Source organism: Bacillus sp. Medicinal_06 (genome assembly GCF_056711665.1).
On sequence record NZ_JBWYHD010000021.1, the window covers coordinates 1 to 49,360 of the forward strand.

The 49,360-nt window shown below is 36.4% G+C and carries 50 protein-coding genes, 2 tRNA genes and 1 rRNA gene; 1 reads left to right on the forward strand and 52 read right to left on the reverse strand.

Annotation, left to right across the window (positions count from 1 at the left end; genetic code table 11):
- Positions 1-445 precede the first annotated feature (445 nt).
- The 42 genes from lysS to metG form a co-directional block, all read right to left on the reverse strand.
- Positions 446-1,945 (reverse strand): lysine--tRNA ligase, encoded by a 1,500-nt coding sequence (gene lysS / locus AC1M36_RS26175; RefSeq protein ID WP_336454044.1) that lies wholly within the window; start codon positions 1,943-1,945, stop codon positions 446-448.
- Between the two features lie 162 nt (positions 1,946-2,107).
- Complete coding sequence (gene dusB, locus AC1M36_RS26180; RefSeq protein ID WP_336454045.1) at positions 2,108-3,106, reverse strand: tRNA dihydrouridine synthase DusB; 999 nt, start codon at positions 3,104-3,106, stop codon at positions 2,108-2,110.
- A 23-nt stretch (positions 3,107-3,129) separates the two neighbouring features.
- Positions 3,130-3,333, reverse strand: a complete 204-nt coding sequence (locus AC1M36_RS26185) for a helix-turn-helix domain-containing protein (RefSeq protein WP_336454046.1) — start codon at positions 3,331-3,333, stop codon at positions 3,130-3,132.
- The gene (gene folK / locus AC1M36_RS26190) at positions 3,285-3,800 is read right to left on the reverse strand and encodes a 2-amino-4-hydroxy-6-hydroxymethyldihydropteridine diphosphokinase (RefSeq protein WP_336454047.1); all 516 of its coding nucleotides are present in this window, start codon (positions 3,798-3,800) and stop codon (positions 3,285-3,287) included. Before folK ends, AC1M36_RS26185 begins: the two co-directional genes overlap by 49 nt.
- Positions 3,797-4,159 carry a dihydroneopterin aldolase gene (gene folB / locus AC1M36_RS26195; protein ID WP_336454048.1) on the reverse strand — a complete coding sequence of 121 codons (363 nt, stop codon included), beginning with the start codon at positions 4,157-4,159 and terminating at the stop codon, positions 3,797-3,799. Before folB ends, folK begins: the two co-directional genes overlap by 4 nt.
- Positions 4,160-5,020 (reverse strand): dihydropteroate synthase, encoded by an 861-nt coding sequence (gene folP / locus AC1M36_RS26200; protein WP_336454049.1) that lies wholly within the window; start codon positions 5,018-5,020, stop codon positions 4,160-4,162. It abuts the gene before it with no gap.
- Positions 4,995-5,867 (reverse strand): aminodeoxychorismate lyase, encoded by an 873-nt coding sequence (gene pabC, locus AC1M36_RS26205; RefSeq protein ID WP_336454050.1) that lies wholly within the window; start codon positions 5,865-5,867, stop codon positions 4,995-4,997. Before pabC ends, folP begins: the two co-directional genes overlap by 26 nt.
- A complete protein-coding gene (gene pabA / locus AC1M36_RS26210) occupies positions 5,861-6,448 on the reverse strand; it encodes an aminodeoxychorismate/anthranilate synthase component II (RefSeq protein WP_026049377.1) in 588 nt (195 codons plus the stop codon). Before pabA ends, pabC begins: the two co-directional genes overlap by 7 nt.
- A 5-nt stretch (positions 6,449-6,453) precedes the next feature.
- On the reverse strand, positions 6,454-7,851 hold the full coding sequence (gene trpE / locus AC1M36_RS26215) for an anthranilate synthase component I (RefSeq protein ID WP_336454051.1): 1,398 nt from the start codon (positions 7,849-7,851) through the stop codon (positions 6,454-6,456).
- 220 nt (positions 7,852-8,071) lie between these two features.
- Positions 8,072-8,995: a cysteine synthase A gene (cysK, locus tag AC1M36_RS26220; protein ID WP_336454052.1), complete on the reverse strand. Its 924-nt coding sequence runs from the start codon at positions 8,993-8,995 to the stop codon at positions 8,072-8,074.
- Between the two features lie 120 nt (positions 8,996-9,115).
- Positions 9,116-9,991, reverse strand: a complete 876-nt coding sequence (gene hslO / locus AC1M36_RS26225) for a redox-regulated molecular chaperone HslO (RefSeq protein ID WP_336454053.1) — start codon at positions 9,989-9,991, stop codon at positions 9,116-9,118.
- Positions 9,992-9,997: 6 nt separating this feature from the next.
- Positions 9,998-10,786 carry a type III pantothenate kinase gene (locus tag AC1M36_RS26230; protein ID WP_017154404.1) on the reverse strand — a complete coding sequence of 263 codons (789 nt, stop codon included), beginning with the start codon at positions 10,784-10,786 and terminating at the stop codon, positions 9,998-10,000.
- A 415-nt stretch (positions 10,787-11,201) separates the two neighbouring features.
- A complete protein-coding gene (ftsH, locus tag AC1M36_RS26235; RefSeq protein WP_336454054.1) occupies positions 11,202-13,103 on the reverse strand; it encodes an ATP-dependent zinc metalloprotease FtsH in 1,902 nt (633 codons plus the stop codon).
- Between the two features lie 85 nt (positions 13,104-13,188).
- Entirely contained in the window at positions 13,189-13,731 is a 543-nt protein-coding gene (gene hpt, locus AC1M36_RS26240) for a hypoxanthine phosphoribosyltransferase (RefSeq protein WP_000981837.1), read from the reverse strand.
- Complete coding sequence (gene tilS / locus AC1M36_RS26245) at positions 13,728-15,158, reverse strand: tRNA lysidine(34) synthetase TilS (protein ID WP_336454055.1); 1,431 nt, start codon at positions 15,156-15,158, stop codon at positions 13,728-13,730. Before tilS ends, hpt begins: the two co-directional genes overlap by 4 nt.
- Before the next feature lie 226 nt (positions 15,159-15,384).
- Positions 15,385-17,856, reverse strand: coding sequence for a stage II sporulation protein E (spoIIE, locus tag AC1M36_RS26250; protein ID WP_336454056.1), 2,472 nt, complete (start codon positions 17,854-17,856; stop codon positions 15,385-15,387).
- Between the two features lie 260 nt (positions 17,857-18,116).
- Positions 18,117-18,188 (reverse strand) — tRNA-Glu (locus tag AC1M36_RS26255).
- 13 nt (positions 18,189-18,201) lie between these two features.
- A tRNA-Met gene (locus tag AC1M36_RS26260) sits at positions 18,202-18,275 on the reverse strand.
- 167 nt (positions 18,276-18,442) lie between these two features.
- Positions 18,443-18,928 (reverse strand): S1 domain-containing RNA-binding protein, encoded by a 486-nt coding sequence (locus tag AC1M36_RS26265; protein WP_017154400.1) that lies wholly within the window; start codon positions 18,926-18,928, stop codon positions 18,443-18,445.
- A gap of 87 nt (positions 18,929-19,015) precedes the next feature.
- Positions 19,016-19,375 carry a cell division protein DivIC gene (gene divIC, locus AC1M36_RS26270; protein WP_336454057.1) on the reverse strand — a complete coding sequence of 120 codons (360 nt, stop codon included), beginning with the start codon at positions 19,373-19,375 and terminating at the stop codon, positions 19,016-19,018.
- Positions 19,372-20,025, reverse strand: coding sequence for a spore cortex biosynthesis protein YabQ (yabQ, locus tag AC1M36_RS26275; RefSeq protein ID WP_336454058.1), 654 nt, complete (start codon positions 20,023-20,025; stop codon positions 19,372-19,374). The genes divIC and yabQ overlap by 4 nt, the downstream gene beginning before the upstream one ends.
- Entirely contained in the window at positions 20,022-20,330 is a 309-nt protein-coding gene (gene yabP, locus AC1M36_RS26280) for a sporulation protein YabP (RefSeq protein ID WP_336454059.1), read from the reverse strand. The genes yabQ and yabP overlap by 4 nt, the downstream gene beginning before the upstream one ends.
- A 59-nt stretch (positions 20,331-20,389) precedes the next feature.
- Positions 20,390-20,665 (reverse strand): RNA-binding S4 domain-containing protein, encoded by a 276-nt coding sequence (locus AC1M36_RS26285; RefSeq protein WP_017154396.1) that lies wholly within the window; start codon positions 20,663-20,665, stop codon positions 20,390-20,392.
- 12 nt (positions 20,666-20,677) lie between these two features.
- Positions 20,678-22,141, reverse strand: a complete 1,464-nt coding sequence (gene yabN / locus AC1M36_RS26290; protein ID WP_336454060.1) for a bifunctional methyltransferase/pyrophosphohydrolase YabN — start codon at positions 22,139-22,141, stop codon at positions 20,678-20,680.
- A gap of 12 nt (positions 22,142-22,153) precedes the next feature.
- On the reverse strand, positions 22,154-23,755 hold the full coding sequence (locus tag AC1M36_RS26295) for a putative polysaccharide biosynthesis protein (protein ID WP_479846404.1): 1,602 nt from the start codon (positions 23,753-23,755) through the stop codon (positions 22,154-22,156).
- A 177-nt stretch (positions 23,756-23,932) separates the two neighbouring features.
- Positions 23,933-24,469 carry a stage V sporulation protein T gene (spoVT, locus tag AC1M36_RS26300; protein WP_174102909.1) on the reverse strand — a complete coding sequence of 179 codons (537 nt, stop codon included), beginning with the start codon at positions 24,467-24,469 and terminating at the stop codon, positions 23,933-23,935.
- Positions 24,470-24,604: 135 nt separating this feature from the next.
- Entirely contained in the window at positions 24,605-28,135 is a 3,531-nt protein-coding gene (gene mfd / locus AC1M36_RS26305) for a transcription-repair coupling factor (RefSeq protein WP_479846405.1), read from the reverse strand.
- A 107-nt stretch (positions 28,136-28,242) separates the two neighbouring features.
- The gene (locus tag AC1M36_RS26310) at positions 28,243-28,467 is read right to left on the reverse strand and encodes an anti-sigma-F factor Fin family protein (protein ID WP_241818412.1); all 225 of its coding nucleotides are present in this window, start codon (positions 28,465-28,467) and stop codon (positions 28,243-28,245) included.
- Positions 28,468-28,537: 70 nt separating this feature from the next.
- Positions 28,538-29,098, reverse strand: a complete 561-nt coding sequence (gene pth, locus AC1M36_RS26315; RefSeq protein WP_336454063.1) for an aminoacyl-tRNA hydrolase — start codon at positions 29,096-29,098, stop codon at positions 28,538-28,540.
- A 72-nt stretch (positions 29,099-29,170) separates the two neighbouring features.
- Positions 29,171-30,124 (reverse strand): ribose-phosphate diphosphokinase, encoded by a 954-nt coding sequence (locus AC1M36_RS26320; protein WP_017154389.1) that lies wholly within the window; start codon positions 30,122-30,124, stop codon positions 29,171-29,173.
- An 18-nt stretch (positions 30,125-30,142) separates the two neighbouring features.
- Positions 30,143-31,522: a bifunctional UDP-N-acetylglucosamine diphosphorylase/glucosamine-1-phosphate N-acetyltransferase GlmU gene (gene glmU, locus AC1M36_RS26325; protein ID WP_431613439.1), complete on the reverse strand. Its 1,380-nt coding sequence runs from the start codon at positions 31,520-31,522 to the stop codon at positions 30,143-30,145.
- A 501-nt stretch (positions 31,523-32,023) separates the two neighbouring features.
- Complete coding sequence (spoVG, locus tag AC1M36_RS26330) at positions 32,024-32,317, reverse strand: septation regulator SpoVG (RefSeq protein WP_000454042.1); 294 nt, start codon at positions 32,315-32,317, stop codon at positions 32,024-32,026.
- 152 nt (positions 32,318-32,469) lie between these two features.
- Positions 32,470-32,844 carry a RidA family protein gene (locus tag AC1M36_RS26335; protein ID WP_336454065.1) on the reverse strand — a complete coding sequence of 125 codons (375 nt, stop codon included), beginning with the start codon at positions 32,842-32,844 and terminating at the stop codon, positions 32,470-32,472.
- A 326-nt stretch (positions 32,845-33,170) separates the two neighbouring features.
- Positions 33,171-34,019, reverse strand: a complete 849-nt coding sequence (gene purR, locus AC1M36_RS26340; RefSeq protein ID WP_336454066.1) for a pur operon repressor — start codon at positions 34,017-34,019, stop codon at positions 33,171-33,173.
- Positions 34,020-34,073: 54 nt separating this feature from the next.
- On the reverse strand, positions 34,074-34,943 hold the full coding sequence (ispE, locus tag AC1M36_RS26345; protein ID WP_479846406.1) for a 4-(cytidine 5'-diphospho)-2-C-methyl-D-erythritol kinase: 870 nt from the start codon (positions 34,941-34,943) through the stop codon (positions 34,074-34,076).
- A 196-nt stretch (positions 34,944-35,139) separates the two neighbouring features.
- On the reverse strand, positions 35,140-35,319 hold the full coding sequence (sspF, locus tag AC1M36_RS26350) for an acid-soluble spore protein SspF (RefSeq protein ID WP_001985066.1): 180 nt from the start codon (positions 35,317-35,319) through the stop codon (positions 35,140-35,142).
- Positions 35,320-35,411: 92 nt separating this feature from the next.
- The gene (gene veg / locus AC1M36_RS26355; RefSeq protein ID WP_018767332.1) at positions 35,412-35,675 is read right to left on the reverse strand and encodes a biofilm formation stimulator Veg; all 264 of its coding nucleotides are present in this window, start codon (positions 35,673-35,675) and stop codon (positions 35,412-35,414) included.
- 263 nt (positions 35,676-35,938) lie between these two features.
- Positions 35,939-36,802 carry a sporulation peptidase YabG gene (gene yabG, locus AC1M36_RS26360; protein WP_336454068.1) on the reverse strand — a complete coding sequence of 288 codons (864 nt, stop codon included), beginning with the start codon at positions 36,800-36,802 and terminating at the stop codon, positions 35,939-35,941.
- Between the two features lie 407 nt (positions 36,803-37,209).
- On the reverse strand, positions 37,210-38,091 hold the full coding sequence (gene rsmA / locus AC1M36_RS26365; protein ID WP_479846407.1) for a 16S rRNA (adenine(1518)-N(6)/adenine(1519)-N(6))-dimethyltransferase RsmA: 882 nt from the start codon (positions 38,089-38,091) through the stop codon (positions 37,210-37,212).
- Positions 38,088-38,645, reverse strand: coding sequence for a ribonuclease M5 (gene rnmV / locus AC1M36_RS26370; RefSeq protein WP_241818405.1), 558 nt, complete (start codon positions 38,643-38,645; stop codon positions 38,088-38,090). Before rnmV ends, rsmA begins: the two co-directional genes overlap by 4 nt.
- 239 nt (positions 38,646-38,884) lie before the next feature.
- Entirely contained in the window at positions 38,885-39,652 is a 768-nt protein-coding gene (locus AC1M36_RS26375) for a TatD family hydrolase (protein ID WP_336454070.1), read from the reverse strand.
- 179 nt (positions 39,653-39,831) lie between these two features.
- Positions 39,832-41,814: a methionine--tRNA ligase gene (gene metG / locus AC1M36_RS26380; protein WP_420792380.1), complete on the reverse strand. Its 1,983-nt coding sequence runs from the start codon at positions 41,812-41,814 to the stop codon at positions 39,832-39,834.
- Positions 41,815-42,178: 364 nt separating this feature from the next.
- On the opposite strand from metG, the gene AC1M36_RS26385 reads away from it, so the two are divergent.
- On the forward strand, positions 42,179-42,463 hold the full coding sequence (locus tag AC1M36_RS26385; RefSeq protein ID WP_097897759.1) for an AbrB/MazE/SpoVT family DNA-binding domain-containing protein: 285 nt from the start codon (positions 42,179-42,181) through the stop codon (positions 42,461-42,463).
- Between the two features lie 20 nt (positions 42,464-42,483).
- On the opposite strand, the gene rsmI is transcribed toward AC1M36_RS26385, so the two are convergent.
- The 10 genes from rsmI to rrf all read right to left on the reverse strand — a co-directional run bounded on the left by rsmI (position 42,484) and on the right by rrf (position 49,352).
- Entirely contained in the window at positions 42,484-43,359 is an 876-nt protein-coding gene (gene rsmI, locus AC1M36_RS26390) for a 16S rRNA (cytidine(1402)-2'-O)-methyltransferase (RefSeq protein WP_336454072.1), read from the reverse strand.
- Positions 43,328-43,618, reverse strand: coding sequence for a GIY-YIG nuclease family protein (locus AC1M36_RS26395; RefSeq protein ID WP_241818401.1), 291 nt, complete (start codon positions 43,616-43,618; stop codon positions 43,328-43,330). The genes rsmI and AC1M36_RS26395 overlap by 32 nt, the downstream gene beginning before the upstream one ends.
- Positions 43,605-44,345, reverse strand: coding sequence for a tRNA1(Val) (adenine(37)-N6)-methyltransferase (locus AC1M36_RS26400; protein WP_336454073.1), 741 nt, complete (start codon positions 44,343-44,345; stop codon positions 43,605-43,607). Before AC1M36_RS26400 ends, AC1M36_RS26395 begins: the two co-directional genes overlap by 14 nt.
- A gap of 118 nt (positions 44,346-44,463) precedes the next feature.
- On the reverse strand, positions 44,464-44,814 hold the full coding sequence (gene yabA, locus AC1M36_RS26405; RefSeq protein ID WP_336454074.1) for a DNA replication initiation control protein YabA: 351 nt from the start codon (positions 44,812-44,814) through the stop codon (positions 44,464-44,466).
- A gap of 14 nt (positions 44,815-44,828) precedes the next feature.
- Positions 44,829-45,656 carry a PSP1 domain-containing protein gene (locus AC1M36_RS26410; protein ID WP_174102892.1) on the reverse strand — a complete coding sequence of 276 codons (828 nt, stop codon included), beginning with the start codon at positions 45,654-45,656 and terminating at the stop codon, positions 44,829-44,831.
- 5 nt (positions 45,657-45,661) lie between these two features.
- On the reverse strand, positions 45,662-46,645 hold the full coding sequence (holB, locus tag AC1M36_RS26415; RefSeq protein ID WP_336454075.1) for a DNA polymerase III subunit delta': 984 nt from the start codon (positions 46,643-46,645) through the stop codon (positions 45,662-45,664).
- 35 nt (positions 46,646-46,680) lie between these two features.
- On the reverse strand, positions 46,681-47,307 hold the full coding sequence (gene tmk / locus AC1M36_RS26420) for a dTMP kinase (protein ID WP_336454076.1): 627 nt from the start codon (positions 47,305-47,307) through the stop codon (positions 46,681-46,683).
- Positions 47,308-47,315: 8 nt separating this feature from the next.
- The gene (locus AC1M36_RS26425) at positions 47,316-48,734 is read right to left on the reverse strand and encodes an aminotransferase class I/II-fold pyridoxal phosphate-dependent enzyme (protein ID WP_431613499.1); all 1,419 of its coding nucleotides are present in this window, start codon (positions 48,732-48,734) and stop codon (positions 47,316-47,318) included.
- Between the two features lie 82 nt (positions 48,735-48,816).
- Positions 48,817-48,996 (reverse strand): sigma factor G inhibitor Gin, encoded by a 180-nt coding sequence (locus AC1M36_RS26430; protein ID WP_336454078.1) that lies wholly within the window; start codon positions 48,994-48,996, stop codon positions 48,817-48,819.
- Between the two features lie 240 nt (positions 48,997-49,236).
- A 5S ribosomal RNA gene (gene rrf / locus AC1M36_RS26435) occupies positions 49,237-49,352 on the reverse strand.
- Positions 49,353-49,360: the final 8 nt, after the last annotated feature.

Genomic DNA, 49,360 nt, shown 5'->3' on the forward strand with positions numbered 1-49,360 from the left:
CATGTATTAGGCACGCCGCCAGCGTTCATCCTGAGCCAGGATCAAACTCTCCAATAAAGTTTGTCTAGCATCTAAAATAAAAATTGACGTTTCACGTTGTTTGTTTCGTTCAGTTTTCAAAGAACTCATTTGCCGCTGAAGCGACTTTATTAATATAACATTTCGTTATATTTTCGTCAACAACTTTTTATTTAAAAGTTGTTTTCGTTCGTTCTCTTTGTTGTCTTTCGTGACAACGAATATAAATATACCAGTTCATTTATTAAAATGCAATAGTTTTTTCAATAAAATTTTTAACATAGTGAAAAAATATAAAAACAGTACTATTCCCCTATGTAAAGCACCTTTCTTCTATGCCGGAAACGAATCGTTTAGGCTTTACTTCACTATACCAAAAAACAAAACAACAAAAAGAAAAGCTTTGGAGAAATCTCCAAAGCTTAGTTTAGTCTTGTTTATGACGCATCGCTGGGAATAATAGTACATCACGAATAGATGGTGCATTTGTTAATAGCATAACAAGACGGTCGATACCAATTCCAAGTCCACCTGTAGGAGGCATACCGTACTCAAGTGCTTCGATATAATCATCGTCCATCATGTGAGCTTCATCATTACCTTGCTCGCGTTCTTTTAATTGTGCTTCAAAACGCTCTTTTTGATCGATCGGATCATTTAATTCTGTAAATGCATTTGCATGCTCACGAGCAACAATGAATAACTCGAAACGATCTGTAAAGCGTGGATCTTCATCATTCTTTTTCGCAAGAGGAGAAATTTCCACTGGGTGACCATAGATAAATGTAGGTTGGATTAACTTTTCTTCTACCTTCTGTTCGAAGAACTCATTAATAATATGTCCAACTTCCATTGTATCTTTAATTTCTACACTATGCTCTTTCGCTAATGCACGCGCTTCCTCAACACTCATTGGATTCCAGAAGTCCGCTCCAGAGTATTGTTTAATTGCATCTACCATATGAAGGCGTGTCCATTCTGGCTCTAAATTAATTTCTTGTTCACCGTATTGGATTGTTGTTGTACCTAGTACTTGTTTCGCAATATGAGCGATCATATTTTCTGTTAGTTTCATAATATCTTTATAGTCAGCATACGCTTCATATAATTCAATCATTGTAAATTCAGGATTATGACGCGTTGATACACCTTCATTACGGAATACACGACCGATTTCATATACTTTCTCTAAACCACCTACAATAAGGCGCTTTAAGTGTAACTCGATTGCAATACGCATATATAGTTCCATATCTAACGCATTGTGATGTGTAATGAATGGACGAGCAGATGCCCCACCCGCAATTGCATGCATCATCGGTGTTTCCACTTCAAGATAACCATTGTCATCTAAGTATCTTCTCATTTCACGAATGATTTTACTACGAGTAACAAATGTTTCACGACTTTCCATACTTGTAATTAAATCTAAGTAACGTTGACGGTAGCGTTGTTCAACATCTTTCAATCCATGGTATTTATCCGGCAGTGGACGAAGAGCTTTTGTTAATAACGTAAAGCCTGTCGCTTTTACTGAAAGTTCTCCTACATTTGTTTTGAAAACTTTCCCTTCGATCCCTACTAAATCACCTAAATCAGCTGTCTTAAATAATTCATACTGCTCATCTCCAACAGCATCTTTACGAACATAGATTTGAACTTGTCCGTGTAAATCTTGAATATGTGCAAAACCTGCTTTACCTTTACCGCGCTTTGTCATAATACGACCAGCAATAGAAACAGAGATTTCCTTCTCTTCTAATTCTTCTTTAGAGAACTCTCCATACAAGTTGAATAATTCTTTCGTTGAATTCGTACGTTCAAAACGTTTACCAAAAGGATCAATCCCTTGTTCACGTAAGTTATGTAGCTTCTCGCGACGCACAAGCAATTGGTCGTTTAATTCTTCGTGGTTCATGTTATCCATGGTATTGATATCACTCCAGCTCTATTAAATTTTACAATATATACAGTATATCATTTTCTACTCAACTAGAAAAACTGCCAGTAGTATACTGGCAGCCTTCTTTCTTTCACGTAATTATAGGAAGTGAAAGAGAGAATGTCAATCATCCCCTCTTACTTCTAATTAACCAACATGAATTGTTTTTTGTTTTGCTTCTACTTCCTCTACAAAAGCCCCTAATAAAGAGGCAAAGTCTTGACGCGTATTACAAGCATTAATCGCATTACGCACTCCCGCATTACCACGAACACCTTTTAAATACCAAGCTGCATGCTTTCTCATTTCTCTTACTGCAATGTTTTCATTCTTTAAATCAATAAGACGATCTAAGTGCAGCATACATACATCTATTTTCTCACGCACCGTTGGCTCAGGCATTAATTCCCCTGTTTCTAAATATTTTACCGTACGATAAATCATCCATGGATTCCCAAGAGCTGCTCGACCTATCATAACACCATCAACACCAACTTCATCAAGCATACGTTTCGCATCTTGAGGTGTTTCCACGTCACCATTTCCGATAACCGGAATATTTACAGATTGTTTTACCTGTTTAATAATATCCCAATCTGCTTTTCCTTCATACATCTGAACACGTGTACGCCCATGAACCGCTACCGCTTGACCGCCTGCACGTTCAACCGCTCTAGCATTTTCAATTGCGAAAATATGGTCTTCATCCCAACCAATACGCATTTTCACTGTAACTGGCTTTTCAACAGCATCTACAACCGCCGCTACCATTTCATATATTTTATTCGGGTCTAAAAGCCACTTTGCACCAGCATCACACTTCGTAATTTTCGGAACAGGGCAACCCATATTGATATCGATAATATCCGCTGTTGTGTTTTTATCTACATATCTTGCAGCGTCAACAAGCGTTTCTTTCTCCCCACCAAAAATTTGCAAACTTAGTGGCTTTTCTCTCTCATCGATATATAGCATATCTAATGTTTTTTTGTTATTAAATAAAATCGCCTTATCGCTTACCATTTCAGCACATACTAGACCTGCACCAAATTCCTTTACTGTTAAACGGAATGCAGAATTACACACTCCCGCCATCGGTGCTAGTACAACTGGATTCTTCATCTCAATATTGGCAATCTTTAACACTCAACTATCTCCTTCCCCTATCCTTACTTTGGCATTAATTCTTCTATTGAAATCTTTAACGTCTTCGCAACTTCTACTACAAAATCTTGAGAAGGGGTTCTATTCCCTCTCTCAACTTCTCCTAAAACTGATACAGATACCCCTAATTCCTTTGCAAAACCTTCTTGCGTATAACCTTTTAGCTTCCGAAAAGCACGAATGCGTCTTCCCCATTTTTCTGCTTCCATACCGTTACTCCCTCTCGCCTTTTCATTTCATCTATTTGTGAACGTGAAATGTTTTGTTTTATATCTTGATTAATTTCTAACAACGGAACGATAACAAAAGCTCTTTCGAACATCCGCGGATGCGGAACAATAAGATTCTCTGCTTCAACATTTTCTTGATTATAAAGCAAAATGTCAAGGTCAACGGTTCGCGGACCCCACCTAATTTCCCTTTTTCTTCCTAAATCAATTTCAACCTTTTGCGTTACTTTCAACAATTCTTGTGGCGATAAATTGGTAGAAATTTTTATAACTAGATTTAAAAAACGATTTTGATCTGTATACCCAACCGGATCTGTTTCATACACAGAAGAGACATCCTCCACTCGAATGTGAGGGTTTTTATTTAACAACTCAATCGCTTGTGATAAATAAGCATAACGATCACCAATATTTGACCCTAACGCAACGTATACAACATTTTTCATGGTCGTTCTCTCGTAATTTCCACTGCCACAGCACGATAATGCCCAGGTATTGGCGGATCCGGTTTAACAACCTTTACTGTGCATCGCAAAATACTTCCGTATTGGTTCAACACATTCGTCGCTACATTCTCTGCAATACTTTCTACAAGCTTGTATGTTCGATCCTCAACCACTTGCTTGCAAAGTTCAAAGAGCTCTCCGTAGTTTACCGAATGCTCTAAGTTATCACTTTCGCCTGCTTGTTTTAAATCCAATTCTACCGTTAAATCCACTCTAAATCTTTGTCCCAATTTATTCTCTTCTGGAAATACACCATGATATCCATAAAACTCCATATCATGAATATAAATTTTATCCAATCAGTTTACCCCCTTACCAATCATCGCATCCATCATTTTTGCCATACGCGCCATTTCCTTCACATCATGAACACGAATCATTTCACAACCTTTTTCAATCCCAAGACAAATCGATGCTCCTGTCCCTTCTACACGTTCCTCTACCGGTAAATCTAAAACATGTCCGATAAATGACTTTCTCGAAGTCGCAAGAAGAACTGGATACCCTAATACATGTAACTGTTCTAAATTACGCATTGCTTCTAAGTTTTGTTCTGGCGTCTTCGCAAAACCGATACCTGGATCTAAAATGATATTTTCATCCGATACACCTGCATCTTTTGCAATTTTAACACTCTCGTATAAATCCGCAATCATATCCGCCATAAGATTACGGTAATTTGTATTCTCACGATTATGCATTAAAATAATCGGCACATTATAATGCGCTGCAACTTCCGCAATTTTTGGTTCTGCCTTTGCTCCCCATATATCATTAATAATATGAGCACCCGCTTCAATTGCTTGCTTAGCTACTTCAGCTTTATACGTATCGATAGAAATAGGCACTTTCACTTCTTTCGATACCGCTTGAATCATCGGAATTACACGCCCTAACTCTTCTTCCACCGAAACTTTTGCGAAACCAGGACGAGTTGATTCTCCGCCTATATCAATAATATCAGCACCGGCTTCCACCATTGCTTTCGCATGACTTATAGCTGCGTTCACCTCATCGAAGTTTCCACCATCTGAGAATGAGTCCGGTGTAACATTTAAAATCCCCATGATTAATGTCTTTTTATTTAAATCCAATGTATATTCGCCGCAGCGCAAACCATAATCCCACTTCACACTACACATCTCCTCTTCGCAATTCATTTCGGCTCCAAAGATTTTCTCTATGCATTTCATATACACGTATTAGAGACTTTGTAACCTTTCCTTCTTTACCAGGGAAATCACTTTCGCCAATCTGATTAAGCGGAACAATCTCTTGAATAGAATTTGTTACAAACACCTCATCAGCAGAAAGCAGTTCCTTTTGCGTAAAGAAACCTTCTTCCACATGTACATCTAATACTTCAGCAATTCTTATAATAAAAGCGCGAGTGATCCCATTTAAAATCCCAGTTTCCAGCGATGGCGTATATAAAACACCTTCCTTTACAAAAAAGAGATTCGAAACAATCCCCTCTGCAACGTGACCTGCTTCAGTGAAGAAAATCCCTTCTTTGCCCGCTACATTTCCAATTTCACGTTTCCCTAAAATGTTATTTAAATAGTGATGGGACTTTAAACGAAATGCTCCTTCTGGCGTATTTCGTGTTTGCTTCAAAATAACGCCTTCCTTTTCCACCACTACACTCGGAACTGCCAAAGGCTTTATAAATACGATGACAGAGGGCTTTTCATAAACCCCTGTTTGTAAACCTATTTCATCTATACCAGCTGAAACATTAAAACGAATATACGCATTTTCTAACCCGTTTCTTACGAGTAACTCCTGTAAAATACGTAGCACACCATCTTTTGTCATCGTCCATTCAATTTGCAAAGTAGAAAGAGCACCCATTAAGCGTTCATAGTGATCATCTAATAAAAATGGGTGACCGTTATAAATACGAAATGTCTCAAAAACCCCCAGTCCATATAAATACCCATGGTCATAAGGAGAGATTTTCGCCTCACTTGCTTCCACATATGCCCCGTTCACATAAATTAACATGACGATACACTCGGACTATAACTACGAATAAAATTCTGAAGTAACTCTTTCCCATGAGAAGTCATAATAGACTCCGGATGGAATTGCACCCCTTCAATCGGCAATGTTTTATGACGAAGCGCCATAATTTCTCCCTCTTCTGTCCAAGATGTCACTTCTAAACATTCTGGCAATGTTTCTTTTTTTACAATGAGAGAGTGATAACGTGTCGCTGTAAATGGATTGGGGATTTCTGAAAAAATTGTTTTCCCATCATGATACATCGGAGAAGTTTTCCCATGCATTAAACGCTCTGCACGAACAACATCTCCTCCAAACACCTGCGCAATTGATTGATGACCTAAGCACACACCAAAAATAGGAATCTTTCCTGCGAAATATTTAATGACATCCATACTTATACCAGCTTCATTCGGACTACACGGTCCTGGTGAAATCATTAAAAAGTCTGGTTTCATTTGTTCAATATCTGAAATTGTAACTTCATCATTACGTTTAACAACAAGCTCTTGTCCAAGCTCTCCGAGAAATTGTACTAAATTAAATGTAAAAGAATCATAATTATCAATCATCAATATCATTTCTCTCACCTAACCGTTTCTTCGCTGCTTTCTTTCGCACGCCATAGGGCGATTGCTTTTTTCAACGATTCTTTATACTCATTTTTTGGATTTGAATCAATTACAATTCCTGCCCCGGCCTGTACATACGCTTGACCATCCTTTGCAAGAAGCGTACGAATTACAATATTTAATTCCATATCTCCTGAGTAACCAATCCATCCAATTGAACCTGTATAAATTCCGCGACGAACAGGTTCTAATTCTTCGATAATTTCCATCGTACGGATTTTTGGCGCACCCGTAATCGTTCCACCTGGAAACACAGCTCTTACTAAATCGAAAGCATCCTTATCCGATTCAACCTCACCGCGAACATTTGAAACGATATGCATAACATGCGAGTATTTTTCAATTACCATAAATTCATCTACTTCTACAGTTCCGTACTTACAAACTCGCCCTAAGTCATTACGCTCTAAATCTACAAGCATGACATGTTCTGCACGTTCTTTTTCATTTTCAATTAACTCTTTTGCCAAGGTTTCATCTTCTAGTTCATTTTTCCCGCGAGAACGTGTACCGGCAATCGGACGAGTGCTCACTTCATTCCCTTGTTTTTTAATTAACAATTCCGGTGAACCGCTAACAATTTGAAAATCCCCAAGCTCTAAGTATCCCATATATGGTGATGGATTAATTTCACGAAGACTCGTATAAATTTCTAGTGGATGTGTTTGCAATGTTTTCTCTTGTCTTGTAGACAGATTTACTTGAAACACATCTCCAGCTCCAATGTATTCTTGGATACGCTGAACAGCTTTCATAAATCCTTCTTCTGTAAAAGCTACTGCTTCATTTCTATTTTCAGGACATTCAAATGGCACTTTAACTTCAGGAGCTTCCTTCATCCAAATGCTCTTCCATTCATTCAAACGACCTTCTGCTTCTTCACGTTCATCTATATAATGTGTAATAATCCACAACACTCTCTCTTGTTGATCATACACAAACACGTCATTAAATAATAAAAAGAATATGTCAGGTATATCCACATCATCCAATGCAAAGGAAGGAAGTTTCTCAATATAACGGATACAGTCGTAACTAAAATACCCGATCGCGCCCCCTTGAAAAGGTGGGTAGTCTGGATTATGATCCGTTTTCCATCGCTCCATATACTTTTGCATTAAATCTAAAGGATTACCTTGTTCTATTGTTTCCTTACCGCTTTCACTTATATGTAACGTTTCATTCTTCCCCTGAATCACCGCTACAGGATCAAGCCCCACAATACTATAGCGGCCCCCTCGTCCACTTTCTAACAAAATATGTTGATTCTTATTTTGAGAAAGAAACTTATACTGCTTAAAAAAGTCTAACTGATATGGAATAGAAAGCGCTAAAGATTTTCTTTGCTGCATACCAACACCCCGTCTTCTTTTATCCCACTCCCTTAGAACTATCATCTCAAATCATAGATGGTTAGTGTGAAATAATTGTCCTTGGAAGCTAGTGAAAATAATTTAACTTTACTACTACTTATTTTACATGAAGTTTTCTAGTCATTCACTCTTTTCCTATTTTCAAACAAAAAAAGAAAAAGCATTCCTGAAAAGGAATGCTTTTTCTTAACCGTACTAATTATGATTCAAATTGATAAAGCGGTGTACTTAAATAACGCTCACCATTACTTGGAATAACCACAAGTACTTTCTTCCCTTTACCAAGGTTTTTCGCTACTTCTGTCGCAGCATAAATGACAGCACCTGAAGAAATCCCAACTAAAATTCCTTCTTCACGAGCTACTCTTCTCGCATATTCGAATGCTTGCTCTGTTTTAACTTGGATCACTTCATCATATACTTCTACATCCAATGTTTCTGGAACAAACCCCGCTCCGATACCTTGAATCTTATGCGGACCTGGTTTCCCCCCCGATAAAACCGGAGAATCTGCAGGTTCTACTGCATAAATTTTAATGCTTTCATATTTTTCTTTTAAAACCTCACCAGCACCCGTGATTGTTCCACCAGTACCAATACCTGCGATAAACGCATCTAATTGATCGCCCATTTGCTCAACGATTTCTGGCCCTGTTGTCAAACGATGAATTTCTGGGTTCGCTGGATTTTGGAATTGCTGTGGTATAAAGTAACCATTCTCTTTTGCTAATTCAGTCGCTTTGCGAATTGCACCGCCCATTCCTTCTGGTCCTGGAGTCAATACTAATTCAGCCCCATAAGCACGTAGTAAATTACGACGTTCAACACTCATTGTTTCCGGCATTACTAAAATTGCTCTATATCCTTTTGCAGCAGCTACCATTGCTAAACCAATTCCCGTGTTACCACTCGTTGGTTCAATAATTGTATCGCCCTCTTTTAATAATCCTTCTTGTTCAGCAGCTTCAATCATAGATAGTGCAATACGATCTTTCACGCTACTTCCAGGATTCATAAATTCTAATTTTAAGTAAATGTCTGCGCTGTCTTGCTCTACGATGCGGTTCAACTTAACGATCGGCGTTTTCCCGATTAATTCTGAAACTGATTGTGCCACTCGCATTTCTGTCACTCCTAACACCGAGTATTTTTATTGGTTTTATATATATTTCAATTTTGGCAGAATTTTTCTTACTTGTCAATCTATTTGGATGATTGACAATTGCCAGAAATAATTCTTATTTTATAGACTATTAATTATATTTGTAATGTCTTCTTTAGAGAACTTATATCTTTCATTACAGAAATGACAATGCACTTCAGTTTCATCCTCTTCCTCACGAACTTGTTTTAATTCTTCCTTACCTAAACTAATTAATACTGCTTCAATGCGCTCACGAGAGCATGTGCAGTTAAATTGAACATCCATTGTTTCTAGTACTTTTACTTTGTCTTCCCCTAATACTTCATATAATAACTCTTCTGGCGCAAGACCTTGTTCAATTAATTTTGAGACAGGCGGGATTTTTTGCAAGCGTTCTTCGATAAATGAGATTGTCTCTTCCTGTGCTCCTGGCATAATTTGCAGAATAAATCCACCAGCCGCTAATATGCTATCATCTCCATTTACAAGAACACCAACCCCAACAGAAGAAGGCGTTTGCTCAGAAACAGCAAAGTAATACGTGAAATCTTCTCCTAATTCACCTGAAACAATTGGAGATTGTCCGATAAACGGTTCCCTCATGCCAATATCTTTAATGACTGTTAAGAAACCTTCTGTACCTACAGCTTGGTACACACGTAATTTCCCTTGCTCTGTTGCTTCAAAATCAACGTGCGGATTCGTTACATATCCACGCACATCCCCATTTGCATGGGCATCCACTAGGATTGGGCCAAGTGGACCGTTTCCTTCCACCTTAATTGTCAGCTTCTGATCACCTTTTAGCATAGCTCCCATCATTGCACCAGCTGTTAACGAACGCCCAAGTGCCGCTGAAGCAGTCCTCCATGTATCATGACGTCTTTGCGCCTCACTTACCGTATTTGTTGTACGCACACTATAGGCACGAACTTCTCCATCAAACGCCAATGCTTTTACTAAATAATCTTTCATACTTATTTATTCACCCTTCTCATGTTGTAAATTTGCATTACGCTCATATAACATATGCAAGCCTTTTAATGTTAAAAACGGATCTACAATATCAATTACATTCGATTCTTCTGCAATTAACTTCGCTAATCCACCAGTTGCAATCACTTTCGGTTCTTGTTTAGCTTCTTCTTTCATACGCTTCACAATACCTTCTACTTGTCCGACATATCCGTAAAGAATGCCAGATTGCATTGCACTTATCGTATTCTTCCCAACAACGCTACTTGGTTTTGTAATTTCAATACGAGGAAGTTTAGCCGCTCTACTGTATAAAGCCTCTGCCGAAATCATAATCCCCGGTGTAATTACACCACCCATATAATGCTTATTCTCGTTAATATAACAATATGTAGTCGCTGTACCAAAATCGACAATAATAAGCGGGCTTCCATATAATTGGATACCAGCTACAGCATTTACAATACGATCTGCTCCAACCTCACGTGGATTTTCATATTTAATATTTAAACCTGTCTTTATCCCCGGCCCCACTACAAGAGGTTTAATTTTGAAATACTTCTCACACATACGCTCTAAGGCAAACATAATTGGTGGTACAACCGAGGAAACAATAATTCCTTTCACATCTTGAAAAGAAAGGCCCTCATGTTCAAGCAACTGTTTCACTAACATACCGTATTCATCTTCTGTTTTATGACGATCTGTCTCCATGCGCCAATGCTGACGAAGTTTTCCATCTTCAAATACACCAAGCACCGCATTTGTATTCCCTACATCCAATACAAAAATCATATTCTCACCACTTATCTTATTTAATCTATATTTGTGCAGTATGTACAAAACTGATACTGCCATCATATCATATATACCTATATAATCAGCTTTTCCATCTTCATCATTTTACAAAAAGATTGTTCACTATTTCAATTTTTAATGCAAAGAAGATTCAAATTTATATGTAAATCCGATTTGATTTTCTAACATATAAATTGTGGCTACGAAGAACAAAAAGAGACTTTGACTCATTTTCTCCCTCTGCTTTTATGGCATAGGGCTAAAAAGGCACTGACCGCTTCTATGCATGGGCGGATCCTCTTTTCCACCTAAAAGGAAGGGTTTCATGTTAGTTTTCAATCTGTATTTATATATACAAGCACACAATTTTCTCAACATAAAAAAGGAGTGACAATTGTCACTCCTTCATTTCTTATTTATCTTCTGTGTTTTCGTCATCTTTTTTCATAGTAATATTTACTTTCACATCTTCAGACGACTTCGTACGTTCAGGTAAAACCCCATAATCATATAAATGATTGATTTGCTCTGCATCTAATGTTTCTACTTCAAGTAACGTTTTCGCAATAATATCAAGCTTATCACGTTTTTCAGTAAGAATTTGTTTTGCACGAGCATAACATTCTTTCATAATCGTTTGCATTTCCATATCAATTTCATGCGCAATTGCATCACTGTAGTTTTGCTCCGAATGGAAATCTCTTCCTAAGAACACTTGACCACCTTGTGAGCTACCAAACTGCATTGGTCCAAGCTTGTCACTCATACCAAATTCCGTTACCATACGTCTCGCAATACCAGTCGCACGTTGGAAGTCGTTGTGAGCTCCTGTACTTACTTCACCGAATACAATTTCCTCAGCTACTCGACCACCAAGTAAACCAGTAATTTTATCAAGTAATTCCGGTTTTGTCATGAAGTAACGATCTTCTTTCGGAAGCATTACCGCATATCCACCAGCTTGACCACGAGGAACAATTGTTACTTTATGAACGATATCCGCCTCATCAAGTACAACACCAATTACAGTATGACCTGCTTCATGGAATGCAACAATATTGCGTTCTTTTTCAGAAATAACACGGCTTTTCTTCGCAGGACCTGCAATAACACGGTCTGTCGCTTCATCGATATCAGACATATCAATTTTCTTCTTATCTTGACGCGCAGCTACTAATGCAGCTTCGTTTAATAAGTTTTCAAGATCCGCACCAGAGAATCCCGGTGTGCGAGTTGCGATTGCTCTTAAGTTAATATTCTCATCGAGCGGCTTATTACGAGCGTGTACTTTCAGTACTGCTTCACGCCCATTTACATCTGGACGATCGACTGTAATTTGACGGTCAAAACGTCCTGGACGTAATAACGCCGGATCAAGAATATCAGGACGGTTTGTTGCAGCGATGATAATAATACCTTCATTTGCACCGAATCCATCCATTTCAACAAGAAGTTGGTTTAACGTTTGTTCACGCTCATCGTGACCACCGCCAAGACCCGCTCCACGCTGACGACCCACTGCATCAATTTCATCGATGAAAATGATACAAGGAGCATTTTTCTTTGCATTTTCAAATAAATCACGTACACGGGAAGCACCGACACCGACAAACATCTCTACGAAATCAGAACCACTAATAGAGAAGAAAGGAACGCCAGCTTCACCTGCAACTGCACGTGCAAGTAATGTTTTACCTGTACCTGGAGGTCCAACTAACAGAACACCCTTCGGAATACGGGCACCAACCTCAGCAAACTTACGAGGATCTTTTAAGAATTCTACTACCTCAACAAGTTCTTGTTTTTCTTCGTCCGCTCCAGCTACATCTCTGAAGCGTACTTTTTTCTTTTCATCATTGTATAACTTCGCCTTACTTTTTCCAAAGTTCATAACACGGCTACCGCCACCCTGAGCTTGGTTTAGTAAGAAGAAGAATAAAATGAAGATAATAACAAACGGAATGATAGAAGTAAAGAATGTCACCCAAGCACTTGTTTCCTCTGCTGGTTGATACTTCACTTCAGCACCTTGTGCTTTGTCATTAATTTTCTTTTGTAATTCTTCAGTATTTGGTGCATAAGTAACAAATTGCTCTTCCTGGCTAGCATTGCTAAATTGTCCTTTTACCTCAAACACACCATTTTTCGGTTGAAGTTGCACATTACGCACTTCACCTTTTTCAAGTTTAGTAATGAATTTATCGTAGCTAACTGATGTCGTTTTTTGTGTTGAACCATTAAAATAGCTCACGATTCCAATTACTACTAAGAATATCAGTAAATAAAAGATGGTATTACGGAAGATACGATTCATTCCTAACCTCCTCTCACGGCATAAACACTATAGTAAATCGTAACATAGAAAAACTTTCCTATCCAATTATAACGCCTGTATTTAATTAATTTGAGTAAACGCTTGGTTTTAATACTCCAACATAAGGAAGATTACGATATTGCTCCTTATAATCTAAACCATACCCTACAACAAATTCATGAGGAACAGTAAACCCAACATAATCTGCCTTCAAATCGACTTTGCGACCAGTTGGCTTATCTAATAGCGTAACAATCTTTACAGATTTCGCCTTACGATATTTGAATAGGTCTACTAAATAACTTAATGTAAGACCACTATCAATAATATCTTCAACGATTAAAATATCGCGACCTTCTACAGAAGTATCAAGGTCTTTTAAAATTTTCACTTCACCTGTTGAAACTGTAGAATGACCGTAGCTAGAAACAGCCATAAAATCCATTTCAAGATATGTATCTGTTCTTTTTAATAAGTCTGCCATAAATGGCATTGCACCCTTTAATACACCAATTGCAAGAGGCACTGTATTTTTATAATCCTCTGCAATAATTGCACCTAGCTCATGCACCTTCTCTTGTATTTGTTCTTCGGAAATTAATACTTTTTCGATATCTTGATTCATCATTTCATTATCCTCCTGGAAGACTCCTTGCTTTTGTAGTGAATAATAATATATTTATCCTTATCTGCTGCTTCATTTGAAATAGCAAATGCAGATTGTTTCAACAATGGAACCCAAATAATATTCCCGCTTGCATCACAAACAATTGGCCACTCTTCTCTTTTTTCTTTCGGTATTTTCGCCTCAATAAAAATAGCTTTTATCTTTTTTGTACCACTCATACCTTTTATCGACATTCGATCTCCATTTTCTCTAGAGCGTATAAGAAGAGGATATGATATATCATTATACTTAGCAACAAATACCGTTTCATTCATGTTACTTGGTAATTCCTCATTTACTTCTGCTACAAGTTCATCCCCATTTACTAATGTAATGGCACCTGGTACTGATAAGACTTGTGAAAAAGGAAAAACAATTTCTTGCTCAAATCGGAAACTACATTCTTCATATGTACGAACAATTTTTAGACCCACAGGAAAATCAAGTGATCCTGAAGGATGTTTCCGTTTAAAAAATGCAATAACTTTGTCAATATGTATAGAAGAAAGCGAAGAAGGAATCTTGTATTCATAAAGATAGTTTAATATTAGTTGAATCCCTCGCCTTTGTAAAGGCATAGACATGGATTCAAAGGCAGGAATTGATAAGACGATGTGTTTATCACTTTTTTTTGTAATTACTTTATTCATCTTTTCAAAAGCTAATTCCTGCAAATACACCTCATCCTCTTGCATAAGCACACTAAATTTTTGAAATTGCTCATGCACATGAGGGTTTTCCTCCTTTAAATAAGGCAGGACATGCTTACGTAATCGATTCCTCGTATATACTTCCTTTTCGTTACTCGGGTCCATACGTGGTGTAATCCCTATCCTATTACAATAAGCATTGATTTCTTTCTTTGTTACCGCTAATAAAGGTCTAATTAAATATCCACCATGGAAAGGACGTTTTACAGCAATTCCAGCATAACCCTTCGGGGTACTCCCGCGGACGAGACGCATTAAAATCGTCTCCACTTGATCATCTCCATGATGTCCAAGAGCTACATATAGCGCATCATATTTCTTCATTATTCTTTCCAAAAATGCATATCGGCATTCCCTAGCAGCTACCTGTGCATTCATTCCATATTGCTGTTGATATTGCGATACATTAATTCTTATCGTTTCGCAAATAACCCCAATCTTCCGGCAAAGTTTTTCCACAAATTTCAAGTCTTCATAGGATTCATTTCCTCTAAACATGTGATCCACATGCGCGACTACAATTTTCAATTTCTTCTCTTCTCTTTTCTCTAATAAATAATATAAAAGAGCTAAAGAATCAGGGCCTCCAGAAACCCCTACAACAATTGTCGAATATTCCTCTAATACATCATGCCGCTTTGCAAACTCATCTACTTTTTCAACAAATGTATCTTTCAACTTCGCAATCACCTTTCGTTAAAACCAAACAATAACATACTTTACCTTGCTTATAATGGTACAACTTTTACAAACTTTGTGCAAAAAAAAGATGTGCAAAATTCACATTTTTATCTTACATCCCTCCCCTATCTTCATAAGAAGAATGAAACTAATTTCTTCTATAAGAAAAAGGCCTAGGTATCACCCTAGACCTCATAACCAAACCGAGAAACTTTCCGCTCCTCTATTGCGCTTGTTTACCCATGATTGGAATCGTAGCCCACTTTGGCATATTCTTCTTTACCTTTGCAACAACAATCGTCATATCGTCATTGATATATCCATCACTAGAACGAATAACCTCTTCCATAATGATATCAGCAATTTCTTGCGGATCGTCTGTTTGCAGTTCTTTAATCTTACGTTTCATCCACAATTCATGGTTTTCCACGTGCTGCGCTCCCTCAAAAATCCCATCGCTCATCATAACCAAAATATCTTCTGTTTTTAATTGTTCACCAACAACATCTACCTCAACATCCTCAATGATTCCCATCGGCAAATTGCTTGCTTCTATTTTAATAACGTCATTTCCACGTTTTACAAAACTTGGGGTTGAACCAATTTTTAAAAATTTAGCACTTGCATCACGTAAATCTACCATAGCTAAATCAAGCGTCGTAAACATTTCTTCTGTCGTTCTCAATGAAAGAATTGAATTAATAGACTTAATAGCAATTTCTTCATCGATACCAGATTGCAATATTTTTTGTAACAATTTTACCGTTTCCTTACTTTCCATATGTGCCCTTTGTCCGTTACCCATTCCGTCACTAATGGCAAGAGCATATTTCCCAACACTTAAATCCATCATCGCATACGAATCTCCCGATACAAATCCGCCTCCTTTTGCCGCTGTAGCAAGCCCTGTATCAAGAAAAAATGTTTTCGCTGACCCAAAAGATATCATGCTATGACCATTCGGATAAGCAGAAGGTTCTTCATGTTTCACAATAATATTTTCTTTTAAAATATCCGAAAGCATTGGTGCAACTAATTTTTCACATTCACCATGTTGATTAGATGCCGCTGGAATCATCATTTCAATATCAATATTCCCTCTATCTAAACAGTAGATATCAACATGTTCTACCTCAACACCAAAGTCACGAAACGCTTGTAGAATTTGCTCTTCCTGCACTTGATGATTTTCCCGTTCACGCTGAATTTCTTTCGCAAAATCTTCCATTACTTTTGAAACACCTAATAATTGTTCCGCAACAATTCTACGATTATCTTTCATTTGTTTTCGTAACTTTTGCCCCTCATAGAAATGTCCTAATTCTCCTTCCATTAAATCTGTTACCTTTTTTCCTCTTACACAGTGCTTTTCCCATTCACGAACTAATTTACGGTTATGCTGAAGGGTTCCTTCTTCTGTTTCATTCATAATTTGTTTCATATAATCATATGTTTTATCAAAATTCACTACCCAACATTGATCCTTTTTAAAACATGATTGACACGTCTTTGCTGTAATTGTACTTAGGAATAAATCAGCTTCTGTTTCCTCATCTTCTTCCTCTACATATCCATATACCGAAAAACTATTAGATAATGCAGAAAATACATTTGCAAATTGATTAATTTTATTCGCTGTCACATCACGCATTCTACGTAAATATTGTTGTTGATCCTGAGAATGCTCTTGTGTTCCTGGCATAAATTTAGCAAGCCGATCAATAATTCCCTTCGGTGTTAATATAAAGAATCCTATCGCCACTCCAGATTCTATTAAAGTTGTTATAATATTTACTTGCTTATCGACGTATAATGTAATTAAACTTGTACCAATTAACAACCCTAAACTTACACCAAGACGCTTCCCTTCTTTTAATAATCCACCAAGTAACCCGGAAAAAGCTAGCAGACTAAGTTGAGATAAACTACCTACGTTCGCTAAACTCAATATCAATCCTGTAACAACTCCTACTGTTGAACCAGTAGCTGCTCCTGCAACAAAAGCAAATAATAATACTAAATATCTCGTGAAAATATGTTGAACTGAAGCGTCGTAAACAAACCAATCTGTTGTACCTGTTAATACAGATGCGAGTAATATAATTAAACAAACAATTTCTTCCGTTTCTAATGCTTGTTGTTTTCCCTTTCTTTCTGTTAATAATGGTACACTTTGCAAGAAAATCATCGTTAAAACAAAACTAAGTCCTGCTTCAATAGTACTTACGAGTAAGTCATACATAGTGACGGTTTGCTGTGCGAAGTAAACAACAGCGAGATGTGCGGTTAGTGCGGAGATAAATACTTGGAATGGTACAAGTCCAACAATTTTACGTGTAAAACGACTAAAGAAGATATTATAAATAAAGAAAGTAAAAATAGATGCAAAGGCAAAAAGTAAATTATCTAGCGAAACGGAAAGTGCACCACCCATAAGAGCCAGAAATGCGAGTGCCATCTTATCACGCTTCATTACATAAACAGCAGCAAAAAACGGTAGTGCAAACGGTAAAATGTTCGTTAATATATATGCTCGTCCTAAAAGAAAACCGATTACAGCAATAACAAATCCCCATCTAAAGAAAACTTGCTCTAACTTCACTTTCAACTTGCTTGTCCATGTTATTGACCTGAGTTGTCCATCATTCATAGCCAGTGTACTTGTGTTCACAGTATTCCTTCCTGCTTTTGGCATATTTTTAACACCACCTGCATAGTTTAATTACTGTCATTATAAAAGATGATTATTGGGATTTTTGTCAAAACAACAGTTCAAACCTACATAATCGTTCGACTTTTTATTCAAAATAAACCTATATATATACAAGTTGTTAAACATAGGTCCTTCAAAATATTAGAAAATTCTAAAAATAAAGGGTGTTTTTGTAGAAGCTTTGTACCCATTTACAATTTCTTAACAAAAAAAGATCATGCGCTATGCATGATCTTTTTAGATGACCCGTACGGGATTCGAACCCGTGTTACCGCCGTGAAAGGGCGGTGTCTTAACCACTTGACCAACGGGCCGTTAAAATAAATATAGCGGCGGAGGGGATCGAACCCCCGACCTCACGGGTATGAACCGTACGCTCTAGCCAGCTGAGCTACACCGCCATGTCGTCTTATTTAACGGACAATTAGTATCTTATATCAAATACACTGTAAAGTCAACACGTTTTAAAAAGTTTTTTTATTCTTTTTTAAATAAGCTTATTTACATAAAAAAGCACCCCGAGCAAATTACTCCGGGCACCTCTCTATATGTTAAGAATAAAACGTTATTATCCGCGACGAGCGCCACGGCCACCACGTTTAGATTCTGTATTACGCTTTAAAGAAGTTAGACGATCTTCACTATCTTTTAAAAAGCGTGCCATTTTTTGCTCAAACGTTTCTTTTTGATTGCCACCATTATCACGGCCACCACGGTTATCTCTGTTAAAAGAACGATTGCGTTGTGGACGTCCAGAACGTTGTTGATCCCCACCACGTTGATATTCGCCACGTGGACGATCTCCTTCTGTTCTTACACGTTCTTTCGCTTTTTTAATAGATAGACCAATTTTCCCATCTTTTTCAACATTAATAACTTTTACTTCTACTTGATCGCCTACTTTTAAGTGATCATTAATATCCTTCACATAATTATCAGCAACTTCACTAATATGAACAAGACCCGTTAAGCCTTCTGGCAGCTCCACAAAAGCCCCAAAATTTGTAATACCTGTTACTTTACCTTGTAACTTGCTGCCTACCTCGATTGACATAAAAAAAATGCTCCTCCTTAGTGATTAAAAAGTCAAATTTTACTTTATTATATATAATCCTAAAATATAGTGTCAATAAGACACGACCTACTTAGAAACAGGAAAAATTATCTCCCCTTTTCCAGAGAAGAAATAATCTCTCCTAGCAATCTTTAAAACATACTCTTCGTCATTCAACTTTTGAACATCATCTTTTAGTTTTTTTTCTTTCTTTGTTAATGAATTTAATTCTTGCTGCATCTCTTCAACCTTTGCTGCTTTTGCTTTAATGGAACTATTTTGCTGATAAAACGTCACACTAATACTCGCAATAATTGTAAAAGCAAAAACAAAAAAAACGGCTAAACGGCGATATAATCGCCTTCTGTTTTCATTCTTTTGTATTATATGTTTTTTGGCAGAATTTGGACTCTGCTCTTCAATCAATCTTTGCCTCAGTTCCCTCATTTCCGAGGTCCCCCTAACTTCTTTTTTATACGCTCCCAGATGTGAACGATATAATTCTTCAATTTCTTTGTATGTTGCAGTAATCCCACATATCTCTTTATAAAAAGTTTAACACGGTTAGGGAGAAGTTTCCATATGAGCAAAGTAAGAAATCGAACAGGCCAGAAAAAAACTTTCCATACAAAAAGTAATATCCATCCGGAACACTTCCACAACACGTTCCCAATTGAAGATAGTATACGAAATAAAAATAATATAAAAGCAATAATAAGCTGCGCTATAATAATAACAGGTTTTATCATAAGTAGCTGTACAATTTTAATAAAAAATTGTACCGTTTGCACAAAAACATAAATGAGAAAATTCAATACTCGCATGTACACTGCTTTCAATAAGCTTTGATATGCAGCAAAACCGCAAAGCAAAGCTACAAAAACATATATACGTAATTCAGCTTCATTTACAATGAGCAATACGTAAAAGACAAACAGTGCTTGGACAATCCAAAACAGTATATCATATATAAATACAATCCAACGATTGCGCTTGGGTCGCTGCAAGAAGCGTTGGTACGTATCTAATGCTGCTCCAACCCAAGCACCCATTCCGATCATGGAAAGCATTGTATACAGTTGAATTGTTAAACTCATTTAAATAACTTACTAAAGAACCCTTTAGCTTTCTCCCCTTGATTCTCATCAATGTACAAAATCTCATTAATTTTCCCTTTAATGGATACTATACCTTTTTCTACATCTAAATTTTTCATCTGTAAGTTTTGACCGCGAATTGTCAAAAAACCCATTACAGTTTCTAACAAAAATTCTTCACTATCAAAACTCTCTACTTGTTTTACACCAGTAATATCTATTACACGTCTACCACGCATAACAATATCATGTTCTACAGAAACATTCTGTTGGTTAGAAGACATAGTTGAGTAACTATTATTCACGTCAATCCCCCCATAGCTTTATACGATCTAGTAAATAATGTATGAGGGAAGGAAATAATTTAGAACAAGCCTTCTTCTGCTTTCACTTTCTCTTCACGTACTACTGTATACATGTTAGCTGCATCTTCTTTTTTTGTTGTTTCTTTTAATTCGTTCACTTTTACAGTTACTACTTTTTGTCCAAAACGAATTGTTAGTTCGTCATCTACCTTCACGTCGGAACTTGCCTTTGCAGCTTGCCCATTAATCGTAATTCTTCCTTGATCAGCTACTTCTTTTGCCAGCGTTCTTCTTTTAATTAAACGTGATACTTTCAAAAATTTATCTAAGCGCATCTCATTTCCCCCTTATTGATTCTCTATCCGTTTTGCTTCTTCCCATAAAGCGTCCATTTGCTCTAACGTTAACTCCTGCATCTCCTTATTCATTTCAGCTACTTTCGCTTCCATGAATATAAAACGACTCATAAATTTTTCATTTGTTTTATGAAGGGCCTCTTCTGGGTTCAATTTGTGGTAGCGAGCGACATTAACGAAGGCGAATAGTAAATCTCCAAATTCACCTAACATTTTTTCCTTATCCATCTTTGCAACTTCTTGCTCAAACTCTTTCAATTCTTCAAAAACTTTCTCCATCATTGGCTGTACATCATCCCAATCAAAGCCAACTGTTCCTGCTTTTTTCTGAATTTCATACGCACGCAATAATTGTGGTAAACTTTTTGGAATTCCTGTTAAAACAGATTCCTTTACATGTCCTTTTTCTTGTTTTTTAATTTCTTCCCAGTTTGAAACAACCTCTTCCGCGTTCTCCACATCTATACCTCCAAATACATGTGGATGACGACGCACCATTTTTTCAACTAGCGTTCGGATAATGTCATCAATGGAGAACCAACCCTCATCTTCTCCAATTTGAGCGTGAAGCATAACTTGCAAGAGCACATCACCAAGCTCTTCAATCAAGTGATCATCATCTTCTTCATCAATTGCTTCTAACACTTCATATGCTTCTTCGATTAAATATTTCTTTAAAGATTGATGCGTTTGTTTTTTATCCCATGGACAACCATTTGGCCCACGAAGCTCAGCAATGATTTCCCTTAGCACATCAAATTTTTGATATAAAGAAGCACGCTCGACAACAGGAGGTATGTACACGCTCGTTAAGTTATTCAACTCTGTTTCATGATCTAACATATAGAGCGGTACTTTCTTCACTTGCTCAAACGATGTTCCCGCAGCTGTTACAATGTATACTTCATACTCATCAGGTAACATCTCCATTAATGTCAGCTTAACCTCAGATGCAACGAACGCATCATATACTTGACAAAAAATTAAGTGTTGGCGTAATTCTAATTGTCCACGTTCAAATGAAGTTGCATCAATAAGCTGAAACCCTTCAATTGGATCTATTTTTAAACTAGCAAACATCGGATCCAAAAAGCTTTGTCCACCTTCAATTTTCACCTCAACTTGCTTTTCTTTTCCTTTCTGTAAGAGTAGTTGAACAGTTCGTTCTGCAACAAGTGGATGTCCTGGTACAGCATATATAATATCCTTACCTTGCGCTTGTTCTATTAACGTATTTGCAATTGTTTCGTATACAATCTCAAATGTGTCGTGCGCCTCATATACATCATCAAAAGCTGTATACTTTACCCCGTCTTTTTCTAACTCTTCAATAACGGGGTGTTCTTTCGTACGCACATACATATGATCTGCTTCTTTTATCTTTCGGTACACACCTATTGTCAGCTGATCTAATTCACCAGCACCTAATCCTAAAATCGTAATTATTCCACTCACAACCAGTCACCTCTATCCGCTCTTCTTCAATGAAACTTGCACTTTTTCTTGCTTCATAACAGTCCCTAATTCTTTTTTTGTAAAAACACTTAATTTCATAATTAAAAATAGATATACCAACCCGCCAATTGCTACGCCTAATAGCGCTTCAATTGCAGCTAATCCTCTATAACCTTCATCACTCGCTAGTCCAAACCCTTCATAAATACGCATAAATAACATTAACATAACGACCATTCCTAATCCGCTTATCGTTACACCAAATATACCTTGTTTATGAATGAGTGGTTCTTCTACAATTCGAATAAGTAAAGCACTATTTAACAAAGCAATAACCATGAGAGAAACTACCGTCGCAATCGCCGCACCAGTTACACCAAATTGCGGCATTAACATATAATTGAACAATAATTTCAGACACCCTCCAAATACAACAAACAATGCTGGTTTTACAGTTTGACCAAGCCCTTGCAAAATGGAAGCTGTTGTAATGGATAAGGAGCTAAATAAAATAGAAACAGCTAAAATAGCTAATACAGCTGATCCCTCACTATTTTCAAACAACATAATATTTGCCGGCTTAATAATACACGCTAATCCTAATGCAGCCGCAACTCCAATCACAAAAGTTATCTTCATCGCTAACCGCACCTTTTGTTGAATAAACAGACGGTCTCCTCTTTCTTTTGCTGCTGTAATAATTGGAATAAGCGAAAGGGAAAATGAAGTCGTCACAACTGTACCAAGCTGCATAAGTGGGATACTTCTGTCATAAACACCTTTTAATACTTTTGCAATTTCTGCCGGCTCTCCTGCTTGAATAAGCAATGTATAAAACGAAACGGAATCTGCCATTTGCATAAAAATTAAGACTAAATTACTAACACAAATAGCTAGTCCTTGCCAAAAAAGGATTCGAATTATTTCTTTCTTATCTTGTATCCTCTTCCATCCTTGCAAGAAAATAGAACGAAAATTATATCGCATATAAAACAAAAGTACGATTATACCGATAATCCCACCTACAATCGATCCCAACATCGCTCCTGCTCCAACTGTATATAAATCAAATTCATGTGCGATGAGGAACAACGATAGAAACACAATAATGGACACACGAATCGTTTGTTCAATAACTTGTGATACAGCTGTCGGCATCATATTGTTAAACCCTTGAAAATACCCTCGTGCAACAGATGAAAAGGGCATTAACAAGAACGAAAATGAAATAACTCTTAGCAGTTTATCTAAATTTGCATCGCCCATGAGTGATGCAATCGTGTGAGCACCAAAAAACAATGTAAAGAAACCTATACAACCGATTCCTAATAAAAACCAAAAAGAAACACAAATAATCTCCTCTGCTTCTTCCTGCTTTCCTTGTTCCAAACGCTCCGCTACCATCTTAGAAATGATAATAGGGAAACCATAAGTAGCTAAAATTAAACAAAATCCATAAAACGGGTAAATTTGTTGATAAATATAAAAACCAATATCCCCCGCTATATTTTGATATGGAATACGGTAAAAAGCGCTTAATACTTTCGTAACAAAACTTGCAATCGTTAATATAATAGCCCCGCGCCAAAAAGCTTGATACTTCTTCGCTTCCATACGAGAAAACTCCTTTTCCTATTCTCATCCCTCGTATTATATCACAAAGAAAAAAACAGGCTTCTTTTTAGATTTATACAATTAAAAAAGGTAGCAAGATGCTACCTTTTAATGAAATACAATCCTACTTTCCGAAAAAAATTCCTTTTCATAAAAAAATATTATAATTAAGAAAAATTACTGTTCCATTTGTTTCGCTAAAAAACTTGCAGCAGTATTTACTGCCTTATGCTCTACTTCACTTATAATTTCTTCTTTTGAAAAGATGATAACAGCTCCAATTGGATCTCCATTTGCAACGATTGGTCCAACTGTATAAGAACTAACCTTTTCAGTTACACCATCAATAATCGATATTTCACTTTCATCTGTCATAACAACAGATTTCCGATCTTCCATCGTTTTTTCCACTAAATCGCCAACACTTTTATTTAAGTATTCTTTTTTAGATACTCCTGCTACAGCGATAATAGAATCGCGATCACATACGAGTACGTTATGTCCTAAACTATCGTATAAAGCATCTGCATACTCTTTTGCAAAATCACCTAATTCACTAATCGGAGAATATTTTTTCAAAATAACTTCTCCATCGCGATCAACAAAAATTTCTAGCGGATCCCCTTCTCGGATACGAAGGGTCCTACGAATTTCTTTCGGAATTACTACCCTACCTAAATCATCAATTCGACGTACGATTCCAGTTGCTTTCATTCTAATGCTGCCTCACTTTCTACTGATGATGAAAGTGGTGAATTTACCTGTTCATGTAAAAATCACCAACTGTTAGACATAGTATTTTACACATTAGTTCTTCTATGCACGTCGAATTGCATTTTTTATTTTGTTTTAGGCATTTATTACTTCTTTTTTCACGTCAGACAAACCTTTTAATAAATTTTCAGCGATTGTTAACCATTTTGATGTCTCTAATCCATTCGTTTTCATAACAACTTTCAAACGAGAACCTTCCATACCAAGCCCAATCATACGACCAAAACTATTACCAAGCATAAATAATTTTCCACCATCAATATTTTGGCTTGCTTGTTCTGAGAATAAAAACGTTACTTCAAATTTTGTTTGTTTAATTAGCTCAATCTGTTCTTTCGTTGCTAATACTTTAATATTTGCAATTTGTAATAAATATCCAACTTCTTGCGGATAGTCTCCGAAACGATCAATCATTTCTTCTTGTAATTCTTCAATATCTTCAATCGTAGAGACACCTCTAAATTGTTTGTACATCATAATTTTTTGTTTACTATCTGAAATATAAGCGTCTGGCAAGTATGCATCCACTTCTAAATCAATTTCAACATCAATCGTATTTTCAATTCCTTGTGTTCCTTTACGCTGCTCAATCGCATCTTTTAACATTTGAGAGTATAGATCGAATCCGACGGAATCAATAAATCCATGTTGCTCAGCTCCTAACAAGTTACCAGCGCCACGAATGGATAAATCTCGCATTGCAATTTTAAATCCTGACCCAAGTTCTGTGAATTCTTTAATTGCTTGTAAACGCTTCTCAGCGACCTCTGATAACACTTTATCACGCTTATACGCAAAGTATGCATAAGCAACACGGTTTGAACGACCAACGCGCCCACGAAGCTGATAAAGCTGTGATAATCCCATACGATCGGCATCAAATACAATTAATGTGTTGACATTAGGGATATCAACACCTGTTTCAATAATCGTTGTACTTACAAGAACATCATGCTGCCCATCTAAAAACGATAGCATGACAGACTCTAATTCACTCTCATTCATTTTCCCATGTGCATACGTCACACGTGCCTCTGGAACTAACATAGAGATTTCATCTGCTTTTCTTTCAATATCTTCAACACGGTTATATAAGAAATAAATTTGGCCGCCCCTTGCCAGTTCCCGTTCTATCGCTTCTCGAATTAACCCCGGGTTATACTCAACCACATACGTTTGTACTGGGAAACGATTTTCTGGTGGTGTCTCAATAACAGATAGATCCCTTACACCGAGCATAGACATATGAAGCGTACGTGGAATTGGCGTTGCTGTTAATGTTAATACATCAACATTCGCTTTCAATTGTTTAATCTTTTCTTTATGCGTAACACCAAATCGTTGTTCTTCATCAATAATTAGCAAACCTAAATCTTTATAGGTTACATCTTTAGATAAAATACGATGTGTTCCAATAACAATATCAACTGTTCCATCTTTCAAACCTTTAATTGTTTCATTTTGTTGTTTTCTAGTACGGAATCTACTTAACAATCCAATATTAATTGGATAGTCTTGAAAACGCTCTCTAATCGTTTCATAGTGCTGTTGTGCAAGTATCGTTGTCGGTACTAAAATTGCAACTTGCTTTTCATCCATAATTGCTTTGAACGCTGCACGAATGGCAACTTCCGTTTTTCCATATCCAACATCACCACATAGAAGTCGATCCATCGGACGACCACGTTCCATATCTTTCTTAATTTCTTCAATAGAACGCAACTGATCTTCTGTCTCCTGATATGGGAAAGATGATTCAAATTCCTGTTGCTCCGCAGTATCCGGCGTGTATGCATATCCCTTTGAAGCCTCACGCTCTGCATACAATTTAATTAAGTCATCTGCAATATCTTGTACAGATTTTTCTACCTTCGTTTTAACTTTTTTCCAATCATTCCCACCAAGTTTATAAACTTTCGGATCCTTGCCTTCGGATCCTACATATTTTTGTACTTGATCAATTTGTTCAATTGGCACATATAACTTATCGTTACCTTGATATTTAATGTTCAAATAATCTTTATGGACACCATTAATTTCTAGCGTTTCAATTCCTAAAAATTTACCGATACCATGATTGACGTGAACAACGTAGTCTCCAACTTTTAACTCTGAATAACTTTTAATACGCTCTGCATTTGAAAGTTTTTGCTTGCGTTGTGATTTTTTTACTTTCTTATGGAACAGCTCTTTTTCTGTAATCACAACAAGTTTTTGCATCGGCATTTCAAATCCTGCATGCAAATCACCTACAGCAATTTGAAGGCGACCAGGCAGTAATATATCTGTAGATTCTATAATATCTGCTTCAATATCATAATCACTTAAAATATACTGTAATTTTTTTGCGCGCTCTTCGTCTGTCCCTAATACAACTGTCGTGAAATTCCCTTCAGTCCATCTATCAATTTCTGTTTTTAACAACTGCATTTGTCCATGAAAGTCCTGCATTGTTTTACACGTTACATTCACAATATTTTGCGGGTGCGTATGTGCAATATGGCGTAAAAATAATGTTAAATATACAAAGCTTCTTTTTTTATGATGTAGAAACTCTTCAAATTTGTGTGAGAACACCAGATCTTGAATAATTGCTCCTTCACTTAGAAGCGATGTATACCATTCTGCTTCTTCTGTCTCAAGATGTGATGCCGTTTCTTGGATACGCGAAATTTCATCTAAAATAACAACACCATTCTCAGGTAAATAGTCTATTAGACTAGCATGTTCTTTGTAAAAAATAGATAAATATTTAAACATTTGCTCTATGGTCTGTCCGTTTTTCAATATTTCTATCTCATGACTAACCGTTTCAAGCACCGCTGTCTTGATTTTATCATCAGAGAGCTTCTGCATCGTCTTCATTAAACCTTCTTCAAGACGCTCCACTCCTAATTTTAGTTCATCTTTTGAAAATAAAAATTCCGTCGCAGGACCAAATTTCACGCTTCCCCTTTTATCTTGAGAGCGCTGTTCTTCTACATCAAATGAGCGAATAGAATCTACCTCTGTATCAAAGAATTCTATACGAAACGGTAATTCTTCAGTTAACGGGTAAATATCTAATATTCCCCCACGTAAACTGAATTCCCCAGGTGCTTCTACCATTGATTTACGTTCATATCCAATATGATGCAACGTATGAAGCAATGCATCTAAATCAATCTCTTGCCCTAGATTAATTTCAATCTGCTTTTGCTTCCATAGTTCTTTTATTGGTAAAAATCTACGTAAACCAGCAACCGGGACAACAATGATGCCTTGCTCACCCATTGCTAAACGATTTAAAACCTCAATACGCTGTGCTTTTAGTTCTGGACTTGCAACCCCTATTTCCGACGCAATTAATTCATTAACTGGATATAACCATACATCCTGTTCACCAAGTAATGAAACCAAATCCTCATATACTTTTTGTGCTTGAAATAAATTGTGTGTAACAACAAGCTGTGACTGCTTTGTTTTTTTATATAAAGCAGCCATTAATAAAGAACGAGAAGAAGTTGCCATACCTGATACAAGCTGTTCCCTCAATCCTTCTTCTAGTCCATTAATAACGGATTGTATTTCTTTGTTTTTATAAAATTGCTCTAATAACCCTATCATTTTCAAAACTCCTCTCAACATAAAAGAGCAAGTTAATATATTTTTATGCAAATATTTTGGAAAAAGAAAACAGAAAAATGCTTTGGACATGCCAAAGCGACAACATTTTATTGCAGAAATTTTTCATACTCATAATACTCTGGATAAGATGAGAGCGTTTCTTGGCACGACTCACAGATTGTTTTTATATATATATTTCCATTTTCATGAAAATGAATCATATCCAATCGTTCTTGCTCTGTTAGTTGAAATAAAACTTTGCTGTATACCTTTTCTGCGGTGATGGAACCCACGTTACCTCCACAATGTCTACAGTAATAATGTCCTTCCATACTATCCTCCTAAACGTACAATTACTACTAGTATGGATAAAAACATCATAAAATATTCCAAATTAGAACATTAACTGTTAAAAGTATTCATAATTTGAAGAAATGGTTTCTTTAACCACTCTTCACATGCATCCGCAGCTTTTTCAATGGATTGATTTACCTCTGGCAGCTCTTCTGCTGTGAAACGCCCTAATACATAATCCACTACCTTCATACCATTTTTCGGACGATCAATTCCCATACGAATACGTTGAAATTCTTGCGTACCTAAATGAGCAATTGTCGATTTCACACCATTATGACCGCCTGCACTACCTTTCATACGAAGGCGCAATTTACCTACTGGAATATCTAAATCGTCATACATGACAACAAAATCTTCTACATCAATCTTATAGTACTCCATAAGCGGACGGATGCTTTCTCCAGACAGATTCATATACGTAAGTGGCTTTAATAAAATTACCTTCTCACCATTAACAAAACCTGAACCATACATCCCTTTAAACTTTTGTTCGTTTAAGGAAATGTTCCATCGTTTCGCAAGCTCATCAATTCCCATAAACCCAATATTATGCCTTGTTAATTCATATTCTCTACCTGGGTTCCCAAGTCCTACTATTAATTTCATTCTTGTACCACTACTTTCTTTTTACGATACGAAAAGACGTAACCAATTTTGGTTACGTCTCATTCTATCCAATTAATTGAATAATACACTTACAGATTCTTCTTCATAAACACGAATGATTGCTTCTCCAATTAATGGAGCAACAGAAAGCTCGTGTACTTTATCAATTTTCTTCTCTTCTGGTAATACAATAGAGTTTGTTACAACTAACTCTTTAATATTTGAGTTTTGGATACGCTCAATTGCTGGTCCAGATAAAACTGGGTGTGTACAGCAAGCATATACTTCAGAAGCACCGTTCTCAACAAGAGCGTTTGCTGCCAATGTAATTGTACCAGCTGTATCAATGATGTCATCAATTAAAATTGCTGTCTTACCTTCGATATTACCAATAATGTTCATAACCTCCGCTACGTTCGGACGAGGACGACGCTTGTCAATAATAGCGATTGGCGCTTTTAGACGATCTGCCATTTTTCTTGCACGTGTTACACCACCGTGGTCAGGAGATACGATTACGATATCTTTAAGACCTTTTGTCTCAAAGTAATCAGAAAGAATCGGTACACCCATTAAGTGGTCGATTGGAATATCAAAGAACCCTTGAATTTGTGGAGCATGTAAATCTAGAGTGATTACACGAGTTGCACCTGCTGTTTCAAGCAAGTTTGCTACAAGTTTCGATGTAATTGGTTCACGAGAACGCGCTTTACGGTCTTGACGCGCATAACCATAATAAGGAATAACAATATTAATTGTTTTTGCAGATGCACGCTTTAGGGCATCGATCATAATAAGTAATTCCATGATATGTTCGTTTACTGGGAAGCTTGTAGATTGAATAATGAATACATCGCAACCACGAATACTTTCTTCAATGTTAATTTGAACTTCTCCATCACTAAAACGGTCAACAGAACATTTCCCTAACCCTACTCCAATATGCTTTGCAATTTGCTCAGCAAGTTCCTTATTAGAGTTTAAAGAGAATACTTTCAAATTAGAATTTAGATATTGAGTCGACATCTAGATTAACCCTCCACATTATGATTTTTTCTTATTCAGCAATTGATCAACATAGTCTTCTTTGTTAACTTGACGTGCACGCGCAATTGATAATGCTTTTGATGGAACAGTCTCTGTAATTGTAGATCCTGCCGCAACATAAGCACCATCTTCAACTGTTACAGGAGCAACAAGGTTTGAATTACAACCAATAAATACGCCATCTCCAATAACCGTTTTGAATTTATTCTTACCATCGTAGTTCACCGTAATTGAACCACAACCAAGATTCACGTCTTCTCCAACTTGTGCATCCCCGATATAACTTAAGTGTGAAGCTTTACTTCTATTACCAAAAACAGTCTTTTTAATTTCCACGAAGTTTCCAACGCGTACTTCGTCACCAATAACTGAATCTGGGCGAATATGTGCAAATGGTCCGACTGAAACTTCCGTACCAATCTTACTATCATGTACAGTAGATTGACGAATTGTTGTCTGGTCTCCAATTTCACTATCACGTATTACTGTATGTGGACCAATTTCACAATCAGAACCAATTACAGTTTTACCCTCAATAATCGTTCCTGGATGAAGAACTGTATCACTACCAATAATTGCATCCGCAGAAATGTATGTGTTACTTGGATCAATAATTGTAACACCATTCACCATGTTCTTATGGTTGATACGATTCTTCATAATAATTTCCGCTTGCGATAGAGCGACTCTGTCGTTAACACCTAACGTTTCATCAAAATGCTCCGTTTGATAAGCTGATACAATATGACCTTCATTTTTCAAAATTTCAATAACATCCGGAAGGTAGTATTCACCTTGTACGTTATCATTTGAAACTTTAGAAAGTGAAGCAAATAGTGCTTTATTATCAAAACAATACGTACCTGTATTAATTTCTTTAATAGATAGCTCTACTTCATTTGCATCTTTATGCTCAACGATTTTTTCAACATGACCGTGTTCATTACGCACAATACGGCCATATCCAGCAGGTTCTTCTATGTATGCCGTTAGCACTGTCGCCTTAGCCCCTGCTTCTTCATGATGCTTTAACAATGCTTCCATTGTTTCAGCTGTTATAAGTGGTGTATCACCACAAATAACTAAAGTTGTTCCTTCTTCATTTGCAAGTACATCAGCAGCTTGATCAACAGCATGCGCTGTACCAAGTTGTTCTGCTTGTAATGCAAATTCACTTACGTCCCCTAGTTGTTCTTGCACTTTTTCAGCACCATGTCCAACTACCGTTACAAGTTTCTGCAATCCTAATTGAGATACTTGATCGACTACATGCTGTACCATTGGTTTTCCACATACAGGATGAAGCACTTTGTATAGCTTGGACTTCATACGCGTGCCTTTACCTGCAGCTAGAATCACTGCAAATCTGTTTGACATATAGACCCTCCATCGCAACCTATTTATCCATTAAAGATATTATCCTAAATCACTATATATTTCAAGAAACACAGCATAACTATTAAATTTTACCATACTTCTTATAAGATGTTTTACTCTTTAGTATCTTTTTTTAGGAAATAAGATATACTATTTCGAATGATTTTAAAGAAATTAGGATTTTACATATGACGTGGGGAATACATTGAAGCTTTAATTAGCTGAAGGTTTTATTCAAAATAAATATAAAACCTTTCTTTTTTGGGTGGGAAAGAGCATCCGCCCTTGCATAGTAGCGGTTGGGGTCTTTTTGGATCTCATGCCATATGAAAACAAACGGAGTAAACGAGTGGAGGTCTTCTTTTATTTTCACAGCCGGAAATTAGGTGCTAGAAGATCGAAATGGATTTACAACTAAAAAAACAAACTCCTGTAAGTGTTTACAGGAGTTTGTTACAAAATTATAGAGCTCTTTTTATTCGAGCTCTTTTTATTCGAATTTTACGAAGCTCCAGCTTCTTCAAACTCAACTTCTTCTAACTCGCCTAAACGGTGATACTCAGTTAAAACCGCATCTTGAATTTTAGAGCGTGTATTAGAATTAATCGGATGTGCAATATCACGGAACTCTCCATCTGGAGTACGTTTACTTGGCATTGCTACAAATAATCCATTATTGCCATCAATTACACGAATATCATGAACAACAAATTCATGGTCTAGAGTAATAGAGGCAATCGCTCTCATACGGCCTTCTGTGTTTACGCGGCGTAATCTTACGTCAGTCACTTCCATCTTGTGTTCACCACCCTTTTCTAAATAAGCGATATGTTTGTATAAATTCCACAAATTTTCTATTTTTCCTCTAATTTTTTAAAAATTTTTAAGATAAAAATTTTTAACTTAGTGGAATATAAGAATTTATTAACGTTATCGCTTACAAATACTTATTTTATAAGGGCGATTACTTCAATCTCCACGGAAACATCTTTCGGTAATTTTGCAACTTGTACACAAGAACGAGCTGGTTTATGTGTGGAAAAATATGTTCCATACACTTCGTTTACATCATTAAAATCATCCATATCTTTTAAAAATACAGTGGTTTTTACAACTGTATCAAATGACGCTCCCGCTTCCTCTAATACAGCCTGTAAATTTTGAAATACTTGTTCTGTCTGTACTTTTACATCACCTGTTACAAGTTCTCCACCTGCTGTTAATGGAATTTGTCCTGAGCTATAAAACATATTATTTACGATAATTCCTTGTGAATATGGACCAATTGCTTGTGGTGCTTGATTTGTTTGAACTACTTTCATATTTTCTCACCCTTTTATTGTTAATTTCAAAAATAATTTACCCCTACGAACTTCGTTCACCTATTCTAAAACAAATAGAATGTACCTTGCTAGTAGGCGGTAAAACTTTAGTTACATAAACCCCTTTTGACTTTTCAACATACAAGTTGCTGCCAATAAGAACATAAAATCATCTGAATTTGTTCTCTCTTTATTTTCACTTGGCATGGGATAGGAAAAGGTGCTGACCGCTTCCACCTAAAACAGAAAGGATTTATATAAGAAAAGGCTTACCGCCTACTAGCACTTTCATTTACAAAAAAAGATAAAGCATATGCTTTACCTTTTTATTCAGCTTCTACAAGCCCTTCTTCAAATGGTACAAGTGAGTAATTCCCTTTTTCCACTTGAATTGTTTTCTCTTTAATATCTACTTCTGATAAACGGATTAAAGAAACAAAGTTATTAATAAGTCTTTCTTCAATATCTGTTGATTCTACTAATACACCGATTCCAATAACGTTGGCATTAAACTCTTCTAACATACTAATCATGCCTTGAATTGTTCCACCAGCCTTCATGAAATCATCAACAATTAAAACATTAGCACCTTCCGGAAGACTACGTTTTGCTAAAGTCATTGTTTGAATGCGCTTAGATGAACCTGATACATAGTTAATACTAACTGTAGGCCCTTCTGTTACCTTATTATCTTTTCTTGCAATTACCACAGGTACATCTAAATAATTTGCTACCGCATATGCAAGCGGAATCCCTTTTGTTGCTACCGTCATAACCGCATCAATTGGTTGTTTTGCAAATACAGAGGCAAATAGGCGACCCGCTCCATTGATATAACGCGGATTACTTAAAAGATCCGTCATATATAAGTATCCACCTGGAAGAATGCGATCTGGATTCTCAAATAAACTACATAGATCATTAATAATCAGATTTGCTTCTTCTTCACTTATATATGGTATATATTTCACTCCTCCTGCTGCCCCTGGTATCGTTTGCAATGTGCCGACCCCTTGCTGTTCAAACGTTTGCTTAATAATAACTAAATCTTCACTAATAGAGGACTTAGCTGACTGATACCGTTCAGCAAAAAAAGTGAGAGAAACTAACTGACGAGGATTTTGCAATAAATAGTAAGTCATATCGACTAGTCTTGTACTCCGTCTAATTTTCACACTCTCACCCCAAATCACGAATATTCTAACCAAATCATAACTTATTATACGTCTTTATTCAAGAGTTTCTCTCTCTCCTAATAAACGTACTGCATATACTTGTTCACAAAATCCTTTTAAGCCATTATAAATACGATGCATTCTTGAATCATGATGTACCAATCCAAATACAGTTGGTCCACTACCACTCATTAAAACTGCATCTGCACCAAAACGCTTCATCTGTGCCTTAATGCGTGCAACTTCAGGGTGCATCTTAAACGTTACATCTTCTAGTACATTCCCCACAGCACTACAAATTCCTTTATAGTCGCCGCTATTAATGGATTCAACCATCTGCTCTACATCTGGATGTGTAACACGATTTAATTGTAAATTCCCATATACGTCAGCAGTAGATACACCAATGTGAGGCTTAGCTAAAATAACCCAACAAGAAGGAGGCGTCTTTATATGTTCAATCTTTTCTCCTCTTCCTTTAGCAATTGCTGTTCCACCATATACACAAAAGGATACATCAGATCCAATTTCTGCTCCAAGTTCCGCTAGTTCATCTATTTTTAACCCTAAATTCCATAACCTATTAAGTCCTCGTAATGTAGCTGCTGCATCGCTGCTTCCACCTGCTAATCCTGCTGCCACTGGAATTGTTTTTTCAATCGAAATAGATACGCCTTCCTTCACCCCGAATCTCTCTTTTAATAATTTCGCTGCTTGATAAGCTAAATTTCGCTGGTCGTCTGGGACATACCGATTATGGGACACAATTTCAATGCGGTCTTCTGATAACTCCGTTAGCTCTAAACGATCTGCTAAATCGATTGTTGTCATAATCATTTTTACTTCATGATAGCCGTCTTGTCTTTTCCCTAGTACATCTAACGACAGATTAATCTTTGCTGGTGCTTTCACTAGTAGCTTCAATCTATTCACCCACTCTATGTACTCAATCTTTTATCGTTTATTTTACCATAAATTTATAGTAAGACGATGACACTTCCCTAATTATAACGAAAAGCATTCAGAATGAAACTACTTATGCAAAATGATAGTGCCTTTTAGCGTGCAAAAAGCCGAGGAATTTCTCCTCGGCTACCGTAGCATAGAAGTTATCTTACAACTACTGGTTTTGTTTCATTAATTGTTGCTCTGCAATCTCAATGGCCCGTTTCACCATATTACCAGCATCTTTCGCACGAATTCCGCCCCATCCTTCTTTCTGAACAACATCATAAAATCCAAGCTCTTTTGCAAGCTCTTCTTTAAACTGATTTGACATGACTCCTCTTCGTCTACTCAATGCAGGGTCCCTCCTTATTTTGCTACGGTACAATTAGTTTACAAAAAAACGGACTTATTTATTTATGGGAATATATGTAATACACTGGGGCGTTATCCTAAAATAACCTCGTTCTGAGGGTCATCATAAAATGTTAATTCCACCGTTTCCGTTAAAACATCTGCATAGCTATAGGACACACGTTGCAGCGTATCCTCTTGTTGATCTAACTGTACCACAAAAACAGAACGATATGTTTCTGCTAGTACCCCTGATTGCTCCACTGTTTTTCTTCTTCCACTATTCGCCTTTAACATAAGGCGCTTCCCAAGATGATGATCTAATTCACTTTTTATTTCATCTAAACGTTTTGACATATACTTTGCTACACCTCGCTGTAATTTAGAGTGAATACATAAATACATGATATATCTATCCCAGTCATTGCCTATACGTAACGGACAATATCTTCGCAAAACCTAATGCGTTCGAATAGATAGAAGAATTACTATATTGTAAAAGTATCATTATATAGTCTGTACGTTCCTATCTTTTTTTATCCAAACACTTACAAATCCTTGTTTAAGGTACACCTTTTACCAAGTTATCCTAAAAAAAGCAAGGTACATATATACCTTGCTTACTCTTCATAATATTGAAAAGGTAACCCTGTTCGTAAAAGTCCCCGGGTCTCAATACCACCGAGACCTTTTTGCCCAGTAATGGTGTTTCGAACAACATCCCATACGTTTACTCGTTCCATAAATGAAGTAAAACTAATCTTTCCCACTACATAGACTGGATCCAATGCATGAATATTAATACGCGATGGTGAGCTAGCAAAATTAGCACCAGCTCGGATTAAAGCTTCAAAATGAGACTGACATGCTCCAGCAAAAATAACAAGTTGATCTAAAGAAGGATATTTTTTCCGTACTTCCCGAACAGCCTGTACAAAATGCCGAGAATGACGGTAAGCTGCTAAATCTCCCATAACTCCTTTTGATTTTGTATATGCATCATGTCCTGTAATTACTAAAATATCTGGACGAAAATGATCGATTAAATCGACTACCTTTTCATGCATTTCTGTTTCTTTGCAATGTATCCCTTGAACTGGAACACCTATCTTTGTATATAGATCTAAACATTTCCGTAAATATAATGGGTCTCCATCTACATGCAAAACCCTACCTGGCATTTGAAAATAATTAACTTCACTCGTATATCCACCTGTAGAATTATGTTCGTGACGTTGCTTCATCAAAACGTAGTCCTGATGAAACAAACGATATGTTTGCTCCATCGTTTCCTTTTCACGCTTTGCTCTTTTTTTATACTCACGCTGATCAATGATAATTAAATCTTCAAGCGGTGCATCTGCTATGAGCCTAACTTCTTCTCCAAACAATATTGCAATTTCACCTTTTATTTCTGTAATACGAAAAAGAATATCTCGATTATACGAATGTCGTTCTACTAAATCTCCCACATGTACAGCCATTATCCTACCTCCAAACTCATTAGGCCATCTCACTAACCATCTTCTGTTCTTAACGTATGAATCCAGAGTGGAAAAGGTGACAAAAAGGACAGCTCCAATTGAGCTGTCCTTTTATTGTTTATCACGCTATTATGTGCAGTAAGACCCTCCACCTCAAAATTCAGTAAAAGCAAAGGATGTAGGTGGGAGACAACTGACTGTAAAAGCCCGATTGATAGGAGCTGATAATCAATGGAAGATGAAACCTCCCACTAATTAAAGTTTTACTTTATCCCGCACTAACGGGCAGTAATACTCCCACCTCAAAATTCGGCGGGAGCAAAGAAGTTAAGTGGGAGATAAACTGCCCGTAACGGCCCGATTAGTTCAACTAATAATCAGTGGGGGATGAAGAAAACCCCCACTGATTAAAGTTTCACTTTATGAGAGACTAACTCATTACTCAGTGCTGCGAATTCTTCAATTGATAATGTTTCGCCTCTTCGTTTTGGATCAATGCCTACTTCTGTTAAAATACGCTCTAATAACTCTTTATCTTTCGGGAAACCGTTTAGATTATTTGATAAGTTATTCATCAACGTTTTGCGACGTTGTGCAAAGCTTGCTCGTACTACCTCAAAGAAAAACTTCTCATCTTTCACTTCTACAATTGGTTTTGGACGTTTTAAAAGACGAATAACTGCAGAATCTACATTTGGTTGTGGTACAAATACAGTACGAGGAACAGTCATCACTGTTTCTACTTCCGTATAATATTGGATTGCAATAGATAAAGAACCATAATCTTTCGTGCCTGGTTTCGCAGCTAAACGATCGCCTACTTCCTTTTGCATCATAACAACAAATCCGCGCACTGGTAGCTTTTCTTCGAGTAACTTAAATAAAATTGGCGTTGTAACATAGTAAGGTAAATTAGCTACCACCATTACGTCTTGCCCTTCGTCAAATTGCTCTCCAAATACTTCATGCACATCTGCCTTTAAAACATCCTTATTAATAACAGTTACATTACCATACGGAGCTAACGTTTCATCTAAAATTGGTAATAATCGTTGATCAATTTCAAATGCTACTACTTTTTTAGCACGCTTTGCTAATTGTTCTGTTAAAGCTCCAATACCAGGACCAATTTCAATAGCTCCGCTCTCTGATCCGATTTCTGCATAATCGACAATACGATTTAATACGTTTGTATCAATTAAAAAATTTTGCCCTAAACTCTTTTTGAATGAAAATCCGTACTTTTCAACAATGTCTTTCGTACGATTCGGTGTTGCGATATCCTTCATTTCTTTTCCTCCTGTAATACTTGTTTATATGCTTCCGCAAATGCTTCTTTTGAAACTTGAAACATTTGTAAACGTTTATGTAACTGCTTCGCGTTTGTATAACCGATTTTTAATAGTTTACCCATTTTTTCTCTACGACTTTTTGCCTGTTCTCCGCCCACTAGACCAGCATCTACTAAGTCGCTCCAACTAATTTCACTCGTATAAGCTTCCATTTCTTCATGAACATTTTCTAAAGCACGGCGAATGGATTCATTGGAAGCATGTTCAATCCCGACTCCTTTTTTTCTTTTTGCAAGTGCCTCTTCTTTCGGTAAGAAAGCATGCTTACAACCCGGAACCTTTTCAGAAATAATTTTCCGAATACGTTCTCCTGGATAATCAGGATCCGTCAAAATAATAACGCCTCGTTTTTGCTGTGCCAATTTTACTTGCTCAATGACATGATCACCGATTGCTGAACCGTTCGTCTCAATTGTATCTGCATCAACAGCGCGCTTAATTGCAACTGTATCATCTTTACCTTCTACAACGATAATCTCTTTAATTTTCATGACTGCCTCCACACTCATTTCGTCTCTACTTAGTAAAACAAAAAAACGAATACTTTTCCATTATTATTTTCCCATTGATACAATTTAAAAAGCAGAGGAGAAAAAATCCTCTGCCTACCCTTCTTATTGTAACACTTTAATCTTTACTTATTTTTCCCCATACATATATCTGCTAATTAACTAAATTGTATTTTCGCTCTAAAGTAACAATACAAGAAAGAATGGAAACCCATTCCTTCTTATTCAACACCAAATAAAGATTTTGCATTTTCTGTAGTTACCTTTGCAACCTCTTCATATGAAATACCTTTTAGGTTAGCAATTTCTTCTGCCACAAGTTTCACATAGCTTGGCTCATTTCGTTTTCCCCGAAATGGATGTGGTGTTAAGTATGGACAATCTGTTTCTATCAATAACTTTTCCATCGGAATCTCCATTGCAACTTCTTTCGGTTTCTTTGCATTCTTGAAAGTTACTGGCCCACCCAATGAAATTAAGAAATTCATATCAATACATTGTTTTGCTACTTCTACACTGCCACTAAAACAATGCATAATGCCTCCTACCTCAGCTGCATTTTCTTCTTCTAGAATATCCACGATATCTTGCGTTGCATCACGATTGTGTATAATAATAGGCAAATTCACTTTCTTTGCTAACTGAATTTGTTTACGAAATACTTCTTTCTGTACTTCTTTCGGAGATTTGTCCCAATGATAATCTAATCCCATTTCACCAAGAGCAACAACTTTTGGATGTGCTGCTAACTCTTCCAACCAAACTAAATGCTCTTCTCTCATATCAATTGCATCAACAGGATGCCAACCAACTGCTGCGTAAATAAAGTCATACGTTTCTGCAAGTTCCATTGCTTTTTTTATTGTTCCTTCATCAAAACCAACAACAACTGTATACGAAACTCCAACTTCTTTCATTCTTACAATGACTTCCTGTAAATCTTCTTCAAATTGCTCTGCATTTAAATGTGAATGTGTGTCAAACAACATAGCAAATAACTCCTTTTATTTGAAATAAACTCTCTCATGGTTAAAAATCTCATCCCTAACAACATAATGACAACGATAGTACAATCTTAATACAAAAAAGGAACTTTTAAAAAGATTCCTAACAAGAAAAAAGATGCTTCACGAATGTTACACGTGAAACATCTCTTATTTTGTCAAGACTACTTGATTTTTGTACCATTTGGTAAATTTTGATCAATTGTCGCTAACGAAAGTACGCCATTTTCTTCGCCTGCTAAAATCATACCTTGTGATAATTCACCACGTAATTTCACTGGCTTTAAATTCGTTACACAAATAACTTTTTTCCCTTTTAATTCTTCCGGTGTGTAAAATTTAGCAATTCCAGAAACAACTTGTCGCTTTTCTGTTCCTAAATCAAGTTGAATTTTTAATAGTTTATCTGCTTTTTTTACAGGTTCTGCTTCTATTACTTCCGCCACACGCAATTCAACTTTAAAGAAATCATCAATTGTAATTTCTTCCGCCTTCGGTTCCTCTTCCTTTTTCTCTTCCACTTTAGGAGCAGAACCTTTCATTTGTTCTTTAATATATTCAACCTCTACTTCCACCTCTAAGCGCGGGAATATTGGCTGTCCTTTAACTACTTTTGTACCAGCTGGAATACAACCAATCGTAGAAAGACTATTCCAAGATTGATACGCTTCATCTGTAAGGCCAAGTTGCGCAAATATTTTACTTGGTGTTGCTGTCAAGAATGGCATAAGCATAATACCCGTTTGACGCAGCATTTCAGCAAGGTGTGCCATTACGGAAGCAAGTTTATCACGATCATTCTCGTCTTTTGCCAATACCCAAGGTTGTGTTTCATCAATATATTTATTCGTACGGCTAACCAATTGCCAAATGGAGCTTAATGCTACTGAGAACTCCATGTTCTCCATTGCTTCTTCTACTTTTTTCAATGTATCTTGCGCAAACGCTACTAACGTTTCATCAAACTCTGTTACATTTTCTTTAAAAGCAGGAATTTCTCCATTAAAGTATTTATCAATCATAGCTACTGTACGATTCAATAGGTTTCCTAAGTCATTAGCAAGGTCAAAATTAATTCGCTCTACAAAGCCCTCTGGTGTAAATACACCATCTGATCCAAATGGAACTTCACGAAGTAAATAATAACGCAATGCATCTAATCCATAACGATCAATTAACGTAACAGGATCAACTACATTGCCTTTTGATTTACTCATTTTTCCATCTTTCATTAAAATCCAACCATGAGCAAATACCTTTTTCGGCAATGGTAAATCTAGTGCCATTAAAATAATTGGCCAATAAATTGTATGGAAACGAACAATTTCTTTTCCTACTAAATGAACATCTGCCGGCCAATACTTTTTATACTTTTCTTCATGATCTGTTCCATATCCTAGTGCTGTAATGTAGTTAGATAATGCATCTACCCATACGTAAATAACGTGTTTAGGGTTACCTGGTACACGAATTCCCCAATCAAAAGAAGTACGTGAAACTGCTAAATCTTCTAAACCTGGTTTAATGAAGTTATTAATCATTTCATTTTTACGAGATTCCGGTTGTATGAAGTGTGGATTGTCTTCATAAAACTGTAATAGTCGATCTACATATTTACCCATTCTAAAGAAATAAGATTCTTCACGAACAAGCTCTACAGCATGGCCGCTATCTGGACTTTTCCCCCCAACTACTTTGTCACCTTCCATAATTGGATCAACAAGCTGGTGTTCTGTGTAGAATGTTTCATCTTGTACAGAGTACCATCCTTCATACTCATCAAGATAGATATCACCTTGATCGACAAGTTGTTTAAAAATCTTTTCGACAACTTCTTTATGACGGTCTTCTGTTGTACGAATAAAGTCATCGTAAGAAATGTCCATTTTCCCCCACAGTTCTTTAATCCCTGCTACAATGTTATCAACATATGCTTGTGGCGTAACTTGCAATTCTTCTGCTTTCTTTTGAATCTTTTGTCCATGCTCATCAGTACCTGTTAAATAATGAACATCATATCCTTGCATGCGCTTGTAGCGTGCCATTGCATCTCCCGCTACCGTCGTATAAGCATGTCCAATATGAAGCTTTCCGCTCGGATAATAAATTGGAGTAGTAATATAAAAGGTTTTCTTTTCCTCTGTCATTGTTTTAAGCCTCCCAAATGACCTCATATGTATTTATAAACAGTATATCAAAAACTGACGCATAAAAACGAATTAATGCTCGATTATCTTTATCATCTATTACTCATTTCCCAAAAAATATACAGTGTTTTTTCTGAAAAAATTGATAAAATTAAAAAATGCAGTAAAAATACTTGTGCAATTCTTTTATTTTCTATTATATATAAAGAGTATAAAAATCTATAATTCTTTCATAAAATATAGAATTTAAGAATTGACGGAAATGTAAATGATTGGTATCATATGTTCATAGGGTATTTTGTCGAAAAATGACGAATTAAAATATAGACTCACAAACTTACAGAATATGAGGAGGATAACGAATATGAAATCTACTGGTATCGTTCGTAAAGTTGATGAATTAGGCCGTGTTGTAATTCCGATTGAATTACGTCGTACATTAGGTATTGCTGAGAAGGATGCTCTTGAAATTTACGTTGATGACGAAAAAATCATCCTAAAAAAGTATAAACCAAACATGACTTGTCAAGTAACTGGTGAAGTATCTGATGGCAACCTTTCTTTAGCTGAAGGTAAAATTATTTTAAGCAAAGAAGGCGCTGAACAAATCTTAAACGAACTTCAACAATATATTCAAGCAGCAAAATAAGCTTCTCAATTATGAGAAGCTTATTTTTTATCGACATGATAGATTTGATAGACGTCTCGTTTCGACAAATCTCGATCTTTTGCAACTTGTTTAATTGCATCCTTTGAGGACATTCCTTGCTCGTTTATATAATGTTCGATATGATCGTATACTGATATAGTTTCCCACCACTGTTCCTCTGAAGCAGCTTCCTCTTTTGATCCAGATACCAATATACAAAATTCACCACGAACTTCATTTTGTTTTGTCCATTCAATCGCTTCTTCTACCGATCCACGAATAAATTCTTCAAATTTTTTCGTTAGCTCTCGGCACAATACAATCTCTCTATTTCCAAGCACTTCTTTCATAGAAATTAACGTATCATCTAATCGATGTGGTGCTTCGTAAAACATCATCGTAGTTGGAACATAGCGAAGCTTTTCTAATTCCGCTTTACGTTCTTTTTTATTTCTTTGTAAAAATCCATAAAAATAGAAATGTCTCGTCTCTAACCCCGATGCAATTAACGCTGTAAGAGCAGCGTTTGCCCCCGGAAGCGGAATAACATGATATCGCTCCTCTACAGCTGCTACCACAATGTCATAGCCGGGATCAGAAATGCAAGGCATACCCGCATCACTTACAAGAGCTACTGTTTTTCCATCTTCTAGCTTATCTAAAATTTTCTGTCCGCTTATTTCCTTATTGTGCTCATGATAACTCATAACTGGTGTTTCAATTTCAAAATAGTTACAAAGCTTTTTCGTCTGCCGTGTATCTTCAGCAGCAATGATATCAGCCTCTTTCAATATCCGAATCGAACGAAACGTCATATCTTCTAAATTACCAATCGGTGTCGGAACTAAATATAAGACACCCTTTTCATTTGCTTGAAAGCTTTTTTGCTGCCACATAGCGCTCTCCTTTTTGCATATATTCTTCTTTGTCTTTTCGTTTTAACTGTTTAAAATGATATTCAGCTTGCATAGCTGTCGTTTTCTCTTCATGAACCTCTACATATTTTAAAACAACAGGAAGCCTAGCACGAGTATAACGTGCTCCCTTACCGCTATTATGGGTTTGAATTCGTTTCTCTAAATTATTTGTATACCCTGCATAATAACTTTTATCTGAACATTCCACTACATAAAAATAATGTTTATTTTTCTCCATATAAGATTGAACGAAGCTCCTTTGTATATTCATTATTTTCCTCATATACGAAAAGGGGCGGTAAAATTTTCAAATCTGCATTTCCATCTTTAATTCCTTCTATTAGTAGCGTATTTGCTTCCTTCCCTGCCTTTGGATATACAAACTGCACACGTTTTGGTTCAATCTTATACTTTCTCATTAATGTTACAATATCAAGTAATCGGCCTGGACGATGAACAAATGCTACTTTACCGCCTTGCTTTACAAGCTGACTACTAGCATATACGACATCCTCTAATGTACACATAATTTCATGACGAGCGATAGCTAAATGATCGTTCATGTTTTTCTCAGATGACTTTGGCGTTTGAAAATATGGTGGATTACATGTTACAACATCATATTGATGGCGCCCCAGCCGCTCCGGCATATCTTTTAAATCTCCATGTATTAAATAAATTCGCTCTTCCAGATTGTTATACTGAACACTTCTGATTCCCATATCATATAAACGCTCTTGAATTTCTACACCTGTAATCTTACCTTTTGTTCTTGTACTTAATAAAAGCGGAATAACAGCATTTCCTGTACATAAATCAAGTAAATTCCCCTTTTGAATCGGAACCCATGCAAAATTTGCAAGTAATACTGCGTCTAAAGAAAAATTAAACACAGATGGGCTTTGAATAATTTTCATTTCTTCCGCTAGTAAATAATCTAAACGTTCATCTTCATATAAGTTCATATACAATTCCCTTTCTTATACTTAACCTACCCTATTTACGTTAAAGCAAAAACTATTCCATCTTAACTTTACTCACATGTATAAAAAATTACCTTTCCAATATATTGGAAAGGTAATTTCATTTTTTATTTAAAAATGACAGACAGAATAAACAATCTCCTTCTTTACGTACACTTCCATAATGTAAATTACAGATATGGAAACCTTCTTGATATAGACGAGCTAAGTTATCATATCCTTCACCAATATCCGTTTTAGGTTTCATTTCTTTTCGCTTTTGAGTTTTTTGTTTTTCCTTAATCTGTACTTCTTCAAAACGACGTCGCAAATTTTCATTTTCCATTTTAATATGTTGGTTTTCCTCAAGTAACTCTGCAAGATGTTGCTTTAATTCTCCCAACTGCTTATATAAATGTCCAATTTGCTCTTCCATACTGGAAACCGCTGCAAAAATATCCTTTTTCTCCACAAGCACCCACCTCATTAATCTGTGGTTTGACTCGAAACGACCCCTTCATTAATTAATTCATCTAACGTATATTCTACTATCCGTTCCTTGTCTACTAGTTCCACTTGAATTAATCTTTCTAAAATATTTAATCCGATGACGCGCCCAAGCCCATGCGGCGTTTGTATACGTTGATCTAAATCAGGAAGTTGCTCTTTTGCCGCTTCATACTCGTCATTCTCATATTTTAAGCAACACATTAATCGGCCACATAAACCAGAAATTTTCGCAGGATTTAATGATAAATTTTGATCTTTCGCCATTTTAATGGATACGGGTTCAAAATCACCTAAAAATGTAGAACAACAAAGCATACGACCACATGGACCAATACCACCAAGCATTTTCGCTTCATCACGAACACCAATTTGTCTTAACTCAATTCTTGTCCGGAAAATTGCAGCTAAGTCTTTTACAAGCTCACGGAAGTCAATACGACCATCCGCTGTAAAATAGAAAATGATCTTATTACGATCAAAAGTATATTCTACGTCTACAAGTTTCATATCAAGCTTGTGTTCCCCTACCTTTTGTTGACAAACTTGATATGCTTCTTTTGCAGCATGTTTGTTCTCTTCAACAACTGTCCGATCATTTTCATTCGCAATGCGAATGACTTTCTTTAACGGTAGTACCACATCGTTTTCATCAACCTGCTTTTTTGTAATAACTACTTTCCCATATTCAATACCTCTTACAGTTTCCACGATCACAAATTCATTTTCTGAGATATCAAATTGATTCGGGTCAAAGTAATACACTTTTCCGGCCTTCTTAAAGCGAACACCTACTACATCATACAAAACGGTCATCCCTCCTGCAACCGCAACACTAACTGTTCGAACACAAGCTGCGCATTTACATTAGCGTTGATTCTATTTTTTGCTTCTAATATATTAAAAAGAGCTGATACAATGCGCTTCTGAGCGTAGGAGAAAGAATGAAACATCTCCTTTTGCTCTTGAAAGACAAGACGATCTTCTTCTCCTAGTTGAACATATAATAAATCCTTATAAATAAGGAGTAACATATCTAAACCTTGTTGTAATTGTTCCTTCTCTCCAAAGTGTTTCCCCCACTTTTCTTGTACAAAAAAAAGAGAGGCTGTATCTTTTTCGAGCGCTTCACATAATTTTATCACTAAAGTTCGTGCTTGTGCAAACCATTCATCATTGCACAGTAATAATGCTTCCTCAAAACTATTCGTAAGCTGTGCAGCAAGAGTAGATAAAGAAACCGGAACTCCATCCGCCTGTAATCTCTCAATTAAGGCTTCTGCAGCGAGGGGTCTAAATGTTACAACTTGACAACGGGATAAGATCGTATTTAAAATTTGATGACTTTGTTCAGTAAGTAAAATAGCCGTTGTATCGCTACTTGGCTCTTCTAAAAATTTCAATAGGGTATTAGCAGCATTTGCCGTCATTCGATCTGCATGCTCAATAATATATACCTTTTTATTTGCCTCTAAACCTGTTTTTGAAAACTCTTCCTGTAAGTCATGAATTTGTTGTTTTTTAATAGATAATCCATCTGGTTTTACAACGTGTAAATTGGGATGATTACCTGAATCAATCCGTCGACAATTCGTACATGTATGACACGGCTCTACACCTTTTCTTTGTAAACAAAGAAAACTTTTTGCCATTTGAATTGCTGTTTCGTATTTTCCAGTTCCTTTTGCACCTTCTAACAAATAAGCATGGGATATACGCTCTTTTGCAATACTATTCATCAACATCTTTACACCAATGGGTTGTATAGCAGAAAGCTGCTCCCACGTCCTCGTCATAATGCATACCTCACTTGTTTTATACTTTCCTTCTATTATAACAATTTATCTTCTATAAGCTGAATAACTTCTTCCATAATCTTTTCTATTGATTGATTTGCATTCACAACAACTATGCGATCTGAAAAACGATCTACAAGCTGTAAGTACCCTTCACGAACGCGTTCATGAAATTTCATACTTTCCATATCTAAACGATTCACTTCACGATTAACATCCTTTTCAATGCGAGCTAAGCCCACTTCAGGTTCTATATCTAGATAGATTGTCAAACTAGGCATACAGTCTTCTGTTGCAAATCGATTAATTTCAAATACTTTATCAATTCCTAACCCTCTTGCATAACCTTGGTAGGCAAGAGAACTATCAATAAAACGATCACATAATACAAGGTAGTTTCTATCCAAAGCTGGCATAACTTTTTCAACTAAATGCTGTCTACGTGCTGCAGCATATAGTAATGCTTCCGTACGTGCTTCCATCATCGTATACTCTTTTTTATGTAAGATTTCTCGAATCTCTTCTGAAATTGCGATACCCCCTGGTTCTCTTGTTGCTATTACTTTTTGTTCTTTCTTTTCAAAGTACGGTAACAACTTTGTAATTAATGTTGATTTACCTGAACCCTCTGGTCCTTCAATTGTTACAAATAATCCCTTCATCCTAAAACCTACTTTCTTTCTATATCATACATATTCATATGTTTTATATTTCCTTGAAAACGGGCACCTGTTTCTTCTAAATAAGAAATTTGTTCAATGTGCTCTGGGGTAATTTCTTCTCCATACATAAGTAAGGGAATACCCGGTGGATACGGAATAACCATATCCGCTGCAATCATTCCGGCAGCTTCTTGTAAAGATACAACTTTTTTCTTATACTTTTCTAATTGCTTATAAGTAAATGGTAAAGAAGAAAAGCCTCCTTTGTAAGTATACCGAATTGATGGTCTCTTGTCTGTTACCGTATAGTTACGTAATGCCAGCCGTATGACTTCTATCGCTTTTATATACTGCTTATTCACTTGCAATGGCAAAATAAATAGAACATTATATGGATCTGCCATTTCTGCGTACATACCTATCTTTTCAAATATAGATTGTAATTCGTATCCAGAAAGCTCACAGCGCGTTTGTACCGTAACCTTGAGCTCATCTTGCAAAGGATACTGTAAAACAGCGATTTGTGGAATACGCTGTAATTCCTCTCTAAACCTTCTCACAAACCCTACAATTTCATGACAGCCCTTCTCCTTCATATTTGCTAATGCAAAACGAGCTACATCTAGTGAAGCCATAATCGGGTAAGACGGGCTGCTAGATTGTAACATGCTTAAATAGGAAGAAACTTTTTCTTCATTCACTAAATTACTATTGATATGTAGATAAGAACCCATAGTCATAGCAGGTAATGTCTTATGTGCTGAATGTACAACTATATCAGCACCGTATTCTAATGCTGATTTAGGAAATGGCTGCCCTATACAAAAATGCGCTCCATGTGCCTCATCTACTAAAACAGGAATTTTATGTGCGTGTGCACATAAAATACTTTCTTTTAGATCAAGCCCCATACCATAATAATTAGGATGTGTTAAAATCAATGCCTTTGCTTCTGGATATCGTTCAATCGCTCTCTTAATAACCTCATGCTGAACTCCAACTGGCACGCCATACAATTCATCAATCCAAGGCTCTAAAAACACTGGATTCACTCCAGCTAACTTCAAACCATTGATAATAGACTTATGGCAATTTCTTTGCACAAGAACAATATCATGCTCCTCACAACATGATAAAATCATTGCCAAATTTCCAACTGTAGAACCATTAATTAAAAAATAACTCTTTTTTACACGATATACATCAGCCAGCAATTGCTGTGCTTCATCTATACATTCAAACGGACTATGCAAATCATCTAATCCTGTTAATTCTGTTACATCGATAGAAAGTACATCACTAAAACCTGATTGTGCTTGTTCCGGAAAATTCAAACCATTTTTATGTCCTGGAACATGTAAAGATAAAGGTTTTTTATCTTTAAACTGAATTAACGCCTCATATAACGGTATTTGATTTTGATTCATGTTTATCTCTTCCTTACTTTTCATTCTCTACCTATTATACAGAGATATTAAAGCAAAAAAAATAATAGGCATGTGTGCCTATTTATGAATACGATACTTGGATTTTTCGCAGTTGTTGTAAATAGTATATATATTTAGGATCATTCGTTTCGGTTTCTACCATGTCCCGTTCACAATCATCACATATAAAACTCATTTGTACATGTATACCATCATCTTTCCTATTCTCACATACAATGCAAACCTCATGTTTTGTTTTCATATCTTTATCCTAATCATTCCCACCTAACTGAGAACAATATAAGATATTTCCTCCCCTCTATTTTAAATCAAAATATACCTACTCCTATTCCTTAACACTTTTCTGAAAAATATACATCGTTTTGTTATATATATGATATGAATCGCAACTGGGCATTGTGTTTGTCACCTATACAATGAAATAAAACTTTCATTTCGTATAAATGAAAAAAGCACGAGTCAATTGACTCGTGCTTTAATTGCTTGGCGACGTCCTACTCTCACAGGGACAAGGTCCCAACTACCATCGGCGCTAGAGAGCTTAACTTCCGTGTTCGGTATGGGAACGGGTGTGACCTCTCTGCCATCATCACCAAACTATGAAG

Bases quoted from the DNA above. Each gene is read 5' to 3' on its own strand.
- lysS (WP_336454044.1), bottom strand. From the start codon at position 1,945: ATGGATAACATGAACCACGAAGAATTAAACGACCAATTGCTTGTGCGT.
- AC1M36_RS26185 (WP_336454046.1), bottom strand. From the start codon at position 3,333: ATGGAAGCAGAAAAATGGGGAAGACGCATTCGTGCTTTTCGGAAGCTA.
- folK (WP_336454047.1), bottom strand. From the start codon at position 3,800: ATGAAAAATGTTGTATACGTTGCGTTAGGGTCAAATATTGGTGATCGT.
- folP (WP_336454049.1), bottom strand. From the start codon at position 5,020: ATGAATTGCGAAGAGGAGATGTGTAGTGTGAAGTGGGATTATGGTTTG.
- pabC (WP_336454050.1), bottom strand. From the start codon at position 5,867: ATGTTAATTTATGTGAACGGGGCATATGTGGAAGCAAGTGAGGCGAAA.
- pabA (WP_026049377.1), bottom strand. From the start codon at position 6,448: ATGATATTGATGATTGATAATTATGATTCTTTTACATTTAATTTAGTA.
- trpE (WP_336454051.1), bottom strand. From the start codon at position 7,851: ATGCAGCAAAGAAAATCTTTAGCGCTTTCTATTCCATATCAGTTAGAC.
- cysK (WP_336454052.1), bottom strand. From the start codon at position 8,995: ATGCGAGTGGCACAATCAGTTTCAGAATTAATCGGGAAAACGCCGATC.
- hslO (WP_336454053.1), bottom strand. From the start codon at position 9,991: ATGAAAGATTATTTAGTAAAAGCATTGGCGTTTGATGGAGAAGTTCGT.
- AC1M36_RS26230 (WP_017154404.1), bottom strand. From the start codon at position 10,786: ATGATTTTTGTATTGGATGTAGGGAATACAAATGCGGTGCTTGGTGTA.
- ftsH (WP_336454054.1), bottom strand. From the start codon at position 13,103: ATGAATCGTATCTTCCGTAATACCATCTTTTATTTACTGATATTCTTA.
- hpt (WP_000981837.1), bottom strand. From the start codon at position 13,731: ATGATGAATCAAGATATCGAAAAAGTATTAATTTCCGAAGAACAAATA.
- spoIIE (WP_336454056.1), bottom strand. From the start codon at position 17,856: ATGCCAAAAGCAGGAAGGAATACTGTGAACACAAGTACACTGGCTATG.
- AC1M36_RS26265 (WP_017154400.1), bottom strand. From the start codon at position 18,928: ATGTCAATCGAGGTAGGCAGCAAGTTACAAGGTAAAGTAACAGGTATT.
- divIC (WP_336454057.1), bottom strand. From the start codon at position 19,375: ATGAGGGAACTGAGGCAAAGATTGATTGAAGAGCAGAGTCCAAATTCT.
- yabQ (WP_336454058.1), bottom strand. From the start codon at position 20,025: ATGAGTTTAACAATTCAACTGTATACAATGCTTTCCATGATCGGAATG.
- AC1M36_RS26285 (WP_017154396.1), bottom strand. From the start codon at position 20,665: ATGCGCTTAGATAAATTTTTGAAAGTATCACGTTTAATTAAAAGAAGA.
- AC1M36_RS26295 (WP_479846404.1), bottom strand. From the start codon at position 23,755: ATGGAAGCGAAGAAGTATCAAGCTTTTTGGCGCGGGGCTATTATATTA.
- spoVT (WP_174102909.1), bottom strand. From the start codon at position 24,469: ATGAAAGCAACTGGAATCGTACGTCGAATTGATGATTTAGGTAGGGTA.
- mfd (WP_479846405.1), bottom strand. From the start codon at position 28,135: ATGATAGGGTTATTAGAGCAATTTTATAAAAACAAAGAAATACAATCC.
- AC1M36_RS26310 (WP_241818412.1), bottom strand. From the start codon at position 28,467: ATGGAAGGACATTATTACTGTAGACATTGTGGAGGTAACGTGGGTTCC.
- pth (WP_336454063.1), bottom strand. From the start codon at position 29,098: ATGAAATTAATAGTAGGACTTGGGAACCCAGGTAGAGAATATGAATTA.
- AC1M36_RS26320 (WP_017154389.1), bottom strand. From the start codon at position 30,124: ATGTCGACTCAATATCTAAATTCTAATTTGAAAGTATTCTCTTTAAAC.
- glmU (WP_431613439.1), bottom strand. From the start codon at position 31,522: ATGTCAAACAGATTTGCAGTGATTCTAGCTGCAGGTAAAGGCACGCGT.
- spoVG (WP_000454042.1), bottom strand. From the start codon at position 32,317: ATGGAAGTGACTGACGTAAGATTACGCCGCGTAAACACAGAAGGCCGT.
- AC1M36_RS26335 (WP_336454065.1), bottom strand. From the start codon at position 32,844: ATGAAAGTAGTTCAAACAAATCAAGCACCACAAGCAATTGGTCCATAT.
- veg (WP_018767332.1), bottom strand. From the start codon at position 35,675: ATGTCAAAACGTTTAGATGAAATAAAAAGTGAATTAGATCATCATCTT.
- yabG (WP_336454068.1), bottom strand. From the start codon at position 36,802: ATGGCTGTACATGTGGGAGATTTAGTAGAACGACATTCGTATAATCGA.
- rsmA (WP_479846407.1), bottom strand. From the start codon at position 38,091: ATGAAGGATATCGCAACACCGAATCGTACGAAAGACATTGTTGAAAAG.
- rnmV (WP_241818405.1), bottom strand. From the start codon at position 38,645: ATGAAAATTAAAGAGATTATCGTTGTAGAAGGTAAAGATGATACAGTT.
- AC1M36_RS26375 (WP_336454070.1), bottom strand. From the start codon at position 39,652: ATGTTGTTTGACACACATTCACATTTAAATGCAGAGCAATTTGAAGAA.
- metG (WP_420792380.1), bottom strand. From the start codon at position 41,814: ATGACAGAGGAAAAGAAAACCTTTTATATTACTACTCCAATTTATTAT.
- AC1M36_RS26385 (WP_097897759.1), top strand. From the start codon at position 42,179: ATGAAATCTACTGGTATCGTTCGTAAAGTTGATGAATTAGGCCGTGTT.
- rsmI (WP_336454072.1), bottom strand. From the start codon at position 43,359: ATGTGGCAGCAAAAAAGCTTTCAAGCAAATGAAAAGGGTGTCTTATAT.
- AC1M36_RS26395 (WP_241818401.1), bottom strand. From the start codon at position 43,618: ATGGAGAAAAATAAACATTATTTTTATGTAGTGGAATGTTCAGATAAA.
- AC1M36_RS26400 (WP_336454073.1), bottom strand. From the start codon at position 44,345: ATGAACTTATATGAAGATGAACGTTTAGATTATTTACTAGCGGAAGAA.
- holB (WP_336454075.1), bottom strand. From the start codon at position 46,645: ATGACGAGGACGTGGGAGCAGCTTTCTGCTATACAACCCATTGGTGTA.
- tmk (WP_336454076.1), bottom strand. From the start codon at position 47,307: ATGAAGGGATTATTTGTAACAATTGAAGGACCAGAGGGTTCAGGTAAA.
- AC1M36_RS26425 (WP_431613499.1), bottom strand. From the start codon at position 48,734: ATGAATCAAAATCAAATACCGTTATATGAGGCGTTAATTCAGTTTAAA.
- AC1M36_RS26430 (WP_336454078.1), bottom strand. From the start codon at position 48,996: ATGAAAACAAAACATGAGGTTTGCATTGTATGTGAGAATAGGAAAGAT.